Consider the following 57,671-nt stretch of genomic DNA (forward strand, 5'->3'; position numbering starts at 1 on the left):
TGCGCGTAGGCGTCATCAGCCCCCGCCAAAGCGACCGGGGCAACGCTCAGCGCCAGCCCTGCTGCGACCAGACTTCGCCTTGTGAGCGACTTAGAAAAATCCTGTGCCATTGGTTGTTCTCCCTGGTCTTCGGACCTGCCCCCCGCTTTTCTCGCTGCAAATTGGATGGTCTTGGGGGGAAGAGGTTCCCCAAAAAACGGATGCGTCGGATCCGCTGGGCCGGATGATTATCTGGGAAGTCCCCGCTTGTGCCGGCAGCTCTCTCTAGGACGATCGGCAAATCCTCAGCTCGCGCGGCCTGTTTTAGGTCTGATGGATGGGCACTAGGACGGGATAGTGCCTAGACGACAAGGGACCGCATCGGCAAATGAAAGAGCCCGCCAACTGAGACGGTCTCTTGGCTTGTTTAGGGACGTAGTGCTGTCCTTTGTGCGGACAGGACACGTTCGCAATCCTAGTTGAGCCGACGTTTTCCCGCGCGAACTCGTGAAGACGTTTCTTCGCACAGTTCCAGATGAACCAACAAATCCTGCGACGACACCATTCTTACCCGCGATGGCAAAATCCCGAAACACATACGTGCATCCTTACCGCATCGAATTCGCCAACCAAGGAGCTAACGATGCGCAAACTAGTTTTTTTCAATCGGAGCCCTCGCGATTGCTTTTATGGTTGCATTTGCCTGGTCACACACTGTGCTCACGCCTTCCCAAGCAGGCGTCGCTGGGTCAATCAATCCCACAGATATGATGTCGAACTACAAAGGCACGCTTCCGGTTGAGCAATGGGAAGCGATCTAGCGTCTTTCCAAGTTCATCCCTCCCCGACTTGAAACTGGAGCCCTGGCAATCGGCATTTTCTTGACACCAGGGCGTTGACGTCAGGACAGGCGGCTTCAAGCTCTTCGACAATGACGCGATGCAAACACACGGCAAGCGACTTGTCATGAGTTGTGGCCCTCCGACAAACGGCGCGTTCTCACGCTGAGCAGTGGCGATGGACTGCAGCTTATATCCACTCTCACCGCGCCCGGTCCGTGCCGGCTAATAGTGGCAGGAGGTGTCAGGTTGGCTCGTTCTCGCGTTCAGCTAGTCTAGCGGCGCCGGCTCACCGTTCCTGGCCTGGATGTGCCTAGACGAGGCGTGATCTCGCCACCTCAAACGCACAACGCCTCCCAGCGGAGTATGATCGCTGGGTGGGCGTTGGTATTTCCTTGGTCGGGCGCTGAAATCCCGGCAGCCCAACCGTAGCAATTGACATGCTACAATCGTGTGACACGCGCCGCGCCTGGGCCGCCTCTGTTGGCGGCCTATTTCAAACTGGCTGACGCTTACTAAAAAACGGCCCCAGCGCGGGAAAGCAACTGGAGCCGTGAAGACTTAACGTTGACCTCAAAGCACAGAAGCGTCTGTACACTTGTGAACGCAGGAACCGAGTTGCGCGAAATGGGTTGGCGCTCCCACTGGGTGTTGGCGTCTTTCTTGAACAACCCCCGGCCGGGCGTGAACCGCCGGGCCCGTCGTCATTTTCGCACTCATCACACCACTCGGTGGCTAATGGGGCGCGGGCTGCTTCAACTCATGGAGTCGTCGGCACCGGCCTCGCAGCGTTCTGTTGATTGCGCTTGAACGGCCGCGGCAGCTGCGAATTGTTCCAATCGTCGTTGCCCGAGCACGATAGACAACCTCCCAAACGGCCCCTGGATTTCGTGCTCCAGGGGCCGTCGCCTTTTGAGGGCGGCCCGAATTTAGCGGTGCCCGCCGTGAAGGACTGTCAAAGACAACTAGAAAAGCCCAGGACCAACGCGGCCGAATGCGGGCTGATTAGCGACCTCGCCACGGACCACGCAAAGCATGACCTGTTTGACCGGCTGGCCTTGCATCTCACAACGCTTGCCGATCAGGTTGAGCTGGCGAGGATCGAGGCGAAGCCCTCGAAGGGGTAAGCCCACCTGGGCACCAAGGCTCGGACACGGGCGCGCTCGGGAACGAACATCATAGTGGGGCATTTATCATCAATGCCGCACTATAATTTTGAATTAGCGAATGGACATCGAATTCCTGACCCGCGGGGCCTCAACTGTAGAGATAACGAGGATGCGATCGCTAAGGCGCACCAAATTGCGAATGCGATGGCCGTAGAAGTCGGAGAAACACCTCGTTGCCTTGTCGTAGTGGACGATGAAGGAAACGATCTCTGTAAAGTGCCAATCGCGCCGGCACCCTGAAATAGTTGGAATCAATTCAGCCGGCTAATTCGGAACTCGAGCTTGGCATGCATTACCTCGCCTATCTCGTCTCTAACCCAAATCGTGATCTCGGATACCGTCTGCCCAGTGTACATCAAATCCCGCCCTAAGTTGCAAAGTGCCAAGCCGGCTTCCACACGAGCGGCATCGAGGTCGGGAAAGCGCTCGCCTTCCTCATCAACGGACCGCGGCGCGCCCCCTATTTGAATGTCGAAAAAATATAGACCCATGCAAGGCAAGACCCCGACCCAGGAATTCGTTCCGGGGCTGACCTCCTGTTTGGAACGGAGCCCTGCGTCTTGAATTAACGCCAAGTCGTATCGCCCCTGACGTCGTGAAACTTGCGATGGTTGGAAGTAGGAACTGGCCTTCGACGGAGGAGGATGATCGCCGGCTGCTTGAATTGCGAGACAGCGGCAGATCTTATCTTTCGATAGCGGTGGCCATGAGACGCTCGGCCTCTGCTATTAGAGGTCGTCTGTGGATTGTCCGGGCCTGAGCGAAACCCACCCCAAACCCATCACTGAAGACCGATGCGTAGCGCCACGTTCGAACCTTGCATCCCGACCCGCGGCACCAAGGTCCCCTCTTCCAAAAATTGGCTCCATGAGATCAAGCATGATGGCTAAACGGGAAGGCAGGCGTCCGCCTGTTCACCTGAAACGGTTCCGACTGGAGTGACCGCTATCCGCTCGTCATCGAAGCCGCGTTGCGCAACAGGAACAGCTCCTTCGTGAACGATGGCGAAGCAGTTCTGCTTGGCGTCGATGGCATTTCCGACTTCGACGGCCTGCACAGCCGCAAGCATAACGATGAGGTGCAGTTCTACGCTTTCGACATCCTGGTCAGTGACGGCGACGACCTCCGCAAGCCGCCATTGAGCCTGCGCAAGACCAACCTCACCCGGCTGCTGGCACGCCGGATCGACGGAATTTTCCTGTCGGATTTCGAACAGGGCGAGATAGGGCCCGACCTGTTTCGTCACGCCTCCTGCTCGGCCTCGAGGGCCTAGTTTCCAAGCACCGCGATCGCCCGTATCGCGGCGGCCGCTCGCCGCACTGGATCAAGGTGAAAAACCCGGCCTCGCCGGCGATGCACCGGGCTCGGGACGCGTTCCGGGAGCGTCCTAATTCCGGCACCCGAAATTTAAAATGGACAGGGAACATCCGCGGCGGATGGAGCGTAGATTTTTGGTTCCCGATAACTTGCGTCCCCGAACCGGGAGAAAACCCCCACGGGTTGGCGGCCTCAGCGCGGCGCCCCGCAGCTGGGGCCTTTTGCTCAGATTTAGTCCTCGGGAACAAGTGGCAACCGCTCCGAGTTAGAATCCCGTCTAATGGGATTTAGACATCGTGCCTTCACGGCCTCAGCGCGCGCTATCCCCCTTAGGCGCTGGGGCCGTTTTTTTCCGCCCGCTGCAGGAATTAGGACCATCTCGACAGTAGCTATGACTCCCTTCGGAAACAGACCTTGGACCGTTGAAGATGGCGAGCGGTTGAAATCGCTGGTTGCCAGTGGGGTGTCCGCCGCGCGCGCCGCATCGATCTTTCGCTGTTCGCTAGCCTCGATTCGCAAGCGAGCCTGGAAGCTAGGCGCGCCGTTCCCTTCTGTGAGGGAGGCCCGTAAACGTAACGCGATCAGATGTGCCGAAGCCGAAGCGGCCCTGTCGGCTCACGAGGCGCAGGAAAAGCTTTTATCCAAGACGCCGCGCGGCGGCCAATAGCCGTGTAATTGCGCGAGTTCCAAAAGCAACGGCCCCAGCGCCTTTCGGGGGACGCGCTGGGGCCGTTTTGATTATGTCCGGCGTCGTCGTCCAGACACACGCCCCAACGCCCGGTCATTGCCACTTGTTCCCGAAATATTTTGCCGATGATTTCGTGGATCCATCGGTCGCCGTTGGGCACGTTGCCGATCGAGGTCGGAAGCGCAGGCTCAATGAATCCGAGGAAGGGCGTCCTGACGCCGATCGCGGCCGGTTTCCTGCGATTAAACGCCACGGGTCACACCAGGCGTATTGGCAGCGGCAGCTGCACGTCGCGATAGCGTTCGAAGCCGTCGGTGAAGCCCTGCAGGAAAAACGGGATATCGCGCCCCTGCAAATCGCAGCGCCGGCGCAGCTCGTGGACGAAGCGGTTGGTCCAGTCGTTTCCGCGCCGGAAGCGCCGCCGGGCTATCCATTTCGATCCCCGCGGCGTGGCAAATATCGATCGCATGATTCAACCGGGTTTTGCCCTTGATTTCGGATGTTTCGAGCTTTCCTTTGAATCTGATTTGATCACACTCAATTCTCCGTTTGCCTCCAGACAAGCCTCTCGAACCTCGGCGAGTTCAGAAACTCCTTGTTGTCGCAACTGACCCCTTAGCTCTTCTTCGGTGATAAACTCCTGGCGCATATTATGGCGATTCATCTTGCCATTTTTTATAAGCGGAAGCGGCGGGGGAGATAAGAGCCGCTCAAATATTTTGAAGCGGTAGCTGATCCAATTAAGGAACAGGTTCCAGAATACGATAGTGAGGACCAGAACTACACCCTCTGTAATAGACTTATATTCTTTGGCAAATCCGTTTTGTGCAGCGTCGGCTATCACGACAATAACAAGTATGTCGGCAATCCCAATGGTTGAGGTCTGACGCACCATCACAAACCGTAAGATAATGAAAAGCGACAGGTACATCACCGTGCCCCTCAACATCATCTCCGCAACGGAATGGGTCGGAATTATCAGCTCCGCCCATTCGATTAACAGTAATTTGTCCAAGTTTTCCTCGCATTAGAGCCTGAACTGCCGCTTGCCAGCCTTCGTCCCATGGACCGCAAATCAAATCTCAAGAGATCGACCCTGTCCGGTCGACCGCACGCGTTGCTATCGAAGCTCGTTCAAAGGGTTGCTTAACATCAACTGATCCAAATCTTTCGAGCGTTGTACGGTGATTTACGACGATCAGAGGAAATCGAAGCAGCAGAGCGACCGCCTGCTTCCAGTACCAGCAGTCGGCGGTCATACTCATCGGTCCAAGGTTGGTTCTTGTTCTCGGTCATCGTATCAACCGACGCGGTTTGCGAGTTGCCCCAGCCTTGCTAGTTGGCGTCGCGGTTCTCTTTCACATAAAGGTCTTTTGTCGCCTGATCGGTCATTCGCTTTTCCGCGCTGGTGCGGCTGCGGGTGCGTAGGATTCCGTAAGCGATAGCAATACCCAGAACAACAGCACCGCCAAGCCATAGCGCTACCGGGAGATGCGAACCAGTCTCAACCGGTAATCCTTGAGCCACGGCATGATCCGGTAAGTAAAGCAAGAAAAGCGACCCGAAGATGCCCGTGGCTGTGCCGGATAGGTAGGTAGCCGCTACGCCGCGAGGCAAAATCTCCATCTGCAAATCCTCCGTTAAGGAGTCTAAATCCCCGACGACGTCGAACGTTCCTGTACGCGTCTTTATGCGCTGGCACCTCCAATTGCCCGATTCGCAATTTAGGAACAGGATCGGCCTCGCGTGTATTGGCGACCGGGTAAAGCTGACGATCGAACGGGCCGGCGTTGCCCGCACAGCGACCGTGGCTATGGGTCCGACAACCGAACCATTGACAAGTTCCGCGATCAGAAAACGATGCCTGTTCAGTGCGTAAATCGGCGCAGCCGGTGGGCATGGGGACCGGACAACAAACGCTTCTTGGATAACATCACGTGACGCCAATCCAGCCTGATCCTGCATTCCCGTTACAGTCACGAACCGGAACAACTGGATGGTCTGAGGATTCATCCCTGACGAGGAGATTTCCGGTGCTGATGACTGACACGCCAAGGCCACCGACCCGCACACTTCAGGGATGGGCTATCAAAGTGCTGCAGGAAGTCGGCGCTAAGCGCCGAGTGAAATTCTCGGAAAGCGGCGCCTTGCTCATGGGGAAGTTGTTTGACGACAAGGGCCACCGCATGGGTCCAAGCTTTTCCAGCAAGAACGGCGTACGGTATCACTTTTACGTCAGCACCGCGCTGCGCGGACGCAAACAAAACGCCGGCTCAGTCACGCGGGTCTCAGCGCCGGAGATTGTGCAACTCGTCGAAGCCGCGCTCAGCGAAAAACTCCAAGCGCCGCGGGAGGAAATGCTGGATCATGTCGAACGTATCATGGTTTCGGCGGATCGGATTCGGGTGACGCTGCTGAAAGTCTACAAAAGAAGAGGTCCGATCGACATCCCCTGGATGGCAAGGTTGAAGGGGATCGCGCAAGTCCGGCTTGCTCCAGAGAACAAACCGGACCAAAAGCTCTTGAAGTCAATTGTCCGGGCTCACGCGTGGCTCGGCGATCTGTCGGAGGGCCGCTATACTTCCGTTGAAGAGTTGGCTGCTGCTGCCAATCTCCACCCGAAAGTCATCCGGCAGGGACTTAGACTGGCGTTCCTTGCGCCCGCCGCGTTAGAGGTCGTTCTGCGTGGCGATGCAGTCCAGCTGAAGCTGATCCCAAAGCTCCTTCCCTTGTCATGGCGTGAGCAAAGCTCGTCGATGGCCTGAGTTCAAATATAATAGAACCTTCGGGCCGCCATTGGACCAAATGTATTCCGGCGGTTCTCGCGGCAAACTCTATCCCGAACTAACATCCTCCTAAATTGATGCCGGGATGCCCAACAATATTTACAAGTTTCGTCGAAAGAAGTGGGCCGACCCGAAGCGGTTCAAACTGATGACTGACTTCCGCATCGGCTGGAATGATCGGGCGGTCGCGATCATTAATCGCAATGGAGCCGGATCGCTGGAGTGACGTCAGGAATCACACGGGGGTGATAAATTCAGCTTTCTTAGGAGTGGATCCAGCCCGTCAGAACGACACCGCTTAACCTCACTAACCTGCTTCGGAGGCTTATCAGCGGCGCGCTTCTTTGATTGCTTTGTGATCTTGGCTCTATTGCTTGCGGCCTTGGCATTAAGATCAAGCGGATCGTGCCAATGACGAGGAGTAATGCCGCGATGCGGGGAAATGGCAGCCTGCTTTGGAGCTGGTGGTTGCAGATCGGCTTGGCCTTGTTCGCTAAGCTGAACATACACAACATCGACCCTCTCAGAGGCAGCCGGCGTGTCCTGATTGATTACAAGCGGCATTCGATCGGCCTTGTTCCCAGCCACCACGGGCATGACAACTTCAGGCGCGGGCGGCGGCGCCGATTTCTTCGCAGCTGCAGCAATAGCACCTAGTGCAGCTAGGCAAACCACTCCAAGCGCGACCGCTCTAATCACGTGGGAAGCCCCCTGTGCAGAGAGGCTCCCAGCGTTGTGATCAAATTGGTTTAGAATAAGGCCGCTCGGCCCAATGTCACTGACCTAGGCGCTGGCGTCGGCCGTCTCTCCGGCGGTGACGCATCCGGCGATGCTTCGTACCCGCGGCCTGGAGCGGAGGTAGTGCAGCCGTAGGTCGGACAAGTAAAACAACGGCTCCGCTCGGCTCTCGATCGAGGCAAGCAAAGCTCGGCCAGCTTCGGTGATCTGCCAGCCGGACTTGTCACGCAAGACAAATGCTTGGGTAAAGATTTCGAGGCCGGGCGCACGCGCCGCCCAACGTTTTGTCCGATTAGTCCAGTCTGGGCCACTGGAAATGAGCATGGCCACCTCAGCTCTACCAGAGTGAAGCGCGTCCTTCTGGATATCCGGCCAACACCTTGAGAACGTAATCTGAAAACTCACACCGCCCCCGACGTGCTCGGTCAACTTCAGCTTGAGAGGCCGCGAATTCATAAACCATCAGCGCTGGTCAACTTTGGCCCGCCGTCTCGGATGCGGGGCGCCTTCGCCCCATCGAATGTTATGGAACGGTCTAGCCAACTACTCGTCCAGCAACTCAAGGAAGTCGCTTATTCGGTCGAACGGCTTCGCATTGCGATTGCCGATATAGACCACGCGGTCGCCTTCGCGCTGCAGCGACTTCGCTCTCGACTTGCGAAGTCGACCAGGGAGGAACGTCGCCGCAACAGCCTCGGGGCCGACGTCGAGCCTCATAATGCCGCGCCGCTTGCAATCGAGCCTGAGCCTTGCGGCCGCGAAAAACTCGCGCGCTTCCGGCGGCAGCCTGCCGAAACGACGTGCGGTTTCGTCCTCCAAATCCTCGAGATCATCCTCTGTGCGACATCTGGCAATACGGCCATAGATTTCCAGGCGAACAGCGTCCGACTGTACGTAGCCCGTGGGCAGCATGTCGGCGATCGGCAGGTTCAGATCAGGCACCCACAGTTCGGCGCCACCGTCGGCGCCCTTCTCCGACGCCCGCTTGAGAAGATGGCTATAGAGCATTGGCCCGAATACCTGCAGATGGCCAGACTGCTGTTCGGAGAACAGGTCTCCTGCGCCCCGCAGATCCAGATCACGCTCGCTGATGGCAAAGCCGGCGCCGGGCTTGCTGAACTGCTCCAGCACGGCCAAACGCTTCTCGGATTGTTCGGAGTTCGACTCGTTTAACAAATACGCGAAAGCACGCGTGCCGCCTCGTCCGACGCGGCCTCTTAGCTGATGAAGCTGCGACAGACCAAACTTCTCCGGCCAGCAGATGACGATGGTGTTCGCCCGGGGGATGTCGAGGCCGCTCTCCACGATATTGGTCGCGAGGAGCACGTCCGCTTCACCTTCGACGAAGCTCATCATTCGATCGTCGATATCCTCAGCAGGCAAGCGGCCATGGAGACATACGATGCGAAGGTCTGGAGCCGTCAACTTCACCCTTGCCAGCATCGGCTCCAGATCCTGGATACGGGGGCAAATCAGAAAACTCTGCCCGTGGCGTCTTTGCTCACGCAGCAAAGCCGCGGCGATCGCGGCGTCCGACAGCGGAGCAACCCTGGTGACGATAGGCAGCCGGTGAACCGGCGGAGTCGCAATAATGCTCAGGTCCCGGAATCCTGCAAGACCCGCCGCCAGCGTGCGCGGTATCGGCGTGGCGCTCATCCAAAGGGCATGAACGCCCTTCGCAAGGCCTGAAAGTTTCGCCTTCTCCGCCGCGCCAAAATGCTGCTCCTCGTCGATGATGACGAGGCCGAGGTCGGCAAATTTCACGTCGGTCGAGGCGAGAGCCTGTGTGCCGACAACGACTTTCAGTTTGCCGCGGCGGAGTTTTTCCTTCGTATCTCGTATCTCCGCTGCCGTTGCTGCCCGCGACAAATTCGCCACTTCTATCCCGAGCGGGCCGAACCGCTTGCGAAACGTCTCGACATGCTGTCTGGCGAGGACCGTGGTCGGAACCGCAACAGCGACCTGTTTTCCCGAGAGCGAGACAGCCGCCGCCGCCCGCAAGGCGACCTCGGTCTTGCCGAAGCCGACATCACCGCAGACCACCCGGTCCATCGGGTGACCGGCCGCCAGATCGTCCAGCACGTCCCGGATCGCCTTGGCCTGATCAACCGTCGTGAACCAGGGAAAGCGCGCGACGAATCTTTCATAGGCCGCCCCCGGAGCAACCAGCTTGGGAGCACGCCGGCGCCGTCGTTGGGCGATATGTTTCGCAAGCTGTTTGGCCGCTGCTTCGATTTCCTGCTCGGCCTCGCCACGCCTGTTCCACCACGTGCTGCCATCGGCCTTGTCTAACGTGAGCTTACCGGGCTCTACAGCGTAGGGCCAAATCAGGGCGAGATCGGCAGGCGGAACAAGCGCAGCATCATCCCCGGCGAATTCGAGCCTGATCATCTCGCGGTTTGTACCGTTCCCCATGTCGATGGTCTGCAAACGATCAAGCAAAGCCAGGCCACGCTGGAGATGAACGACGGCCGCGCCGCGCTCGGGAATATCCGGGTGATTGAAGGCAACTGTCCAGGCTTTGGCCATCGGTTGCGGATGATGGGCACGGCTACCGAGCACGTCAGACGCGGTCACAACCAAGGTCTGCTTTTTCCCGGGAGCGAAAAAGCCCGCGTCGAAGTCGGCCAACAGCGCGCCCTCGCGTCTTCTGGCCTCCACCGCCTCGTCCCAGTTGGCGAAACGCTCCGCCCTGACCCCACTCATGCGCTCCATCGCACGCAGATCGTCTTCGACCGCGGCGACGAAGAGCAAACGAGATCCGGCGCGTTCCGCACGGGCCACGAACGCGCGAAGCGCTTTCCTCGGTGCCGCGACCTTCGAGAAGTCGGGCGTGGCCACAAACGCCGCCTTGGCAGGAAGCACACTCGTGCGCTTCTTCAGCTTCTTCCAGTCCCCTCGCCCCAGATATTCGCGTTCCGAATCCCTGCGGCCGGCCGCCTCCTCGATCGTACTCAGCCAGCTGTCAGCGTGAACAGGTACTTTTGCATCCGCGAACCATCGTGCGCGATCGCAATAGTCCGGGAAGGTAGCCCGCTGCGCCCGGTTGCCGCCCAGCGCGAGGCGTTCCGACATCGGATCGACAATCAGTTCCTTGAGATCGGATATGACGTCATGCTCATTCGGGTCGACGGCAACAATTCTGCGAATCGAACCGCCGGAATGCTCGATCCGGTACGGCCCGAGAGCACCGGCCGGGAAGATCTCGAATGTCGCGCCGTGAAAGAGCGCGGCGCCCGGATATTCAGCCTCTTCGTCGAGATCGTAGCCCAATTCCTCAATGCGTGCCTCGAGGTCCTGCTCGGCATACGGCGCTAGCACCTTGAGGCTTAGACTGATGCGGGACCAACTCGCCGGCAAAGGCAGCCGCTCCATGATCGCCTCTGCCGTCGAGACGAGCAGAATCGGCTTCCTTCTTCTGGCAAGACGGCGCAAGACCGAACTCCGCCTGCCTGCGATCTCGCGCGACGGTTCCAGCCCATCGAACGGCAATGTATTCAATCTGGGGAATACGAGAACATCGAGCGATGGATCGAGTGCATGGACGATACCGCCGAGCCGCTCGGCCCTGTTCTCGTCTTCAGCGAGAAACACCAACCCATCACGACCGGACTTTTTCCACTGCTCGCGAAGATGGAGCGCCAACATGCCGAGGGGCGAGGACGTCGAAATCGTGGAAATCGCGGCTTTTCTGCCTTTGTTGGTCACGCTTTTCCTGGTCGCACCGCGGGCGCTGACCTTCTTGCTTTTTTTCACGAGACTTCCATCGTCATTCAAGAACGTAGCTGCTGCGAATTGCCGGCAAAATACAAGTTATTTACTTTCCACGCTTCCCTGGATTGCGGCGCTTGACCCGCTTTCCAAGGGACAGCAACGTGAGAGGCGCCTTTGAATACAGAACGGATGGCCCGGCGTTTGGCGGCGGTGCTGGCGACAAATGTTGCTGGTTATAGCCTATGCCACACCGAAAACTTGGCCACCAAGTCGGCGGCCACAACAGCGTGGCTTCAAATCTGATGGCCTTACAAGCCGCTGGGTTCACTTGACATAGTTTCTGGATGTGAACGCCGGAACGAAGCCGTACGTAGATCAGATAGTCCTTACCGCTAACAGTATTTTCGATGAACGCTACGTTGTCGGCGAGCGTGACCTGCAACGTATTTATCGCAGGGCTTGGCAAGGGTGACTTCCTCGCATGACGACGGGCAAGAAATGGCCCCCTAATGCTGATCCTCCACTATCGCGTGGGTATGCGGATGCTCATGGCTAGACCTGCCGCTCCATTGCGAGAAAAATCGCAAAACCGAACTTCCGCGACGGCGGCTATGGAGTGTCAGTTTCGGTGGCTGCGAGATAGGACTTGAATCTATGATCTTAAGCTTAGGCCTGACGAGTTGAGCCAAGCTGCCCACGCTGAACTGCGTTCAAACTGATACGCTTTTGTTAGAAGGCTTATCAGTCCAAAAACAGACTACTTCGATCGCGCAGCAGTCTTGGCGAAAGACTCCACAATCCCTGGCAGTCGGGGGAGAGAACTGGTCTAGGAGGAGGGCCACGGAGGTCGGGCGGCAGTGGTGATCGAACAGGTCTCCGCCGATAGTCTCCGCAAAACGCGAATATTCGCGGATACGGCCGGAGACTTTCGGCGATTTCGCCACTGGGATTGGGAAATCGGGAGCCTGGAGACAAGATCGAATGCGCGAAAAGCCCGGATTTCCGGCCCATTCTGGCGGCTCTTCGGGAGCCCGGCCGAACGCCGGAATGGGTGGCTGGGGCGGGAGGGATCGAACCTCCGTAGCACCCCCATTTAACCCTTTGAAAAAACTTGATTTTCACGCTCCGTTGCTGAGGCTGTAATACACTCCTGTGAGACAGCGCGCAAGCTGCGTCGCCACTCGATTGTCTACGCCCGTTGCACCCAGCTTGTCGTCCTTAAATGCCGTCGGCTGTACGATCTGGCATGGCGTGAGGGACTCGAACTCCGATCCGAAGTTCTTGGTTGAATATTCCGCTTCGAACCGGAGACGCGAATACGACGCCGCAGTCGGCACGAGGGATCTGCAGGCAATGTCTCCTCAAGCCCGTGGGCTCATATGATATGGGCACCATCGTCACGCGCTGACCGTCGTCGCCATGCGTGCCGGCGGCCCGAAAGCTTCACGTTTGGCTCTTGCCCAACACAACGATACAAGTGGGGGGTAGTAACGTGGGGCGTCGGCGAGGACCCGCCTACAGCGGCGCCGATTCTCGACTATGAGGGAATGACCTTTGTCTGGATCGCAGACCCATCACATGCCGGAGCGCAGGCGGCGGCTGCCGCCACGTGATCCTAGGTGGATTCGGGGCCAGCTAGCAGACGCCACCGCCGCGCGACGGCTTAAGGGCCCGCCCTCTGCCGGCGCCTCCTCAGAAGTCTTGTATGGCAGCGGGCCGACCTCCGCGCCGCATGAGGAAGTATCTGGGTATTGGTGGGCAGACGACCGCGCGCTTCACGAAGCGCAGTTCGATAGGAACTGCAGCCTCGAAGAAACCAGCGGCCGTACGGGGGAGAGCACTCCAGGCGATCCTCCGGCGCAGTTCGAAATCGAACCTTTTCCCCAGCCGGGGCCAAGACCAACATGTCCTTCCCCCACGGGACCCGACCCAAGCCGCATCCGCGCAGTCCTGGAAGCGCTCGACAGGGATATCGAACGACGGCGCCTGTATCGCGCAGATGGACGCCCCGCCGGAGAGGCATCTGAAACCGCCGGCGCCGATGGTGAACAGACCCTCCTCCTTGGATTCACAGTTCGGCAGGACGCGCTGGCCCAGCGCGCACGCCAGTTGCTGGCCCGCTACAGGCGCGAGATCAGTTCTTCGCTCAGGCAAGAAGACGTCGATCCGCTTCAGTTCGCGGTATGGCTTCAGTCACTCCGGCCATTCTTGCAGGGGTCGTCGTGGCGCGTATATCGCAACGCCGCCGTGGCGGCAGTCCAAATCCTGCCGCATGAGAACCAGAGCGCTGCTGTGACGATGCTGGCCGAAGACGGTCGTCGACGCGCTGTCCATGCACGGCAGGTCGACGGACGAACCCTCCGCAAGGAGGGCAACGGCATCAGGCCGACCCGCGCCACGCGGATCGCCTACTCCGACTACGAAAAACTGGTGCGCTTGCTTCCGACGATCTCGCGAGCTCCAGCGACTGATTGGCTTCGCGATTGGCTCATCGCCGGCGTCAGCTGCGGCCTGCTTCCGGCCGAGTGGCCGCTCGCCGAACTGGAGGAAAAGCAGCTCGGCGGAGGTGAGCTCAAGATCTGGCTGCACGTCGTCAATCCTGCCCAGAGGCACGAACCGAACCGCCTGACCTATCGCACTCTTGAAATTTCCGGCTATCAGCCGGAGACGGTGGCAGCGATCCGGCGCATGATAACAAACTCCCGAACATGGGCCATCGATGGCAAGATCCAGGAACGACGCTCAGACTGTGCGCAACTGCTTTACGAGGCGTGCGATGCGCTTTTCCCGTCCCGCAAGATCAAGTTTTCGTTGTTCACCTTCCGTCACCAGTTCATCGCAAACATGAAAAGCCTCATGGCTCGAGCCGAGGTGATCGCGATGGTTGGTGATGTCGACGTCGATGACGACAGGGAATACTACACCAAACGTCGTGCAGCCTGGATCAAGTCCGATATCAAAAACGTGGCAACGCCTATTGAGGAATACGTTCGGCAGGTCGAAAGGTCGGTTCGTCTGGTTGAAGATCGCAAGACCGTGATGCGACCAGTGACCAAGCGCCGGCGGAACGATGAGGAGAACTTCTAGCCAAGGAGCCTTTGTCTCGATCGATATCAAGATGAGAAGATTCTGAAAATCGAGCGCGCCGATGTCAGCCTTTTCAACCCGTCATCACGTCAGCTAGGTTCGTCGAACGAAGCGCCGCGATTGATGGGGCCCCGCTACCTAGGACTGTCAGGCCCTCCCGCGTTTGAAGATCGAGCTGCTGGGAGGCATGAGCGGTGACAACAACTATTTCTGTGCGTCTAAACGTACGCCTCCCGCGTTTTATGCGAACGACAGCAGGTTGAGCCCATAGATGGCTCTTCCCAAACATACCAGGACCAATCCGAGAGCAAGAGTGATGAGCTGCCCAAAATGCACCTCATCCATTTTGAGGTCCGGCATCATACTCATCGCATATTCTACGGCGAGACAGCCCTCCATTGTCACCTCTCCTGTTCCGGTTCAAGCCACGCTCAATCAGACGCAAATCCCCGTTCTTCTATTGAGGGTGATCGAAGGTGAAGCGTCGGATTATGATGGCTTCTCAGCCGCCCCCTTCAATCCGGCCGACGCAAGCTCCAAAACCGATCGAAACATAACCTTCCCTCGTGCAACGGCCCTCGAACCTGATTTCGTCTCCATCAACGAGAAATCCTCGGCGCTCTCCATTTGGAAGCGTGATGGGCCGTGTGCCAGCAAGCGTTAATTCCAGCATGCTACTCAGTTCTTCCTCGGTCGGATCTGAGATCGTACCGGTTCCAATCAGATCTCCGGATAGCAAGTTGCAGCCATTCACGGTGTGATGGGCGACCATCTGCGCCGGTGTCCAGTAGAGATAGGACGCGTTCGATCCGAGGATTTCGGAAGCCGGCTCATTTGCGGCTCTCATCGCCTTCGTCGACAGAAACACCTTGAGGTCGATGTCCAACCCGCCGCGCTCCTGGTCATAGTCGTCCGCTAAATATGTTAGCGGCCGGGGATCCCCTGCCGGACGCTTCATCGCTGGCACCCGAAACGGAGCTAGAGCGTCCGCCGTTACCACCCATGGCGACACGGAAGTCGCAAAGCTTTTGCTCAGGAATGGGCCAAGCGGATACATTTCCCAACGTTGCACGTCTCGAGCCGACCAGTCGTTTAGCAGTGAATACCCGATGATCTGCTCTTGAGCTTGCGAGACAGTAATCGGATCTCCGGGCTGGTTGCCACCCGCGACGTAAAATCCCATCTCGAGTTCGAAATCCAGTCGTTCGCACGGACCGAAGCCGGGCGGACCTCCATCCACTGATGGAGGCCGTTGTCCGGTGGGCCGGCGGACCATGCCTCCGCCTACTTGCACTGACGAAGCTCTGCCGTGATATGCTATCGGCACCCATTTGTAGTTTGCGGGAAGCGGGTTCTCCGGGGTGAGCAATGCGCCGGCGGCTTTGGCATGGTAGATGCCGGCATAAAAGTCGGTGTAATTCGGCACGGAAGTCGGACGATGCATAACGCATTGTGCCATCGGGACGAGAAGATCCGCAGCACTGCGGCAGGTCTTTTCTCCACTGATACCGACATCAAGTGCGTCGCCGATCCTCTTGCGCAGTTCCCTGAGGCGTTCGCGCCCCAGCGCAACTAGCGTGTTCAAGGAAGGTTCGGCGAAGACGTTCTCAGGGATGTCGACCGACAGTAAACCCAGCCCGAACGCGGCGCGGAGATCGAAGATTTGATCGCCAATCGCGACACCGGCAGATTTATTGGTGTCTTTGCCGCGGCTGAAAATGCCAAATGGCAAATTCTGGATTGGAAAATCCCCCAGCGGATCATTCGCGGTGCTTACAAAGCTCCGGCGTTACGCATCGTGAGTTTCGTCCGTGGGCGTCCTCACGTGGTGGCTCCTGCCAAGATCTCCGTACTCCTGATGCCGGTCTCGGACTGGACGAACTGCGCATCAAACGCATGCCGCTCCGCAGTCGCCCGGACCGTCTTGTCGCTCATCGAACCCAACCATATGGCGAGGAAGGCCAGCGGCATCGAGAACAACGCGGGATTATCGTAAGGAAAAAGCGGCGCAGCATAATGGAAGACGGCGACCCAGACCGTCTTGCTCAGGACCACGAGCAAAATGGAGCTGATCAAGCCGACAATTCCACCAAGAACGGCTCCGCGCGTCGTCGTTCCGCGCCAGAAGATGGCCATCGCCAGAACCGGAAAGTTACAGCTTGCCGCCACCGACAATGCGAGCCCCGCCATGAAGGCGACGTTCTGATTCTCAAACGCGTAAGCCAGCGCGATCGCCGCGATGCCGATCACGATCGCAGCAAGCTTCGCGATGCGGACTTCGCGGCCTTCCGGCGCCTGGCCGCGGGCGATCACTTGACCGTACAGGTCATGGCTAATTGCGGAGGCACCTGCAAGCGTCAGACCGGCAACGACGGCAAAGATAGTTGCGAATGCGACCGCCGAGATAAAGCCGAGTAAGATTGGACCACCAAGGGCTCCCGACAAATGGACCGCCGCCATGTTTGGGCCGCCGATGAGGTCGGTGATCCTATTGAATTGTCCGTTCGCACCGACGTTAAAGAAGCTCGCGTCGGGCATCAGGATTGCGACAGCGCCAAAGCCGAACAGCGGAATCAGCAGGCAAAAATAGGCAACGCAAGTAGTTGCGTAGAAAACCGACTTTCTCGCACCGGCGGAATCCTTGACCGTAAAAAAGCGCATCAGGATATGCGGCAAACCTGCGGTCCCGAATACGAGTGTAAGGCCAAGTGAGATCGCGGAAACCGGTTCGGCAAAAAGGCCCCCGGGCGCGAGAATGGCCGCGCCCTTTGGGTGAACCTGACCCGCCTCGAGAAAGATTCGTCCGAGACTGAAATCAAAGCGCCAAAGAATGACCAACGCCATCAGTGTACCGCCTCCCAGCAACAACACTGCTTTGGTGATCTGTACCCACGTTGTCGCCTGCATGCCGCCAACAGCTACATAGATAATCATCAGCAGTCCGACGCCTGTGATCGCGAATAGGTAGTTCACGCTGAACAGCAGCTGAATAACCTTGCCGGCGCCAATCATCTGCGCGATCAGGTAGAACAGCACGACAACCAGGCTTCCCGTGGCAGCCACCAGGCGAACCGACGTCCGATCCAACCTGAAAGACGCTGCGTCCGCAAACGTATAGCTGCCCAGATTGCGCAGACGCTCCGACATCAGGAAGAGGACCACGGGCCATCCTGTGAGAAAGCCGATCGCGTAGATGAGACCGTCGTAGCCCGTCGTATAGATGAGCGCCGAAATACCCAGGAACGCCGCAGCTGAAAGGAAATCGCCGGCGATCGCGAGGCCATTCTGCACTGGGGTAATCTCATGGCCCGCCGCCACGCAGCACCCCCGAAAACAAGGCGCGAGGAGGAAAAGCCGGTCCGTGCCTGCGCAAGGGTCAGCGGCATCTCGCCTTAAACTCCCTCGGCGCGCCCGCTGCTTGCGGATCGAGCCGTGGCGGCGGCCGGCTGCTTGCGAGCGGCAGCTTTGCGCCAAAAACCGCCGCTTGGACTTCGCAAGCAATTCAAGGTCTTGCCGCAAGCTCCGGAAGCGCTAAATCGTCTCCACAAATTACTTGGTGATCGGGCATGACTCGAACATGCGACCTACGGTTTAGGAAACGGTTTTGCAGACAAGGATATCTACAACTTTAGGCACGCATCTTGCTATGCGTTGCGCCGGGATCGAATCGATCAAGCGCACGACGAATTCTATGAAACGGCCGAGGGTATGGTGATGATGGTGTCGGCGGTATCGGTATGGCGGGAGCGACGATCGTGAGTCGCTATAACGTCATTTAGAGTGTCGATAAATTCGTGGGCCAGCCGAGACAGCAGCAGGTGGCGCGGTCGAACGAGCCTGCCCATTACCTTGATCGAAGGATAGAACGGCCGCATTACTAGATCTGTTGCTGACGTACCCATCATCGCCAACCCGTCGAGTAGCGCGAGGCCTGCGCCGGCTCGTACCAACGCGCATGCAACGGTGGACTGCGACACCTCGATTGCAGTCTTCAACGGAACGTCCGCATCGGCGAAGGCGCGTACAGCCTGGATTCCCAAGGGGAGTTGCCTGTTCAGACATATCAGCGCTTCGTGCTCGAGATCGGCGGGTACGACATGAAGCTTCGATGCCAACGGATGCGTGTGCGGCATGACGCATCCGAAATCGGTCGCCCAGAGATCGCTCACCGACACGCCGGGCGCGGCAATGGAGTCGATGACAAATCCCAGGTCCGCCTGATGGTTGGCGACATGGGTGGCGACCTGGAGCGCGCTCATCGACTGCAGCGTGATCACGACATCAGGCCGCGACCGGCGAAATATTGCCACGGCGGTCGGCAGCAATGCATTTGCGAAGGCCGAAATCGCGGCGATGTTGAGTCCGCCCGCTCGCCCCGCCTGCAGGTCGGCGGCGCGCTTCTGGACGACGTCGAAAGCCGCGAACGCGCTGACGGTCTCTGGAAACAACGATTGCGCTTCGGGCGTCGCCAACAATCGCTTCTTTCGCCGTAAAAATAGCGGAAACCCGAGCCGTCGCTCCGCCTGCTGCAGCGTTCGACTGACGGCCGGCTGCGAAATACGAAGCGCCTCGGCGGCTGCGGTGATGGTGCCGAGCTCCATGACGCGCCGAAACACCTCCAACTCACTCAACATCATAACCTCAGAACATGATTGGTGCAGCTTTGGTATTTTGAACACATACATCAAGGGCCCACAATGGCTCCCGACGGCCTATAGCCGCTCAGCCGGGCGCCGGCCGGCCAAATGCCCCTATGTCCATGGACCTCAACCGATGAACTCACCCCGAATTGCGACGATCACGGCGTTTCCACTCGCGATTCCGTTCGACCACTGGGCCTCGCCGCCGATGTTCGCAGGCCGGCCACGCAAGACCCTCGATACTGTTCTGGTGCGGGTAACGACCGATCAGGGCACCGTGGGCTGGGGTGAAGCCTATGGCAGCTTTTGGTCCGCGGTCGTTCCGGCGATCGAGCAATGGGTTTCCCCTTTGGCGATTGGGCAAAAAGTCGATGACGTCGAACTGCCGGCGCGGATTGAACGGACCTTGCACAATCTCGGTCGGGCCGGCGCCACGGTCCACGCGATCAGCGGCCTGGACATTGCTCTATGGGACATCCGGGGCAAGCTCTGGGAGTGCCGGTTTCGACCTTGCTGGGCGGCCGCCGGCGCGACCGTATCGAAGTCTACGCATCCCTGCTTCAATACAACGGCAATACCGATGATGTCCGCCGCGTCGTGGATCGTGCGCTCGGCGAAGGCTTTCGCCAGATCAAGCTACACGAGCGCACGGTGAACGCCGTCGCTTCTGCCCGCGCCGCGGCCGGCCCGGACGTGCCGTTGATGGTCGATACCAATTGCGCGTGGTTGCCGGCGGACGCTGCTGCCGCCGTTACGGAAATGGCGCCATCCAATCTTCGATGGATCGAGGAACCGATCTGGCCGCCGGAAGACTTCGAATCGCTTGCGGCTCTCAGGCAATCGGCTGGCGTTCCGACCGCCATCGGTGAGAATGCCGGCAATGCTCTCGACTTCAAGAAGATGCTCGCAGCACGCTCTGTCGATTATGTTCAACCCAGCGCGATCAAGATCGGCGGTCTGACGCCGCTTTGGCAAGTCTGCACCGAGTCGGAAGCGGCCGGAACGACCTGTGTGCCCCATTCACCCTTCTTCGGCCCGGGCTATCTCGCCACCATTCACGTGCTGGCAGCCAAGGTGCAGGCGAGCGCCCTGGAAAGATTCTATTGCGACCTCGCGTTCGACCCCTGCGGCGGCTTCGTTCCGATCGAAGCAGGTTTCCTCGCCGTGCCCGACGCCCCGGGTCTCGGAGGAGATCCGGACATGGACTTGATCGATCAGTATCGCCTCTGACTGCCACCCAATCAAGGGGAGAGAAAATCATGCAAAGCATCAACCGGCGTTCGCTGTTGATCGGACTGACATCTGCCGCGACAATCTCGCTGTCCGGACAGCGTGCGCAGGCGCAGCAATATCCGCAGCGACCTGTCCGTGTCATCGTCCCTTACGCCGCCGGGGGCGCGTCGGACATCGTAGCGCGGCTCGTCGCCGCCGCCATGGCCGAGAAGCTCGGCCAGTCACTCTTCGTCGATAACCGGGGCGGAGGTGCGAGCATCATCGGCACCCAGGCGATCGCCACCGCCGCGCCCGACGGTTACACGATCGGCGTCGTCGACAGCGCATTCGCCATCAACCCCAGCCTGTTCGGTACCAAACTGCCATATGACACCAAGAAGGATTTCACGCCGGTGTCGCTGCTGGCGCGGACCTCGCTGCTGCTGGTTGTTTCGGAATCGCTTCCGGTCAGCAACGTCAAAGAGCTTGTCGCGCTCGCCAAGTCGAAGCCCGGCGCACTCAGCATGGCGACCGCCGGCCTCGGCACGGCGGTCCACCTCGGCTGCGAACAATTTCGGCAGGAGACGGGCATCGACGTTGTCCCGGTGCCTTATCGCGGCGGCGGGCCATCCATTATCGACCTGCTCGGCGGGAAGGTCGATTTTACGTTCAGCACCATCCCCGCCGTGCTCGAGCATATTCGTGGCAATAAGCTGAAGGCCTTGGGAAGCACGACAGGACGCATCGCGCAACTGCCTGACGTGCCCAGCATGGCGGAGGCCGGCCTGCCAAAGGTAGACGCAGCTCCGGACTTCGGAATCGTGGCACCCGCCAACCTGCCGGGCTCGATTCTTTCGCAGCTCGCCGCTGTCGCGCAGGGCGCGCTGAAATCCGATGATCTGCGCCGGCGCCTCGATGAAATCGGCTACGAATCTGTCGGCTCCACACCGCAGGAATACATCGCTCATCTCGATGCATCGATCGAAAAATGGCGCCACGTCGTCACCGCCGGCAACATCAAGCCGGAGTAGCGCACAGGTTCGCTTTCAAGATGGCGGTCTTTGCGATGATTGGAGAAATGAAATGCGCTGTCGATTATCTAACGTGATCGCGCTGGTTCTTTTGGCGACCGGCGTCTCATCCGCGGCGTCGGCCTGGCCGGATCGGAGCATCAAGATCATTGTTCCATTCGTCGCCGGCGGCAGCTCGGACACCCTGGCGCGCATTCTGGCGGAGGGATTGCGCGAAAAGCTCGGTCAAACGGTGTTGGTCGAAAACCGTGCAGGCGGCAATAGCGTGATTGGAATGTCCGCAGTTGCCGGGGCCCCGGCGGACGGATACACGTTTCTCGCAGGACATATTGGAACACACGCGATCACGCCGGCGATCACACCTCCGGTTGGGTACGACCCCGCCAAGACATTCGTGACGATTGCCGTTCCTGCCACATCGGCCAGCGTACTGGTCGTTCGCGCCGACACGAAGATCGACAGCTTGAAGGAGTTGATCGACGCCGCCAAGAGCAAGCCTTTCGCGCTCAACTATGGTTCGCCCGGCGTCGGATCGCCGTCACATATGGCGGTCGTGCAACTCGCAGCTCTCTCCGGAATCGAAGTAACGCACATCGCCTATCGCGGCAACGCGGCCGCGGTCACTGATTTGCTGAACGGGACGCTGGATTTCATGTTCGGGAGCCCGGCAGAGGTGCTTGAACTCGTGCGCTCCGGGAAGTTCAAGGCGTTGGCGACGACGGGCGAGAGCCGGTCGCGTGCCACTCCGGACATCCCCGTCGTTGCCGAGACCGTCAAAGGATACGAATTCCGCACGTGGCATGTGATGTCCCTGAGAGCCGACACGCCTCCCGAAATCATCGAGCAGGTGCGCAAGGCGGCAACCGGAATTGTTGCCAGCGACGCCTTTCACAAAAAACTCAATGAACTCGGTCTCGATGCAGTCTGTGCCAACGGCGCGGAAGCAGAAAACTTCGTGCAAGCTGAAATCGTCCGATGGAGCGCGTTTGTGAAGGCTTCCGGAATCAAGGCTGAGTAACGGTCCGGCTGCAGATGCAGTTGTTAATGCTCGCTTAGAGAACGAGCATGAAAACTGACTATAAGGAAGATAGGACGTGTCAACAAGCCAACGACCAAGCCGGCCGATTACCGTTGAACTGCGTCAAACGGTGGTTGAAGATCTCCCAGAGGTCTCGCTCATCCAAAACGAGGACCTGCGCAACAAGGTCGTCGAGGCCTGGGCCTATGCACTTGCCGAAAGCAGCTTTGATCGCATCACGAGCTTGCCGGCCGAAGGAAATCCCGGCGTTTTCCGCATGAAACGCGGGACTCAGGCCGACCATCTCAGGGGAGTGACGCGAGTCGCGATGGCGATCGCGGACGAATTCCAGACATCGTTTCCCGAAACCGACATCGACCGCGACGTGATCATTGCGGGCGGACTTGTTCACGACGTCGGCAAGCCCTGGGAGTTTGATCCCGTCAATCGGGACAAATGGACCGGCGATCCTTCGCGCGCAGGTTTGCCGTCGCTTCGGCACCCGGTCTACGGCATCCATGTCTGTTTCGCTGTGGGCTTACCGGAGGAGGTGATCCACATCGTCCTAGCGCATCCTTACGAGGGCGACTTTCTCGTTCGAAGCCTTGAATCCACTATCGTTCACCGGGCCGACTCACTCTGGTGGGCGGTCGCGGGCGCCTCGGGGCTGCTCGACCCGAGCAGCAAGAGTGTGCTGGATAGTCGCAAGATTTCTCCAAGAAAACTGCGCAATGAGGGTGGGTGACCTAATAGACAATTCAATTGACATGAAGGGCCCTCGCCGCCGGCCAGAAGCGGTCGTTCCACACGCGCATGCAATCTCCGACAGGGTGCTTCCTACGCTAAACTTTCTCACGCCGGTTCGTCGTGGCAGCCTTCCCAACCGCTCCCGGCGCGAAGCCGTGCAGGAACAATTCGACCGCCATATCAGCAAATTCCTGCGGATCGACCGCGCCCTTAGGATCGTACCACGTGTAGGTAAAGTTGATGATGCCGAACAGGATCATCGTGTAGATCTTCTTGGTGCGCTTGACGATTCGACCCTCGGCGTCGAGCCTGAGCAGAAGGTCGGCGACGATATCGACCAGCTGGCGCTCGAGATCCTTGATGGCCTGCTGCTCCTCCTCGTTCAGGAATGAGAGGTCGTGAATCAGAACGCGCTGCTCGTGCGGCGATTTGGCGTTGACCTCAACGATGGCACGAATGACGTTTTGAAATTGCGTCAGCGTCGGACCGCCGGCCGCGACCGCCGTTTCGACGTGCTGGATCATTTCCCTGATGTGGGCGTCGAGGATCGCGAACAGGATCGCTTCCTTGGAGTCGAAATAATGGTAGAGCGCGCCGCGCGACAGCTTGCAGGCCTCCGCAAGGTCGGCGATCGAAGCTCGCATATAGCCCTGCGCCGAAAACAACCGGGCGGCGTTGGTCAATATGCCGAGATGGATGCCGTCGTAATTTTCAGAGCGTGTTCGCGCCATCGGGTAGTGTCCGCTTCCATTTCAGCTTTAGCTCGTCTTCCCAAGGACATGCTTAGCTGATTCAGCAGCCCTTTTCAGGTATCGACGCTTCGTCCACCCGCCGGTTCAGCCCGCGCCTGCGGCCGATTCGACCCTAACGCCCTTATTGCAAAAAATTGTTTGAACGGCCAGTCGGATTATAATAGAATGATCTAAATCAAGGACAGCCCGGACCAACCGTGCAGCGCGCTTTGGGAGGTGAAATGACGGTTATTAGGGCGGATGCTGTCGTGATCGGGGCCGGTGCCGGCGGGCTTTGCGCCGCAACCCGCCTGTCCCATGCCGGGCTCCATACCATCGTCGTCGACGACAAGGAGCGGATCGGCGGACGCGCCTCGACCGAAGAGATCGACGGCTTTACCGTCAATATCGGCGCGATCGCGATCGAACTCGGCGGCGTGTTCGAGGAGACCTTCAACACCGTCGGCGCACCGCTCGATATCCGCACGCCCGAGCCTGCCAGTTCCTTCTTCATCGACGGCAAGCTGATCGATGTCGGCCGCGGCGGCTGGTCGCTGCTGCTTGGGCAACTGACCAAGCAGGCCTCACGCATCCTGGAGAAATTCGCCGATGCCCGTTCCGGCAACCTTCCCGACGGGCGGCAGTCGACCGAGGACTGGCTCAAAACCTACACCAGCAATGCCTCGGTGCACGCGATCTTCCGCAACCTCTGCGCCGCGATCTTCGCTTGCAATGCCAATGAGCTGCCGGCGCGGGCGTTCCTGACTTATTTCACCAGCAAGGGCGCCTTCAAGCGCTTCGGTTTCTGTCCGCAGGGCACGATCGGTGTCTGGAATGCGCTCGCAAGCGCGATCAAGCGCAATGGCGATATCTGGCTATCGACGCCGGCCGTAGAGATCCACACGGCCGAAGGTCGTGTCGAGGGCGTCACGGTTGTTCGCGACGGTCGGAGGGTGCGAATCGAGACCGATCTTGTCATCAGCAACGCCGGACCAAAGGCCACCGTGGCGCTCGGTGGTGAGGCCGCCTTCCCGCCCACCTATGTCGAGCAGGTGCGCACCGGCCTCAAGCCCGCCGCCAACATCGTCATCAACATCGCCAGCCGCGAACCGCTGATCTCCCATCCCGGCATCGTGACCTTCGGCAAGACGCGGCGGCTCTGCAACATGGCCAACCTCACCGCCACCTGCCCCGAACTGGCGCCTCCAGGCTGGCATCTCTATGTCGCCTATGCCGTGCCGATCCCGGCGCTCGGTGATTTCGACAGCGATGCCGAGGTAGAACTGGCGCTGACCGATCTGCGCGAACAATTTCCGAATTTTGCGCAGGCCAAAATCCTGTCGACCCGGGTGATGCGCGACGACTGGCCGGCCCAGCGCAGCTGCGCGGGCTACGACCTGCCGCGCGAGACCGGCATCGGCGGCCTGTGGTGCGTCGGCGACGCCGTCAAGCAATATGGCAATGGCGGCACGCAGGCCTGCGCGGAAACCGCAAAGATCGTCACCGACGCGATCCTCGCGCAGCGGCCGCACCTGCCGCAGCCGAGCCGGGCCTGAAAGATGCCGACAACGATCCCGACGCAGGCCAATATCGGTGGCGCGCAGGCCGCGCCCGATCCGTCATGCTTGCTCGAATTCCGCAACATCCGCATCGTCTACGACAACGCCATCGAGGCGATCCGCGACGTCAGCATTGCCGTGCCCGAAGGCGGCATCGTCGCCCTGCTCGGCTCCAACGGCGCCGGCAAGTCGACGCTTTTGAAAGCGATGTCCGGCATTCTCTACACCGAGGAAGGCGTGATCGAGAACGGCTCGATCCGCTTCCGCCATGAGGAAGTGCATCGTCTCGCACCCGACGAACTTGTTCGGCGCGGCATCGTTCAGGTACCGGAAGGCCGCCGCGTGTTTCCGGCGCTAACCATCGACGAAAACCTGCAGATGGGGGGCTACACCAAGACCGCAGCGGAAGCGCGCGAGCGGCGCGAAAAAGTGTTCGCCCTGTTCCCGCGCCTGTTCGAACGGCGCGACCAGATCGCAGGCTACATGTCTGGCGGCGAGCAGCAGATGCTGGCGATCGGCCGCGCCCTGATGACCGATCCCGTGCTGCTGGCGCTCGACGAACCATCCTTGGGCCTCGCCCCCCTCATCATCGACCGCATTTATGAAGTGATCGCCAAGCTGCGCGACGAGATGAAGATGACGGTGCTGCTGGTCGAGCAGAACGCACAGCGCGCGCTCGATATCGCCGATTACGCCTACATCCTGGAAACCGGGCGCGTCGTGCTCGACGGCACGGCGCAGAAGCTGGCGTCGAACGAGGACGTGCAGGAATTCTATCTCGGCGTCTCCAATTCGGGGCGCAAGAGCCTGCGCGACGTCAAGCATTACAAGCGGCGTAAACGGTGGCTGTCGTGACCGCCCTGCTCAGTGTCAAAAACCTCGGCAAGCGTTTTGGCGGCCTGCAGGCGGTCGCCGATGTCAGCCTTGATGTAACCGCAGGCGAAATCTGCAGCGTGATCGGCCCGAACGGCGCCGGCAAGACCACGCTGTTCAACATGATCTCCGGCGTGCTGCGGCCAAGCGGCGGTCGCATGCTGTTCGACGGCGTCGATCTCGCAACCGTCTCACCGTCACGCTTCGCCGCAATCGGGATCGGGCGAACGTTCCAGAACCTCGCGCTGTTCAAGCACGGCACCGTGGTCGAGAACATCCTGACCGGCCGGCACACCCATCTGCGCTCCAACGTGCTCGATGCCGTCTTCTTCTTCGGCCGCACTAGGCGCGAGGAGATCGAGGCCCGCCAGCGGGTCGAGCACATCGTTGAATTCCTCGAAATCGAACACATCCGCGACGCCATCGTCGGCACGCTGTCTTACGGCCAGCAGAAGCGCGTCGAACTGGCGCGGGCATTGGCTTGCGAGCCGAAGCTGCTGCTACTGGACGAAATGGTATCGGGCATGAACCAGGAGGAGACCGAAGACATCGCCCGCTTCGTGCTCGATATCCGCGACCAGCTTGGCATCACCGTATTGATGATCGAGCACGAGATGCGGATCGTGATGGACATTTCCGACCGCGTTCATGTCCTCAATTTCGGCCGCAAGATTGCCGAAGGCGCGCCCGCCGAAGTGCGGCGCGATCCGGTCGTCACCGAAGCCTATCTCGGCGGCCACCGCGCGGAAGCGCTTGCGAAGGTGGGTGCATGATGTCCACCCTCGACACGATGCGAACAACGCATCCGACTGTGCAGACGGGCTCGGCCAGGAGCACGTCCGCCCCCGACACCACGTCGTTGCGGTCCACGCTGCAGAATGCCGCGATCACCATTCCGCAACTGCTTCGAATTCGTGCTGAACTGCACGGCGAAAGGCTTGCGCTGCGCGAGAAGGATTTTGGCATCTGGAATCGCTATTCCTGGAACCATTATTATGAGACCGCGCGTTCCGTCGCGCTCGGCCTGCTGTCGCTCGGGTTGAAACCCGGCGACCGCGTCGCCATCGCGGGCGAGGATACGCCGGAATGGTTTTATGCCGATCTCGGCACCCAGATGATCGGCGCTATCGCGGTCGGCATCTATCCGACCAATCCGTGGGTCGAGTTGCAGTATATCGTCCGGCATTCAGGCGCGCGCGTGATCATATCCGGCGACCAGGAGCAGACCGACAAGGTCCTGGACGCCATAGCCAACAATGACGGCCTGCCGGCACTGGAGGCCATCGTCTGCGTCGACATGAAGGGCCTGCGGCATTACGGCCAGTCGCAACTGATGTCGTTCGAAAAGCTCTGCGAACTCGGCAAGCGTTACGCACTCGACAATCCCGACGCCAATGGCAGGCTCGACCGGCTGATTGCGCGGGCCTCGCCCGACGATGTCTGCATCCTCGTCTACACCTCAGGCACCACAGGTCCGCCCAAGGGCGCCATGCTGACGCATCGCAACCTAATTTATGCGTCGTATATCTATGCCGAGGCGGTCGGGATATCAGACAAGCCGTTCGAATCGGTGTGTTACCTGCCGCTCTGCCACGTCGCCGAGCGCTGCTATTCCGAAGTGATGCAGCTCGTGCTGGGCGGCACCGTCAGTTTTGCGGAATCGATCGACACGGTCGCGCTCAACATCCGCGAGATCGCACCGACCTTTTTCGTCGGCGTTCCCCGCATCTACGAGAAGCTGCAGCAGAATTTCCTGTTCAGGCTCGGCGAGAGTGGCCGGCTGCGACAGGGATTCGCGAAGGCCTGTTTCGCACTCGGACGCAAATTGTCCGACCGGCGACAGAACGGCAGCGAGACCTGGCTCGACCGGATCGCTTACGCACTGCTCTACATTCTCCTGTTCCGCAACATCCAGCGCCATCTCGGGCTCGCCCGTAGCCGTCATCGCCTCTGTGCCGGCGCCTCGATCTCGCCGGAGACGCTGCGCTTCTTCGACATCGTAGGCCGCCCGGTGTCGCAGGGCTATGGGCTGACCGAAAGCGGTGGCGTCGCCTTCATCCAGACCGATAGCCATCACCGCCTCGGTGGCTGTGGCCTGCCGCTGCGCGACACCGAATGGAAGCTCGACAGCGACGGCGAGATCCTGCTGCGCAATCCGGGCGTCTTCAAAGGCTATTTCCTCGACGAAAAGGCGTCCGCCGCCACGCTCGATGCCGCCGGCTGGCTGCGCACCGGCGACATCGTCGAGATCATGGACAATGGCGAGATCACCGTCGTCGACCGCAAGAAGGCGATCATAATCACCGCCGGCGGCAAGAACATCGCACCCTCCGAGATCGAGAACGCGCTCAAGGACTCGGAGTTCATCAAGGAAGCGATCGTGGTCGGCGAGGCCAGGAAATATCTCGGCGCCATCATTCAGGTCGATTTCGACAATGTCGGCCGCTGGGCCCGCGACAAGGCGCTGGCCTACACCAACTACAAATCGCTGTCGCAACTCCCCGAAGTACATGACCTTGTCGAACGCATCGTGGGCGAGACCAACAAGCGCTTTGCCCGCGTCGAGAACATCCGCCGATTTGCGATCCTGGAAAAGGAACTCGACCACGACGACGGCGAACTGACCGCCACGCAAAAGGTCCGCCGCGCCATGATCGAGAAGAAGTTCGCGCGCGAACTCGCCATCATCTACCGGGCGGAGGTCTGATGCAGTATTTCATGCAGCTGCTGATTTCAGGCCTTGCCATCGGCGCCATCTATGGCCTGATCGCGATGGGCTTTGCGGTGATCTATAAATCCACGGGCCTGGTCAATTTCGCGCAGGGCGAAATGACCATGATCACGGCCTATATCGCCTGGACCATTTCGACCACCGTCAGTGGCAACGTGTTTGTCGTGGCGCTCGGCGCCATCCTTGCCGCCGTCTTGCTCGGCCTTATCATCGAGCGCGTTGTGATGCGGCCGATGCTGGGCGAGCCGGTCTTCGCCACCGTCATGGTGACCATTGGCCTTGCCGTGATCCTGCGCTCGTCGATCAATTTCATCTGGGACGCCTACCCGCACGGCCTCGACGTCGGCTTCGGCCGCAGCATCGTGCGAATCGGCCCGATCGGCGTACGCACCGGCCAGATTGCCGTCATCGTCACGCTTCTTGCGCTGCTCGCCGCGATCTGGGCGTTCTTCCGCTACAGCAAGATCGGCGTCGCTATGCGTGCGGTCGCCGCCGATGACCGTACCGCGCTGCTGATGGGCATCAGCGCCACCAAAGTCCACGCCCTCGCCTGGGCTGCCTCGTCCGTGATCGCGGGAATCGGCGGCGTGTTCTTTGCGCTGTCCTATGATTTGTCGCCGGCGATGTTCCAGCTCGGGCTGAAGGCGTTTCCGGCCACCATCCTCGGCGGCCTCGACGCCGTGCTCGGGTCCGGCCTTGGCGGCCTCCTGATCGGCATCACCGAAAATCTCGCGGGCGGGTACATCGGCTCCGGCATGAAGGAGGTCGCGGGCTTTGCCATGATCATCGTGGTGCTGATGGTCCGCCCGTTCGGCATCTTCGGCGAACGCGACATCGAGAGGGTCTAGGATGCGCACCGGTGATTTCAAGCAGACCTACGGCGAACTCGTTACCCTCGTCGACTCCCCGCCGGTATGGCTGTGGTCGGCGCTGCTGGTCGCCGCGCTGATCGCAGCACCCTTCCTGCTGAACTCCTATGCGCTGTCGTTCCTGATGATCATCCTGATCACGGTGGTCGGCGCGCTCGGCCTCAACATCCTGACCGGTTATACCGGCCTGATCTCGCTCGGCCATGTCGGCTTCCTCGTCACCGGCGCCTACGCCTACGCGATCCTGGTTTCCAAATATCAGATGCATCCCTTGGTCGGCTTCCTCGGCGCCGGCGTAGTGCCGGCACTCGCCAGCCTGATCGTCGGCGCGCCGTCGCTGCGGCTGAAGGGGCTTTATCTCGCGATCACCACGCTCGCCTTCTCCTTCATCATCAACACCGTGATCCTGGAGGCGCGGTGGCTGACCAACGGCGCCCGCGGCATCTCGGTGCAGCGGCCGGAGATTTTCGGCATCAGCTTCGACAGCGACGCCGCCTTCACTTGGCTCTGCCTCGGCTTTGCGGTCCTCACTTTGTTTGCCACGCTCAACATCCGCCGCAGCCGCGTCGGCCGCGCCTTTGTCGCGATCCGCGACAACGACACCGCCGCCCGCGTCATGGGCATCAATCTGCACGCCTACAAGCTGTTCGCCTTCGTCACCTCGGCCTTCATCACCGGTCTCTCCGGTGCGCTGTACGGCATTTACCTGTCCTTCGTCAGCGTCGAGGGCTTTCCGTTCCTGCTCTCGATCGAGGCGCTGGCGATCCTGATCGTCGGCGGGCTGGGCTCCGCGCTCGGCGCCGTGCTCGGCACCATCCTGATCGTGCTGCTGCCGGAAGCGACGCGGTTCGTCTTCAGCCTGTTCAGCGCGCAGATCGACGCTGTGTTCACGACCGGCGCGCAGGAACTCAAGAGCATGCTCTACGGCCTCGTCATCATCCTGTTCCTGCGCTTCCAGCCGCGCGGACTGGTCGGTGCCTGGCACGACCTCAGGCGAATGTGGGTGAACTGGCCGCTTCGTTACTAACCAAAAAAGCAATTTGAACAGGAGGAGGAAACAATGATCAAATATCTGGCGGCCGCGTCGCTGCTGCTCGCAGGCGCATATCTCTCGACCGGCGCGGTGCTGGCCGCCGACCCCGGGATCACCGACACCGAGATCGTCATCGGCGACGTCGAACCCCTGACCGGCCCGCCGGCGCTGCTCGGGGTTGCCGCCTCGATCGGCCACAAGATCGCGATCGCGGAAGCCAATGCCGCCGGCGGCATCAACGGCCGCAAGATCAAATATGTGCTGGAAGACGACGGTTACGTCACCGCCCGGACCATCCAGGGCGTCAAGAAGGTGACCGACGTCGACAAGGCGTTTGCCCTGCTCGGCATCTCCGGCTCCGGCCAGTCCATCGCCGTGATGCCGCTGCTGGAAAAGGCCGGCATTCCCACCGTGATCGACGTCGCGCCGGTCAAGTTCCTGTGGGAGCCGCCGCGCAAGAACGTGTTCGTGGTCGGGCAATCCTACGAGGAAGGCATCATCCATCTCGTCAATTATCTCGCCGAGAAGAACCCCGGCAAGAAATGGGGCCTGATTACCCAGGACGATGATTACGGCATCACCGTGCGCGACGGTTTCGATACCGTGGTCAAGGCCAGGAAGCTGAACGTGGTCTACAGCGGCAACTACAAGAAGGGTCAGCAGGACTTTTCTTCCGACATGCTCCAGCTGAAGGAATCCGGCGCCGAGGTCTTTCTGGCCGGCGGCATCATCGGCGAGAACATCGCGATGATGAAGGAGCTCGAAAAGCTCAACATCAAACCGGTGGTCGGCATCTTCTGGCCCGGGCGGGTCGAGCCGGTGCTCAAGCTGATGGGACCGGCCGGTGACGGCATCTACGCCGTCGACTATGTCGAGCCGTTCGCAGGCGCCGCCGGCAAGGCCTTCATGGAGAAGGCCAAGGGACTGCTGCCGGAAGCCGAGATCAAGGGCATCAACCGCTATTCCATGACCGGCTACGCCGCCGCCAAAGTCCTGATCTCAGCCATCGAGCGCTGCGGCAAGCAACCGACCTGGGCCTGCACCATCACCGAACTGGAAAAGACCAAAAACGTCGAGACCGGCATCATGGCCCCGATCAGCTTCGGCCCCGGCGTGCGGTTCTCAAACCAGAAACTGCAGATCATGCAGTCCGAGTTCTCGACGCTGAGCTTCAAGCCGGTGAATTGAGGGTACCGCGACAACCTCAGTCGTCCCCTCTCCCCTTGTGGGAAAGGGTGGCACGGACGCGCGAATAGCGCGTTCGTGACGGGTGAGGGGTATGTCTCCTCACGGTAAGTCTAAGCTTTGAGGAAGATACTCCTCGTCCGGCGCTTCGCGCCACCTTCTCCCACAAGGGGAGAAGGAAGGAAGAACGCGGCGCCTTCGATATCACCCCCTCACATCCTCTTCGCAACCTCCTCCAGCATCACCTCCGTCGCCCCGCCACCGATCGTCAGCACCCTGGCATCGCGCACCATCCGCTCGATCGGCGTGCCCTTCATAAACCCGCTGCCGCCGTGCAGTTGCAGGCAGCCATGCACGACCTCGTGCAGCACTTCCGGCGACAGCGCCTTCACCATCGACACCTCGCGCGGACATGGCTTGCCGGCCTCCACTAGCTCCGCCGCATGGTAGGCCAGCGCCCGGGCGGCTGCGGCCTTGGTCGCGAGCGAGGCGAGTTTGAGCCGCACCGCCTGCTGGTTCCACAAGGGGCCACCAAACGCCTGGCGGGTCTTCACATAATTGGTCGTGAGTTCGATCGCCTTGGCGGATTCGCCGGCGCAGATGCCGCCGATGCAGATCCGTTCGTTCTCGAAGGTTTCCATGATGCCGTAGAAGCCGCGGCTCTCCTCGCCGAGCAGGTTTGCCGCGGGAATGCGGACATCCTGAAAGCTAATCTCGGCGGTGTCAGAGCAAAGCCAGCCGTGCTTATCGAGTTTTGTCGCCGAAATGCCCGGCGTCGTGCGCTCGACAATGAACAGCGAAATGCCACGGCTGCCCTTGGCGGCGGGATCGGTGCGCGCGGCCACGATCAGGATGTCGCCATAGACAGCATTGGTGATGAACATTTTTGAGCCGTTGATCACCCATGAATCGCCATCGCGGCGGGCCCGCGTTTTCAACCCGGCGACATCGGAGCCCGCATCGGGTTCGGTGACCGCGATCGAGCAGATGGTCTCGCCGCGGATGATTGCGGGCAGATATTTCTGTTTCTGCTCCGGCGTGCCGCGCAGGGTGATGTGGACCGCCGACATGTCGGTATGAACCAGCACTGATGAAGTGAACCCGCCGAAGGTCGAACGTCCGAGTTCCTCCGCCCATACCATCGACGCCAGCGGGCCCATGTCGGTGCCCCCATATTCGGCCGCGTGGCGCATGCCGAGGAAACCGAGCGCGCCCATGCGGCGGTAGATCTCGCGCGGGATCTTGCCGTCGCGCTCCCATTGCTCGCCATACGGCACGACTTCCTTCTCGACAAAGCGGCGGACTTGCTCGCGCAGCATCCGCAACTCCTCTGGCAGTTGCGGCTGCTCCGAGAAATGGAATTCGCTGTCGGCGTGGCTGCGTGGATCGGCGGGCCTGACGTTCATGATGATGCCCTCTCGTTCCTGATTTGAAGGTGTCGGTTGAGAAATTGCGCGATCGATGCGATGGCCCGATGCGCCTCGGGAAGCTCCGCGCCGAACATCTGGAAAACATGGATCATACCCTCCCAGACCTCCAGATGAACATCGACACCAGCGGCGCGCGCCAGGTCGGCAAACATGACTGAATCGTCCAGCACGGTTTCGCGGTCACCGACCTGGATCAACAGCGGTGGCAGGCCCGCAAGGTCGGCATAGAGCGGCGAGGCCAGGGGATCGCAGGGATCGCCCTGCCCGCCCAGATAATTCTTTGCCAGCGCCAGGATCATCGGGCGCTGATGGATCGGGTCGGCTTCGGCGCGGCTGACATAACTCGTGCCGGTCGCCGCCAGATCGGTCCATGGCGACATCAGCACCGCCGATACCGGAAGCGGAAGTTTGCGTTCGCGCAAGGCCAGCATGGTTGCGAGCACGAGATTGCCGCCGGCGGAATCTCCGGCGAAGGCAATGTTCTCCGGTTTCAGGCCATCATGGAGCATCCAGCCATAGGCCGCCAGCGCATCATCCAACGCAGCAGGAAAACGATGCTCCGGCGCGAGGCGGTAGTTGATGGCGAGCACGCGGCAGCCGCTGGCAAGCGCGATCTGCGCGATCAGGTCACGGTGCGATTCCACCGAGCCGATGCGAAAGCCGCCGCCGTGAAAATACAGAATGGCCTTATCCGGGGGCGTATTGGCCGGCGATATCCATTCGCCATCGACGCCACTGGCTGAGACGCGTTCGGAAGTGACCGGGGCGGTGCTGCCGCCGAAGGCCGCATCCCAATCGCTGCGCATCTGGGCCACTGACGCGTCGCGGTTCCAGCTGCGGTAGACGGCGCGGATGCGCGCGATCGCAAGTTCGATCGGCGCCGTTGCGATATCGTCGCTTGCGCGCGTCATATCAGCCACCCCCTCCCATGCCGCCGGAAACGCCAAGTGTTTCGCCGGTGATGTAGGCCGCCTGGTCGGAAGCGAGGAACAATACAGCTGCGGCGACTTCGTCGGGCTCGCCGAGCCGCCGTAGCAATGTGGCATCGGTCATCGCGCGCAAGATCTTGTCGCCGCCCCGGGCGACGGCCGCTTCCAGCATCGGCGTGCGGATCGGCCCCGGCGCAATGGCATTCGCCGTAATGCCGAAGCGCGCATTTTCGCGCGCCATGCTCTTGGTGAAGGCGATCACGCCGCCCTTGGCGGCGGAATAGACCGCGCCGCCTTTGGAGCCCAACCGGCCTGCTTCCGAGGTGACGTTGATGATGCGCCCGAACCCGGCCGCCTGCATCGCCGGAAGCGCGGCGTGGGTGCAGGCAAAGGCCGAGACCAGATTGACCGCGAGCAGTTTGGCCCAATCCTCCGGCGTCGTGTCGGTGAAGAACGCATGCTGGTCGACGCCGGCATTGTTGACCACGATATCGAACGGGCCGTGCTGCGCCATGACCGCCTGCACCATGCCGGTGTCGCCGGCATCGAGATGAACCGCAGTCGCACCGACCTGCCCGGCAAGCCCGGATGCCGTTTCGAGATCGAGATCCGCGATCACGACGTGAGCACCGGCATCGGCAAAGCTACGAACGATCGCGGCACCGATCCCCTTCGCGCCGCCGGAGACGAAAGCGCGGCGGCCGTCGAGCCGCCCGAACGCACGCGTGCCAGAGGTCGGCACTGACTAGCGCCCTGTAAAGATGGGTTTGCGCCGCTCGATGACCGCGGCGAGCCCTTCGCGCGCGTCAGCCATGCCGGACAGCTCGGATACGGTGCGCGCTTCTTCCGACAGGCACTGCTCGATGCTGAGCGCGGTCCCGGCCCAGACCAGCCGCTTGGTCGCGGCCAACGCCCTCGGCGCACCGGCCGCCAGTTCCCGCGCCATCGCAAGCGACGCCTCGGCAAGGTCAGCATCCGGGACGACCTTGGTGACGATGCCCATCGAGAGCGCCTCAGGCGCTGATATCACCGGATTTGTCAGAAGGATCGACATGGCGCGGCGCAAGCCGACCAGCCGCGACAGCGTAACCGACACACCGGCGTCAGGCGCCATCGCAACGCGCGTCGCGCCCGCCAGGAATTTCGCGGACTCGCCAGCGATGACGATATCGGAGGCGCAGACAAGGCCGAAGCCACCGCCACCCGCAGCAAATCCCTGCACTGAGGTAATCACCGGCGCTTCGAGCCGCAGCAACCCCGTCACCGCGTTCTGCAGATAGGCCGTTGCCTGCCTGATGTAGTCAGGCAGCTTCTCGCCCTTCGATGCAAACGCCCTGATATCACCCCCCGCGCAAAAATTCGTGCCTTCGCCGCTCAGCAGCAGCACGCGCAGGTCCGGCTGACCATGGCAGACCATGATGGCGTCGCACAGCGCGCTGAGCAGCTCGGCGCTCATGCCGTTGGCCGCATCGGGGCGGTTGAGCCGCAGCCGCGCGATGCCATCGGCGATATCAAGCAGAACAGGACCTTTGTCGATCATGGCTTTTTCCAACCTAGATGAGGAACGAGAGCGTAAACAGCGCCTTCTCGTTGTTGACCAGGATCACTTTCTTGTACGCCATGCGCAGCTCGCCATCGACATAGCGCAGTCGGTATTCGTTGCGCGCAGCCCAGACCGTGTCATCGCGCAGGCTGGATTCGAACACCATGCTGTTGCTGGCGACCGAGATATCGCCGCCGGGCTGCTCGTCCAGCAGTTCGATGTTGGATACCAGCCGCCGCAGCCGCGATTGCGGCGTCTGGGTGTGGCGTTTGCCGGTCAGCAATTGCTTGATGCGAAGCGAGATGCGCGAACGGTTGTCGTAGATGATCGACATTTCCTTTTCGGGATCGATGTCGTCACCATTGGCCGGTACCCAATAGACGCCGTCTTCGGTCCACAGCGCTTCCCAGGCTTCATATTGGTGCTCGTCCTGCAGCCTCGCCTCCTTGTAGATGAAGGCCGTTACGGCTGATATCAGCGTGGCGCTGCTTTCGCGTGACAGCATCACACCGCCTCCATCAAGCTGCGATAATGCCGCCAGATGCCGCGTGAGGGGATTTCGTCGGTGACGTGGCCGACCTTGAAGCCGAGATCATCCCGGCGTTCGCGCTTCTCGCCGCGGCCGAGGAAAATCCATTCGGGGTTGCGCGCCAGCACGCCGCGGTGGCAGCGCTCGTACATTTCCGAATCGTCCGCCAGCAACAATCCGGCCGGGCCGACCGACCCCATAGTCTGCTGGCGCAGACGCCTATTCATGTCGGGCGCCCCCTTGAACTGCAAGGCGGTGACATGCTGCACGCTGTCGTCGACCGCAAGCGGCTGGATCACGAACATCTGGATTTCAGCGATGAACAGGTTCGGGAAGATCATCACATGCGGCGTGCCGTCGATCATGATCTCGCGCGCTTTCTGGTCGCCATAGGCGGCCTTCATCCGTGCCGTGTAATCCGGCAACCGCTCCTCCGTGGTGCCGAACCAGCTCATCGGCGCATCGCGTTTGCGGAATTCGGGCCGCAGGTCGATTTCGGTGTGGCCATTGCCATAGTCGCGCGTCACCGCGGTCGATGCGCCGCCATAGAGCTTGCCGATCGCGCTATCGGCGACACCGAAGATCGAGGAATGCACGAAGGCCGGGTGATAGCCGTCGCATTCGTTTTCCAGGATGAATTTCCAGTTGGCCTTGACGCGATGCTTGAGGAAGCCGGCAGTCACTTCGACCTCTCCTTCGGGAGAGAAACGAACAAGACGGTCGATCGTTTCCGCCGCACCGCCGAGATGCTCTTCCAGCGACGGGCCTTCGGCGGCGAATGAGCCGAACACAAAACCGCGATAGGATTGCACCCGCGTCACGCGGCCGAGCGACAGCTTTGATTTATCCTGGCCCTCATAGCCATCGGGAAAGGCGTAGCCGACCAGACGGCCGTCATTGGCAAAGGTCCAGGAATGGAACGGGCATGTGAAGGAGCGCGCATTGCCCTTGTCGTACGAGCAGACCTGGTTGCCGCGATGCGAACAGCGATTGAGCAGCAGATTGACCTTGCCCTGCTCGTCGCGGGTCATGATGACCGATTGCGGACCGATCGACTTGACGACGTAGTCGTTCGCATTCGGCACCTCGCTCTCGTGTCCGACATAGACCCAGCTGCGGTACCAGATGTTCTGCAATTCGGCTTCGAAGATCCCGGGATCGCTGTAGAGCGAACCGTGCACCCTGTCGGGGCGGATCAATTCGCCCCATTTCGACGCGCGCGGCACGACGTTCATCGCTGCATCTCCCATTGTATCTTTCGTGCTGGCCCGGCTCTCTTGCGGAGCCCTGCGGCTTGAGCTAAAAATAATCCGACTGACCGTTCTAATAATAGCACCGGCGTTTGGCCGCTTCAAGGGAATTTTCCCGTTCAGGCGCCAAAACTGCGAATTTGCAAGGAGGATCATCGGGATGGACCAAGTCACCCCCACCGGTCTCGCCCACGCGCTCTACGCCGCCCTTGCCGCCGGCGACCGCGCGCAGCTCGACGCGCTGCTGCATCCGGACTTCAGCGGCCGCACCGCCGAGGGCATGCCGTTCGACATCGGGGGCGATCATGACGGTCCCGCCGCGATGCGGCGGAACGGCTGGGGCGCGATTGCCCGGCATTTCGAGGCCCGCGCCGAGCCGGAACGGTTTCTCGATCTCGCCGATGGCCGCCTGCTGGTTACCGGCCGTTACCGCGGCCGCGGCAAACAGGGCGGCGCTGCTCTCGACGCCGCCTTTGCCCATCTGATCGCATTCGACGAGGGGCGCATCAAGTCGCTCGAGCAATTCACCGACACCGCACGCTGGCATGACGCCGCTGGACCGCTGCGGACCGTGCTGCTCGATTTCGAGGGCGGCGTTGCGACGTTGCGCCTGAACCGTCCGGACAAGGGCAATGCGATCGACGAAAGCATGGCCGCCGACCTCGCCGAGGCGGCAACCCAGATTGCGGAGCGATCAGATATCCGCGCCGTACTGATTGCCGGTAACGGGCCGAACTTCACGGTCGGCGGCGACCTCGGCCTGTTTGCGGGAACGGCGCACGAGCAGTTGCCGAACCGGTTGCGCCGCATGATCGACAGTTTTCATCTGTCGATCGAACGGCTGACCAGCATTGACGCGCCCGTGGTCGCGGCGGTGCGCGGCGGTGCCGGCGGCGGCGGATTGGGCCTGCTCTACGTCGCCGACATTGTCGTTGCAGCTGACGACGCCCGGTTTGCGCTGGGCTATGGGGCGCTCGGCCTGACCTCCGATGGCGGCAACACCTGGTTCCTGCCACGCATGGTCGGGATGCGGCGCGCGCAGGAGCTGTTTCTGCTCAACCGCCGCCTCACCGCGCAAGAGGCCCTCGCCTTCGGATTGGTGACGCGCCTGGCGCCGGACCATCAGGTGGACAGCGAAGCCGCCTCCCTCGCCGCGAAACTCGCCGCCGGTCCGACGCGCGCCTTCGGTGCCGTCCGCCGGATGCTGCGCCAGTCGTTCGAGACGGGACTGTCCGATCAGCTCGATGCCGAAAAGGATTCGATCGTCATCGCCAGCAACACCGACGACGTGCAGGAAGGAATTTCCGCCTTCGTAGCCAAGCGGCGGCCGAATTTTCGCGGCAGTTGAACCAATCAAGCTGATGAAAACTCATTTTTCGCGGCGGTCGTTCAGGCCTCTCAGCTAAACTCCCACAACCGGCCATCTCGCGAACGGCTGCTCAGCGCCAGAAGTGGCCCCTCGCTAGATGCGGAAGGTCATACTGGACTGGTTTATCGCCATGGCTTCCCGGCATCGAGCGCGCCAAGCCGAACCGGAGTTCGCCCGTTGCCGGAGATCTTCAAGAACACCGGAGCGGCGCGAATCTCGCGGACGTATTGGAAGGCGCAGCCGACAAGCCTCACAAGCTCGCCCTCGTCGCCTGTCGGCAACCGTCGCTAATAGTTGGTCGCCATGGGTGCCCTCTCATCGCGCAGACGTTGCATGGCCATGGCAACGCCATTTGTTGGGTAACTCAGGCCGGCGCAAGACATGAGGATGCGTCGCGGGTTCCGCCCCAGCCGCCGCCATGTCCTGCAGCGAGCTGTGCCAGAAAGATATGCCATATCGCGCTGGCTGTGGCAGAATTGCCGTTGAAGCTCGGCCTGGTCTGCTCAAGCGGACGATCGGTGAGAGCCAAGGCCAGCGCAGTTAGTCCGATAGCGACCACCGGAGTAATGGCGGAGTGCGGCCGTGGAGAAATCTCATCGGTTCGGCCCTGATGTGCAATGCAACCTCCAGGTCTTGTGGGAGGACGGTGCGCGTTCATTCGCCCGGGGATGGTGGGTGGACGCCGATGGCCAGCGGAAGCCGGTGCTGGCCGTATCGCCAACCGCGGAGCATCCAGCGCCCTCAAACCTTGAGCACCTTGCTCACGAATTTGCGTTGAAGGACCAACTGGACGGTGCCTGGGCAGTACGGCCACTAGAGCTTTTGCGGAACAGCCAAGGGACCATGCTCCTGCTCGAGGACCCCGGCGGCGAGCCGCTCGCCCGACGGCTCGGCGCCCCCACGGAGGTCGGACAGTTCTTGCGCTTGGCGATCGGCATCGTCACAGCGTTGGGCAAGGCGCACCAGCATGGCCTTGTTCACAAGGACCTCAAACCAACCAATATCCTGGTAACGGGCATCGGCAGCGAGGTGCGGCTCACTGGCTTCGGTCTCGCCTCACGCCTGCGGCGCGAGCGGCCGTCACCAGAATCGCCGGAAGAACTCGCCGGAACTCTCGCCTACATGTCGCCCGAACAGACCGGTCGCATGAACCGGTCGATCGACTTCCGAAGCGACCTCTACACATTCGGCGTCATTTTGTACCAGATGCTAACCGGCGTGCTGCCGTTTGCGGCGGCCGATGCGATCGAGTGGGTGCATTGCCATGTCGCACGGCAACCGATCCCGCCGGCCGAGCGAGTGAAGGAAGTCCCGATCATTGTCTCGGCCATCATCATGAAGTTGCTGGCCAAGACAGCCGACGGGCGCTACCAGACCGCACGCGGCATCGAACGTGACTTGCGGCGCTGCCTCGCTGAATGGGAAGCTCGCAAATGCATCGATGCGTTTCCCCTCGGCGTCCACGACACTTCGGACCGGCTCCTAATTCCCGAGAGACTATACGGACGAGCGCACGAGGTCGCGAATTTGCTCGCTGTTTTCGATCGCGTCGTAACAACCGGAGCACCGGAGCTCGTGCTGCTTTCCGGATACTCCGGAATCGGCAAATCCTCGGTAGTCAATGAGCTGCACAAGGTGCTCGTTGCACCGCACGGGCTCTTCGCATCCGCCAAGTTCGGCCAGCACAAGAATGAAACGCCATATGAGACCCTTGCTCAAGCGGTTAGGGACCTAATTCGACCATTGCTGGGGAAGAGCGAAGCTCAGTTGGCACCCTGGCGCGACTCGCTCCGCGAAGCGCTTGGCCCAAACGGCCAACTGATGGTCGATCTCGTCCCGGAATTAAAACTCATCATCGGAGACCAGCTGCCGGTTCGTGAATTACCGCCCAAGGGTGCACAACAGCGTTTCCAGTTGGTGTTTCGGCGGCTTATAGGTGTCTTCGCCCGGCCGCAGCATCCACTGGCACTGTTCCTCGATGATTTGCAGTGGCTCGACGAGCTGACGCTCGATCTCCTGGAGGATCTGCTGACCCGTTCGGATCTGCAACACCTCATGCTGATCGGCGCCTACCGCGATAACGACATGGCCGCCGCCCATCCGCTGCTACGCAAGCTTGAAGCTACCAAGACCGCTGGCGGAAAGGTGACGGAGATCCGGCTCGCACCGCTGAAACGAGAGCATCTTGGAGAGTTGATTGCGGACACGCTCCGCTGCGAACCGCAACGGGCCGCGCTGCTCGCTCAACTGGTGCACGAGAAGACCGGCGGCAATCCGTTCTTCGCCAACCAGTTCATGTCCTCGCTCGTCGAAGAGGGAATGCTCACCTTCGATCATGATGCTGCCTGCTGGTCCTGGGATCTCCGTCGCATTCACGCCAAGGGATACACCGAAAACGTGGTGGAGCTGATGGTCGGGAGGCTCACTCGCCTGCCGTCAAGCACACGGGATGCGTTGCAGCAGCTCGCGAGTCTTGGGAGCGGTGCCGACCTCACGACACTCTCGATCGTCCTCGGGATTTCCGGGCAGCAGGTCCACGCGGCGCTGTGGCCGGCTGTACATCAGGAATTGATCGAGCGCTTGAAGGGCACGTACCGGTTCGTCCACGATCGTATTCAGGAGGCTGCTTATTCGACGATCCCTGAGGAGCTGCGTGGCGAAGCGCACCTTCGAATAGGCCGGCTGCTCGCGGCTCGCACACCTCCCGACAAGAAAGAGGAGGTGATCTTCGACATCGTCAATCAACTCAACCGCGGCACGGCCTTGATCACCGCACGCGAGGAGCGTGAATGGTTGGCCGAACTCAATCTGCTCGCAGGCAGGCGCGCCAGGCAATCGACCGCCTACAGCTCGGCCCTCACCTACCTCACTGCCGGTCGCGCGCTGTTGTCGGACGGCTGCTTGGAACGTTGTGGCGAACTTGCGTTCGCGCTCGAATTCCACTGCGCAGAGTGCGAGTTTATGACTGGCGCATTGGCAGCAGCAGATGAACGGCTGGAGATTCTCTGGAAGCGAGCCACCAACATCGTTGACAGCGCCGCCATCACTTGCCTGCGCATGGATGTCTACACGACGCTCGGTCAGGGCAGTCGCGCCGTCGAGGTCAGTCTCGACTACCTCCGCCGTGCAGGCATTGACTGGTCGCCCCATCCCACCGAAGACGAGGCTCGATGCGAGTACGAACGGGTCTTGGCCCGGCTCGGCAGCCGCACGATCGATGACCTTATCGAAATGCCGTTGATGAGCGATCCGGCTTCACTGGCGACCATGGGCGTCTTGAACAAGATGGAAACCCCGGGGGCGCGTGCTGACAAGAACCTCGAAGTGCACGTCGTCTCCTACGCAGTCAATTTAACCCTCGAGCGCGGCAACTGCGATGGATCGAGCCTGGCATACCAGCGGCTGGCGATCGTTGCCGGTGCACGTTTCGGCGAGTACCAGACCGCGCTCAAGCTCGGTCGTTTGGGGTACGAGCTAGTCGAACGACGCGGATTGAAGCGTTTCCAAGCCGGCGCCTATATCATGTTCGGGAACCTGGTCTTGCCATGGACTCAGCACGTGAAGTCGGGGCGCGAGCTGGTGTGCCGAGGTGTCGATGTCGCCACCCGGAACGGAGACGTCATTTACGCCGCCTACGGCTACGCCAATCTGATCAGGAACATGCTCGCGGCGGGCGATCCACTCGCCGAGACACAACGCGAGGCTGAGAATGGCCTCGAATTCGCAAAGAAAGTCCATTTCAGGTTCTTCATCGATCTCATCACCACCCAGCTTGGGCTGATTCGAACTCTCCGCGGTCTGACGCTGACGTTCGGTCGGTTTGACGATGGAGCATTCGATGAGCGGCAGTTTGAGCACCAGTTGTCGGCTGGCGCTGCCCTGACGCAGCCCACAGCTTATTATTGGATTCAGAAGCTGCAGGCGCGTTTCATGTCTGGCGATATCGAGACGGCTCTCGATGCCTCCCAGAGCGCGCACGCCATGCTGTGGACGCTCTCGCCCTCAGAGGCGGTTGAATATCATTTCTGCTCTGCGCTCTGCCACGCGGCAGCCTGCAGGTCGGCTGCTTCCGACGACCGGCGTCAGCACCTAGAGGCGATCACTTCACATCAAAAGCAACTCAAGGTCTGGGCGAACAATTGCCCCGAGAACTTCGAAAATCGCGTCGCGCTGGTCGACGCGGAGATCGCCGATCTCGAAGGTCGGGAACTTGACGCCGCGCATCTCTATGAGGGGGCAATCCGTTCGGCGCGCGACAATGCTTTCGTGCAGAATGAGGCGCTCGCCTATGAACTGGCCGCGCGCTCCTACGCTGCGAGTGGCTTTGAGCAGATCGCGCACCTCTATCTTCGCAACGCCCACCGCGGGTATCTTCGCTGGGGAGCCGACGGTAAGGCGCGGCAACTCGAACAGCATCATCCGCGCCTCCGGGAGAACACGCGAGTTCCCGGCCCGACGACCACGATCGGAACACCGGTTCAGCATCTGGACCTCGCGACGGTCATCAAGGTGTCGCAGGTCGTCTCGGGCGAAATCGTTCTGGAAAAGCTGATCGAGACGCTGGTGCGCACCGCGATCGAGCAGGCCGGCGCTGAGCGTGGACTATTGCTTCTTCTGCAAGGGGACGCATTGCGGGTCACAGCCGAAGCCATGACCAGCGGCGATACGGTGATCGTGCACCTGCGTGACGAGATCGTGACCGAGGGTGTGCTGCCAACGTCGGTGTTCAATCATGTCCTACGCACACATGAAGACATCATTATCGACGATGCCGCGACCCAGTCCTCGTTTGCTGCAGATCCATACCTTCGTCAACACAAGGCTCGCTCCGCTCTCTGCCTGCCACTGCTCAATCAGGCGAAGCTCATCGGGGTGCTCTATCTCGAGAACAACTTGGCCGCTCGTGTCTTCGCACCGGCCCGCATCACTGTGCTGAAGCTGCTTGCCTCGCAGGCAGCGATCTCGCTCGAGAATACCCGCTTGTACCGGGATCTTACACAGCGGGAAGCAAGGATTCGACGCCTGGTCGACGCCAACATCATCGGGATCATCATCTGGGACCTCGAAGGTCGGCTTCTCGAAGCCAATGACGCGTTTCTGCGTATGCTGGGATACGACCAAGAGGATCTTGCCTCAGGTCGTCTGAACAGGACAAACCTGACGCCGGCAGAATGGCACGACCGCGACGCACGGACGGTCGCAGAGCTAAAGACGATTGGGATAGTCCGACCATTTGAGAAAGAGTACTTCCGGAAGGACGGCAGCCGGGTGCCCGTGTTGATGGGCGGGACGCTGTTCGATGAAAGCAAGAATCACGGAGTCTCGTTTGTACTTGATTTGACCGAACGCAAGCAGGCCGACCAGGATCTACGCGCGAGCGAGGAGCGCTTTCGCACGCTCGTACAATTCTCGTTCGACGTGTACTGGGAGAGCGACGCGCAGCATCGCTTCATTCGTCAGGAGTTTGCCGAAAGCGTTGTCGATGCACCCGGGCGGGGCTCCGAGCTCGGCAAGACGCGATGGGAAGTGCCCTATTTAGAGCCCGATGCAGAGGCCTGGCGCAAGCATCGGGAGACGCTAGATGCTCACCTCCCGTTCCGCGACTTCGAGCTCGCGCGACCGACGCCTGACGGTGGCAAGCGTTATGTATCCGTCTCGGGGCTGCCGGTGTTTGACGAAAATGGGCACTTCACCGGCTACCGCGGCGTCGGGCGCCACATCACGGAGCGCAAGTTAGCGGAGCAGGCTTTACGAGGGGCGCAGACGGAGCTGGCGCACGTTAATCGCGTGACAACGATGGGTCAGCTGACGGCCTCAATCGCACACGAGGTCAACCAGCCGATCGCAGCTGCGGTCATCAACGCTTACGCCGCCTTGCGCTGGCTGCGCGCCAGCCCGCCCGATCTCGTGGAAGTCCGGCAAATCCTTGGCCAGATTATCGAGAGCGGCAGACGTGCCGGAGACGTCATCGACCGAATTCGGGCCCTCATCAAGAAGGCGCCAGCCCACAGAAGCCTTTTCGACTTGAATGAAGCCATTTTCGATGTCATCGCCCTGACCCGCACCGAAGTGCTCAACCATGGTGTCGCGCTGCAGACAGAGCTCGCGACCAGCTTGCCGTCCGTGGACGGCGATCGGGTCCAGCTGCAGCAGGTCATCCTCAATTTGATCATGAATGCAGCTGAGGCGATGAGCGATCTTGAAGAGGAGGCGCGAGAACTGCAGATCAGTACTCAGACGTATGCCGCGGGCGGCGTGCTTGTTGCCGTTCGGGACTCGGGCCCGGGCCTGGATCCCACAAGTGCGGAACGCGTTTTCGAGGCTTTCTACACCACCAAGTCTGCCGGTTTGGGCATGGGTCTGTCGATCTGCCGGTCGATCATCGAGGCGCACGGTGGCCGGCTGTGGGCCAGTGCAAATGAACCGCGGGGGACAGTATTTCAATTTACATTGCCGCCAAAGCAGAGCTAGGCCGTTCCGGCGGAGCAGGCTGACGAAATGCCGCAGCGTTGACACTCGCGGCCAGCCGCAACAAAGAAGGCCAACGTTCGAGCGTCAACGACAACTCTGCGCCAATAGCCGACCGCGACTTCATCTAGAGTTCCGGCGTTCGATAAAGTGTCTTGCCGCCGACCCTAATATCGACGTCGAGCAGGTACTGCTTCAGCCCTGCGCGGTCGATTTCGACGCCGAGCCCAGGCTTGTCGGGGGCCGAGAGTTCACCGTTGCGGTCGCGCTGCAATGGTGTCGCGACGAACGCAAGGGCAACGGGCTTCGGCGCGGCCGGGTACTCGCAAATGCGATGATCGGCGAGCCCAGCATAGGGCTGCAACGATGCCGACAGGGCAAGGTGCGACGTGAACGTGTGATTCACGTAGACGACGCCGCGCGCGGCTGCGTAATCGGCGACCCACTTAGCCGGGCCGATCCCGCCAATACGTCCGCAGTCGATCTGGACGAAGCCGATGCCGCCGTAGTCGATCAGGTGGCGGGCCATGTGCGTGTCGTGTGCGCCCTCGCCGCCGGCAAGCTTCACCTTGCCGCTCTTCCGGGCGAGCGCCCCGTAGGCCTCGTAGGCGGCGGCAGCAAACGGCTCCTCGAGCCAGACGGCAGCAGCCTGCTCGAGTGCGGGAAGCCGTTCCACCGCGCGCGCGACGTCCTCGACGAAGATCTGGCCCACATCAACCAGCAGGATCCCATCCTTGCCGAGGCCTTCGCGCGCAGCGGCGAAGTGATGGGAATCTTCCTTCGCCGTGCCGCGGCCGATCGGTCCCCAGCCGAACTTCGCTGCCTTGAAGCCGTCGGCAATCGATTTCTTCGCTATGGAGAGGGTTTCCTGCGGGGTGTCGCCGAACAGGCGTGAGGCATAGGGTACCTTCGGCGCGGAGCGCGTATAACCGAGCAGCTTCCAGACCGGTTCGCCGCGCACGCGGCCGAGCAGGTCCCACATGGCCATCTCGACGCCGGACATGGTATGGGCCGCTTGCAGCAGGTCCATGCTATCGTAGGCAACCTGCCTGGACATGCGCGCGATGTCGTCAGGGCCGTTCAACGTCTGGCCGAGAATCGAATCACCGACCGGCCGGCACACGCCGTGCGACATTGGGCAGACGAACGCAGCGATTGACGGCAGCGGTGCCGCTTCGCACTCCCCCCAGCCTTCATGCCCGCCCGAACGAACGCGCACGAGCAGCGCATCCTGGCTGCCGTCCGCCTCGGTTGTCACGACCGGCATGGACACGTAGAAAAAGTCGACTGCTTCGATCTTCATGGGTCTTGTCTCTCTGTCGGGCGCTTCGCCACTGCGGGAAGAACATGGCCCATCCCGGCGTGAAAACGCGTGTGTGAATCGGCGTCCACTCCTGGCCCTCTGCCTGACCAGATATAAAGCATTATGTTGCCTCGACGCGCACCTTCCGCCGAGCGAAAATAGCAAGTCGCGGCGGCGGTAACCTAGAGATATGGCCGACAGGCCTGACCAGCACCGTCTTCGTTCAACACGAGGCTGAATCGGCGCAAACTGCCGAACATCATGGCATTTCGGCATTGGTGTCTTCGGAACCGCGACCGAACGGCAAACAATGCCGCACAAACGCGCGAAAATGATCCGATGACGCCCATCGGAACCTGAAGCATGTCTCAGTCAGTACACGTTCACGCGTTTCGCGACCTTCTGGATGGCGGGGGAGTCGTTGACGATCCAGAGCGGATCGCCACCTACACAACGGATCAACGCCAGCTCTTCACGGGGTCAACGCTCGCCGTGCTGAAGCCGGCGACGACGAGGCAGGTTGCCGACATCGTGCGACTGGCGGCGCAACAGGGTATCGGAATCGTTCCGCAGGGCGGCAACACGAGCTACTGCGGCGGCGCGACGCCGGACGCCTCCGGACGGCAGATCATCGTGAACCTCGAGCGAATGGACAGGATCCGCGAAGTCGATTCCATCTCAATGAGCATCTCTGTCGACGCCGGCGCTATCCTGAAGAACGTACAGGACGCCGCGGCGACCGCCGGACTTCTGTTGCCGCTCAGTCTCGGCGCGGAAGGCAGTTGCCGGATCGGCGGCAACATCGGAACGAACGCAGGCGGATTGTCCGTTGTCAGATACGGAATGACTCGCGATCTGCTGCTCGGGATCGAGGCGGTTCTGTCGGACGGCACGGTGGTTTCGGACATGCGCAAACTACGCAAGAATAATACAGGCTACGACATCAAACAGTGCTTCGTTGGAAGCGAGGGGACTCTCGGCATTGTCACGGGCGCTGTGCTGCGTCTCGCGCCCTTGCCGATTCGCCGTGCGACCGCCTGGCTGAAGCTCGCGACGGATGCCCCCCTCGCCGAGTTGCTCGCCCTGATGCGTCGCGAATCCGCGGATCTGCTCACGACGTTCGAATTCATGACGGCCCGATCGATCGCGCTTGCAACCGAAGCGATGACCAACCCGCCCTCCGTCCGCGCCGGCCCCGGGGGCGCCATACTCGCCGAGTTCGCTTCTTCCTCGCGTCATCTCGACCTCGACGCACTGATGGAAGCCATTTTGGCCGAAGCGATCGAGTCCGGATGGATCGAGGACGCCTTCCTGGCGCAGAGCGGATCGCAGCGGGCCGCGATGTGGGAGGTACGCGAGACCATCCCAGAGGGCGAGAAGCGCCGGAACGGATCGGTCAAGCATGACATTTCCGTACCGCTTTCGTCCATTCAGCATTTTCTGGATTTAGCCGGCTCGCAGGTGCGGTCGTATGATGCGGATCTCGAGCTGTCCGTCTATGGACACGTCGGCGATGGCAATCTGCATTACAACGTGCTGGTGCCTCCCGACGTCGATCGGATAGAGTTCACCAAGCGGATCGAAAGCGGCCTGTCGCTGCAACTCTACGACACAGCCGCGGCGCTCGGTGGCACGTTTAGCGCGGAGCACGGCGTCGGCCGGTTCAAGAAGCATCTTCTGGAGCGGTACGGCGACGTCGGCCGTATCGCTGCGATGCGCCGTATCAAGACCGCCTTTGATCCATCGGACATCATGAACGCCGGAGCGATGGTTCGCCCTTTGGGCGAGAATTCTGTCTCTTGAACCTACGAGCGGCCATTTGGAGACGCTTTCGTCCAGCCTCAACCGTTGCGTCTTCGGCTGAGGCAGCCCGATCGCCCATTTCATATTGTCCATAAAGAAAGAGCCACTCCGAAAGAGTGGCTCAAGTTGGGGAGAAAACGCCCCTTAGGGACTGCTGAAACCGCGATCAGACTGCGACCTATTCGATCGGTGAGCATGGCAGGCCGAGGCTCTCGGCCGCGGGCCTCGAAGTTAGCCGTCCGCGATGACCATTAAGTCCTGCATGCAGATGGGGATCTTCGAGCACGGCTGCGAATCCTTTGTTGGCTAGAGGCACCGCCCTGATCTTCAGATGGCGGCAATGTCCAGCTTGGAGCCGTCGACCAGACGCGACAGCCGGAAGGGTGTGGGATCGACGCAAGGCGTGTCGTTTACGACAAGCTCTGCGGCCAGATAGCCGAGCCCCGGGCCCAAACCGAAGCCGTGACCCGAGCAGCCCGCCGCGAGCACGAGGCCATCCACCCCGTCCACCTGCGATACCACAGGCACTGCGTCCGGCGTGCAATCGACGAAGCCGCCCCAGGCGCTGTCGATCTTAATCTCGCCGAGTTGGGGGAAGGTTTTCCGGACACTCTCCGCCACTTGGCTCACCAGCCATTTCAATGGCGGAGGATCCAGCACGCGATTCTGTTCAAAGATCCGATCATCGTTGGTCAGAAGCGCCGCTATTGAATCCGGCCCCGAAACGAACGATTGGCCGACGCCGAGCCTGACGTTCTTCAGGCGACGCAAGAACTGCGGCATGAATTCACGGCTATACCGGATAGCCTGGGGCGTGATTTCGAGGTTCGCCTTGCCGCTGATCGCAAGCGTGTAGCTGCCGTCCAGTCGGCGCGTGATCGTGCAGTAGGGTGTCGAGACCGCCTCGCCGATATTGATTGTGGGGGTGGAACGCAGCGCGGTCTGCCGGATGCTCGCTTGGGGGAAACTGATCCCGAGCGGCCGAAGGAAGCGCGAGGACCAGGCGCCGGCGGCGCAAAGCACCGCGTTGGTTCTGATGTAGCCCTTTTCCGTGTGCACGCCCGCAATCTTGCCATTGGTCAAGTCGAGCGCCCGCGCGGCGCATCCCTGGTGGATCGTGGCGCCCAGAACTCTGGCCGCGTCGGCGATAGCCGGCGCGGCGAGCGCAGGTTCGGCCTTGCCGTCTCGCTCCGAATAGGTCCCGCCGACCCATTTGTCGCGCGCTTCGGGGACGCGCTCGGCCACCTCCGCCCGGCTCAGCACGCGGGTATCGATGTCGTACTCCCTGGCGACCTCGCGCCACTTTTCCCAGCCCGCGAGCACAGCCTCGTCATGGGTCGCATAGACGAGACCACAGCGACGAAATCCAAGGTCCCGATTGATATCGCGCGTGAGCTCGTCCCACAGCCGCATGGAGAGCACCGAGAGCGGCAGTTCGCGCCGGTCGCGGTTCTGCTGGCGGCACCAACCCCAGTTTCGGCTCGATTGTTCACAGGCGACGTGGCCCTTCTCGAGGAGCGCCACAGAGAGGCCACGCTTCGCCAGGTAATAGGCGGCCGTAGAGCCGAGGATGCCGCCGCCGACGATGACGACGTCGGCCTCGGCCGGGAGACGCTCATCGCTGTGAATGCGCTCGACGCGGGGCGACATGTTCCAACGAACCTCGGCTGGCAAGAATGCGGAAGCAATGTTCCGATCAGCCCTTCATCGCATCGTGCGCTCGATAGAATATGCTGAAATCATCTAGGACTTCGCAACATGTTCGGGTTTTTGACCGCTTGATTGATCCGATCTGCTCAAGCCCGACCGAGTCCCAGTTCGGCCGAGGCCGGCGCAACCTGCTCGTCCGTTGGATCGCGCTTGTGGCCCTCGTCCGCTTTCGACCGATGGCGTTGAAAAACTCCCGTTTGCGGCGGGGACCCCGTCTGATTCAGCCCTTTCGCGGGTGCGGGAGGCAGCTGATGACCGGGTAGGTGCGCAGGAGCCGCGCCTTTACGAGTTCAGCCTCGAGCGGTATGTCCCCACGGTGCCGGTTTCGATCCTGACGAAAGCCACTATGGCCTTATCTGGACGGGAGAAACTGAACTGTCTGGGAAAGCGAACGATCTTGCTTTATGGCTACAAGAACAGTGCAATCTGATCTAACGATTCAACTTCGCGCACCTCAAGGGCTCGGCGCTACCTTGCTCCTCGAAAGCAGAAATTGGCCGATATAGAGATCCTGGAGAGCAAGCCCGGAGCTGTCGAAGACGGTGATATCGTCCCGCGCGATCCTGCCCGGACAGCGCCCTTCGAGCACCGCGCCGACCGCGTTCAAAATGAATTCGCCGCTTTCGATCCTCTCACGAACGTGCTGGAATTCCCCGATCTGGATCGATTGCTCCGGCAGATCGCAAAAAAGCTTTGCATGCTCGAAAATCTCACTCGGCAACTCCCGCTTGCCGCGCGCGTCGGACCCCATGCCGGCGATGTGTGTGCCCGGACGAATCCATTCCGACTTGAACAGCGGGACCCGCGACGGCGTCGCGGTGACGATGATGTCCGCTTGCCGACACGCCTCTTCCGCCGTCGAGATGTGGATGTCGAGTTTCACGCCCCGCGACAACAGTTTAGTCGCGAAATCATTGGCTTTGTCACGCTTGCGCGCGACGACATGCAAGCGCTTCAGCGGAAGGATGCGAGCAAGGGCACAGCATTCGAACAACGCTTGGTTGCCAGCGCCGAAGATCGCCAATGTTTCAGATTCCGGTCGCGCGAGCGCATTCGCCGCCACCGCATCGGCCGCTGCAGTTCGATAGGCGTTGGCAGCCGAAGCCTCGATGACCGCGCCGATCCGCCCGTTGTCCTGGTCGATCAGGAAGATCGTCGAGCTATGACGCGGCCGGCCTTTGGCAGGGTTGTCGGGCCAGAATGAGCCGACCTTGAGACCTGCCAACTCAGGCGTCGAACCCGATTTGAGCAAGAACGTGTTCTGCGCAGCCGACGCGTGTGCAATCACGGCCGGAAACACTTTCGCGTCGGCAGAAACCGCCGCGATGAGCGCCTTCCGCACGGCTCCGAAGGCTGATTCATGCGAAATGAGGCGGTTCGAATCGCTTTCCGAGATAAATGTCACCATGGCCTTCATCCAATCCTATTCAATCTGCGCGAACGGGTCGCCGACATGCGGCACCTTAGTTTTGAACGGCTCGCCCTAGAGGTAGCGTTTCATCGATAGAATCCGAGAACGGCCTTGGTCTCGAGATATTCCTCCATGCCCTCGAGGCCGTATTCCCGGCCGTTGCCGGAACGCTTGTATCCGCCAAAAGGTGCGTTCGGGTCCCAGTCGGGGTAATTGAGATGGACTTGACCGGACCGGATCTGCCCGGCGACCGTCCGCACCGTCTCGATATCCGTGCCCTGCACATGAGCGCCGAGGCCGTAGACAGTGTCGTTGGCGATCTCGACCGCCTCGTCGATCGTATCGTAGGGAATGATCGACAGCACCGGGCCGAAGATCTCCTCGCGCGCAATTCTCATGTCGCGACGGACGTTCGAGAAGATCGTCGGCCGCGCATAGAGGCCGAGCTGAAGGTTGCCGGGCCGCCCCGGCCCGCCGCTGACGAGCTTGGCGCCTTCCTCCAGGCCGGCGCCGATCATGGCCTGGATCCGCTCGAACTGCGGCCGATTGGCGATCGGACCATGCGTCGTGCTTTCCGCAAGCGGATCGCCGACCACTATTTCGGGAGCAGCCGCCGCAGCGAGAACCTCAACCTCCGCCATCTGTGAGCGGGACACAAGCATGCGTGTCGGCGCGCTGCAGGATTGGCCGAGATTGCGGAAAGCGGCGCCGACGCCGAGTGGAACGGCCCGGCTCAGCTCGGCATCCGGCAGAATGATATTCGGCGACTTGCCGCCGAGCTCCTGGGCGACGCGCTTTACGGTGGGGGCCGCCGCTTGCGCAACGAGAACCCCGGCACGGGTCGAGCCGGTGATCGAGATCATGTCCACCTGCGGATGCGACGCCAGACTGGCGCCCACGATTGGCCCTGCCCCGTTGACGAGGTTGAATACGCCGGGCGGACAACCGGCATCGTCCATCACCTCGGCGAACAGCAAGGCGCTCAGGGGCGACAATTCGCTTGGCTTCAACACCACCGTGCAGCCCGCCGCGAGCGCCGGACCGACCTTGGCTGTGATCTGGTAGAGAGGCCAGTTCCAAGGGGTGATGAGACCACAGACGCCGATCGCCTCGCGGATGATGGCGGTGCTGCCGCGCGGGCTGATGAAAGAATAGGTCGCGAGATTGTCACGCGCAACGCGGATATGTTCGGCAGCCAGCGGCACTTGGGCGCGGCGCGCGTAGGTGATGGCGGCCCCCATCTCGACCGTGATAGCCTGCGCGAACAATTCCAGCCGATCGAGGAGCAAACCATGGACCCGATCGAGCAGCGCCGCCCTCCCAGCAGCTGGCGTGCGGGACCAGCCGGCGAAGGCTTGTCTGGCGGCGGCGACCACGTACTCGACATCCCCGTCATTGCCGAGCGCGACCTCGACGATCGGCTGTTCGGTCGCCGGGTTAATGACGACCGCCGTCGCCGATCCGGCCGGCTTCCGCCATTCTCCGTCGATGTAGAATTTGCCGAGGAAGCCGGCTTCCTTCAGGTGTCGAACGGCCGAGGTCATTGAAAACGATCCTTGATGCGGTAATAGGCGCCGACCAGCGGAAGGAACCAGGGAGGACCGAGATGACCCGGAATGGCGGGCCAGGCGAAGGGATTGAGCTCGGTGCGCCCGTCCATGACTTCCGCCATGAATGGCTCCGATGTGTCTAACCAATAGGATGTGAGCTTCATATCGACCTCGGATTCTCGCTATCTGAATGCTGGGCACCCGCAAATCGGCGCGACTCTGTTTTGAGAACCTACGAGCCGCGCATTCGCGGCCACTGAGCTTCGATTGCGTCGCTTCCCGCGGAGACGACATTGTACAGCTCGTGCTGTGACGCCGTCGCGCAGGCGTGATTGGGCAGGATCCTGACCTTCGTGCCAATCGGCAGATCCGGCAGGGTCGCAGCCGATCCGGATCTGATGGCGAGGATGCCATGCTCCTGGCTCGCCTGCGCGACGATCAGGTTTGGATAGAGTTCGCCGGACAGATCGCAGACGAGACCGTAACCCTGGTCGATCCGCTGCGCCGCGGTGCCGCGATCACGCGACAGGGCCATCCAGCCCGCATCGACCAAAATCCAGCCCTTCTCCGGCTTCGTTCCGATGACGGTGGTGAGAACCGAAATCGCGATGTCGTCGGTGGTGCAGACACCGACACCGTGCATCACCAGATCGAAGAACATGTACACACCGGCCCGCATCTCCGTGACGCCGGTCAGGTCTTCGCCGAAATGGGCGGTCGGCGTCGAACCGACGCTCACGACCGGACATTCATGCCCCGCCGCCCGCAACGTCTCCGCGGCGGCCACAGCCACGGCCCTTTCGTTCTCTGCAGCCGCGACAAGGGCGTCGGGCGTGCAAAGGCTGTAGGATTCGCCGGCATGGGTGAGAATGCCCGCGAGCTTGACGCCGGCCTCCGCCAAGGCGGCTGCGACGGCGATGAGCCTGGGATCGGTGGCGGTCAGCCCGCCGCGGTGGCCGTCGCAGTCGATCTCGATGAAGGCGGATGGCGTCACAGCAGCGGCGCGGCCAGCATCACCCAGAATCTTCGCCTGTTCGAGCGAATCGAGCAGCACCTTGAGGTCGACGCCGGCTTTCCGGAGACGCATTGCCCTAGCGGCGGTGTGCGGTGCTACGCCCACGGCATAAGCCATGTCCCGAAAACCGTGCCGCGCGAAGTACTCCGCCTCCGCCAAGGTGGAGACGGTGATCGGCCCCAATCCGGACAGGCAGGCGCGCCGGGCAACCTCGATGGATTTAGCGGTCTTCATATGGGGGCGCAGCACGACATCCCGCGCGGCCATCCGAGAGGACAGACGGCCGAGATTGCGATCCAACCGGTCTCTGTCAAGCAGGAGGGCCGGCGTCGCGAGCGCGCCGATCGTCTCGCCCGGTCGGGCGTTCGGGATATCCGTTCCGTCCACCTCTGAGCGCAGCATCCCGATGTCTCCTAACCGAATGACTGGTTGGCGAGCGCGAACGTGCGCGCCGGCCCGGTCGATGGCATCTGCGCCCCAAGGACCATGGTGGTGGCGTCGCTGACTTGCTGCAGCCCGATGCCTTCGAGCCACTCCCCGAGTTGCGAGGTGGCAGAGGTATCGACGCGGACGAAAACACTCCCGAGGAGCGCGAGCGCGGCCTCGATCAATGCGCGCGCATCGGTCGGGCTTTCGGCGACCACAGGACCGATGACATGCCCACGGCCGAACAGACGGGAAATGGCGTAGCCGCGGGGTATGCCGTCACGCAAGAGAACATAGCCGTCGCCGACCTCGATCAATCGGTTCAGCATCTCCCGCCTCGTCCAGCCGGTGGCCTCGTGATCGAGACCCACGATCGCCCCGATATCCGATGGAGCCATTGCCCTGACGAAGCACGGATCCGGCGCCTCATAGCGTTCCCTGGGAATTCCGTGATGCTGATGGATGATCCCGATGGGGACGAAGCCACGGCGCTGGTAAAGCGCCATGCCTTCGACAGTTGAGTTCAACGTGATGATCCGGGGTCGTGCCGCCGCGAGCAGCGCGTCCATCAGCCGGGCCCCGTAACCACGTCCCTGAACGGCCTTCGAGACGATGATCATTCCGGCGGAAGCATGGGTGTCGCCGTAAGGCCACCAGAGCGCGGTCCCCACCACAGCACCCGCACTCGTCACCACGAAACCGCGGCCAAGCTGCAGCGCAAATTCCCAATCCTTGAGCAGGTACGGCCAAGACATCTCCTGCGAGAGCTTCAGGGCACCTTCCAGATGCGATCTAGCGAAAGGGACCAGGGCCACGTCTTCATTCTCGCGATCTCCGGCCTGGGTAACTGCGGATGCCATGATGCGTCGACGTCTCTTGCTTGGGTTGCCGGACTAATCGCCAGTGCCTGACGCGGCGAGATCCAGTTTGACAATGCTCACACGAGTCGCAGCGTATCTTGGGTCCGACAGCATTACGCAATCAGACTGAAGCAAAGTTCGGCAGGGTATTGCATTGATGGTGCGGTAGAAGGGACGATGTGCTGTCAGCGGCGGGCGCGCCACAGCGCGAACCGATCCTGCATCCGATATCCCCAGATGATGGCGGGCATGAACCACGGATTGCCACGATAGAGTGGAATGGAGGCCGGCGGACGAAAGTCAAAGGCGGTGCGCGCCGCCTCGTCGTTCCCCATCAGCTTGTGGGCCGCATGCATACCGATCCACGGCGCCCAGACGACGCCTGAGCCGCAGAAGCCGGTGGCATAGACCACACCGTCCTTTTCGAAGATGCGCGGGAGCATGTCGCGATTCATCGCCACATTGCCGAACCAGCTGTGCGAAAGGCGAACATTCTCCAGCTCCGGAAAAAGGTTCACCAGCCCGCTGCGCAGAAGGAGCTTCGGAGCCACCGGGTTACCAACACGAGAACTGTCGCGTCCCCCTAACAGGATACGTTTGCCGTCGGGCGAAGGGCGGTAATAGAAGCCGACCTGGCGGTTCTCGGTCATCATCATGCGTTTTGGCATCAGCCGGGCCATGACTTCAGGTGCGAGCTCCTCGGTTGCAATGATCCGGCTGCGAACCGGGACCAGCCTGCGGCGCAGGAAGGGAACGGCGCCATCGGTGTAGCCATTCGTGCAAACCAGCACCTGACGCGCCTGCACCGATCCGGCCGAGGTTACGACGCGGAATCCGGAGCCATCCCTCTCGATTGAGATGACGGGGGTGCGTGCATGGACCGCAACTCCCGAAGCAAGCGCCACTCGAAGGAGTTCAGCGTGAAACTTCGCCGGGTGCAGCCCACCGATATCCATCCGGACCGTGCCACCACGGTAGACGTCGGTGCCGATGTAGTTGCGCTGCTCGGCATACGGAACCGCGTGGGACTCGATCCGCAATTTCTTCGAGAGCGCGTCAGCGCTGCGCGCCATCGTTTCATACTGTTCATATCCGAACGCACATTTGAACTGTCCAACCAGTTGAAAGTCGCATTCGAGCCGTTCCGTCCTGATGAATTCGTACAGGAATTCGCGTGCGATCTTGCCTTCCGCCTCGATCGCCAGCGCCTTGTCTTCGCCGAAGCGTCGAGAGATCGTCGCGTAATCAGGTCGTATGCTTGCGCTGGTTATTCCACCGTTGCGCGTCGAAGCCCCCTCGCCCGGGTTCATTGCATCAAAGGCCGCAACCGAGCGGCCCTCGCGCGCCAGCACCAACCCGGCCGAAAGGCCGGCATAGCCCGCGCCCACGATCAGCACGTCGAGTTTCTTGGGCAATGGCTGTTGGGGAAGCGGTTTTAGCGGTGAGGCTTCCCACCAGTAGGGCGTATCCTTCTCGGCGGCTCTCGGCTCGTGCATGTGACTGACTTCTCGTGTGTTAACGCGTGGCCTGGGATTACGGACAAGATCCGTTATGATCAGCCAAGGCGATGCTTGCGACGTCTACGCGCGTCACGAAACACTGCTGCATGGCCTTCAACGCTGTCCGCTTTCCTGCCACTCGCATCGCATTGAACTCAAATGTGGTCGTTTCGAACGTCGAGCGCATCGCGCAGCCCGTCGCCGATGAAGTTGAAGCTTGTCACCGCGATTGTGATCGCAACGCCAGGAATGATTGCCAGCCAGGGCGCGCTGGCCAGGTACTTCTGGGCACCGTTGAGCATGTTGCCCCAGCTGGGCAGCGGTGGCTGGATCCCAAAACCGAGGAAGCTGATATACGCTTCCAGAAGTATCGCGCGGGCGACCGTCAAACTGGCGGCTACGATGATCGGACCCATGGCGTTGGGCAAGATCTCCCGGAACATGATATGCGTGCCGCTTAGCCCAAGCATCCGACCGGCCTGGACAAACTCACGCTCGCGTAACGAGCGAACCTCGGCCTCGACGATGCGGGCAACTTCCATCCATTTGGTGACTGCGATGATAACCGTGATCATGACGGGGCTGGGCCGCAATGCTGCAGCCAGCGCCAGTACGAGAAAGATCGACGGA

The 57,671-nt window shown here is 61.0% G+C and carries 40 protein-coding genes and 4 pseudogenes (1 of these 44 running past the window's edge); 19 read left to right on the forward strand and 25 right to left on the reverse strand.

All coding sequences use genetic code 11. From position 1 onward, the window contains the following. Nucleotides 1–2,017 precede the first annotated feature (2,017 nt). The gene (locus JQ611_RS43130) at nucleotides 2,018–2,227 is read left to right on the forward strand and encodes a DUF6894 family protein (RefSeq protein ID WP_409411308.1); all 210 of its coding nucleotides are present in this window, start codon (nucleotides 2,018–2,020) and stop codon (nucleotides 2,225–2,227) included. A gap of 11 nt (nucleotides 2,228–2,238) precedes the next feature. On the opposite strand, the gene JQ611_RS43135 is transcribed toward JQ611_RS43130, so the two are convergent. Beyond that, complete coding sequence (locus JQ611_RS43135; RefSeq protein ID WP_409363281.1) at nucleotides 2,239–2,478, reverse strand: DUF6894 family protein; 240 nt, start codon at nucleotides 2,476–2,478, stop codon at nucleotides 2,239–2,241. 503 nt (nucleotides 2,479–2,981) lie between these two features. On the opposite strand from JQ611_RS43135, the gene JQ611_RS41935 reads away from it, so the two are divergent. After that, nucleotides 2,982–3,260 carry a hypothetical protein gene (locus JQ611_RS41935; protein ID WP_249133527.1) on the forward strand — a complete coding sequence of 93 codons (279 nt, stop codon included), beginning with the start codon at nucleotides 2,982–2,984 and terminating at the stop codon, nucleotides 3,258–3,260. Nucleotides 3,261–4,248: 988 nt separating this feature from the next. On the opposite strand, the gene JQ611_RS28870 is transcribed toward JQ611_RS41935, so the two are convergent. From JQ611_RS28870 to JQ611_RS28880, 3 genes are all read right to left on the reverse strand, one after another. Further along, the gene (locus tag JQ611_RS28870; RefSeq protein WP_212467338.1) at nucleotides 4,249–4,461 is read right to left on the reverse strand and encodes a hypothetical protein; all 213 of its coding nucleotides are present in this window, start codon (nucleotides 4,459–4,461) and stop codon (nucleotides 4,249–4,251) included. A 3-nt stretch (nucleotides 4,462–4,464) separates the two neighbouring features. Continuing rightward, on the reverse strand, nucleotides 4,465–5,007 hold the full coding sequence (locus JQ611_RS28875; RefSeq protein WP_249133528.1) for a DUF421 domain-containing protein: 543 nt from the start codon (nucleotides 5,005–5,007) through the stop codon (nucleotides 4,465–4,467). A 320-nt stretch (nucleotides 5,008–5,327) separates the two neighbouring features. Further along, nucleotides 5,328–5,618, reverse strand: a complete 291-nt coding sequence (locus tag JQ611_RS28880; RefSeq protein ID WP_212270031.1) for a hypothetical protein — start codon at nucleotides 5,616–5,618, stop codon at nucleotides 5,328–5,330. 407 nt (nucleotides 5,619–6,025) lie between these two features. On the opposite strand from JQ611_RS28880, the gene JQ611_RS28885 reads away from it, so the two are divergent. After that, nucleotides 6,026–6,757, forward strand: a complete 732-nt coding sequence (locus JQ611_RS28885; protein WP_212270018.1) for a hypothetical protein — start codon at nucleotides 6,026–6,028, stop codon at nucleotides 6,755–6,757. A 1,302-nt stretch (nucleotides 6,758–8,059) separates the two neighbouring features. Here JQ611_RS28885 and JQ611_RS28890 read toward each other — a convergent pair. Further along, entirely contained in the window at nucleotides 8,060–11,164 is a 3,105-nt protein-coding gene (locus tag JQ611_RS28890; protein ID WP_212270030.1) for a helicase-related protein, read from the reverse strand. Between the two features lie 1,620 nt (nucleotides 11,165–12,784). Between JQ611_RS28890 and JQ611_RS28895 the strand changes: the two genes are divergently transcribed. Next, nucleotides 12,785–14,317, forward strand: a complete 1,533-nt coding sequence (locus JQ611_RS28895; RefSeq protein ID WP_212270021.1) for a hypothetical protein — start codon at nucleotides 12,785–12,787, stop codon at nucleotides 14,315–14,317. Between the two features lie 502 nt (nucleotides 14,318–14,819). Here the strand turns inward: JQ611_RS28895 and fahA are convergent. From fahA to JQ611_RS28910, 3 genes and pseudogenes are all read right to left on the reverse strand, one after another. Beyond that, nucleotides 14,820–16,088, reverse strand: a pseudogene (gene fahA / locus JQ611_RS28900) (fumarylacetoacetase); the annotation flags it as partial. Nucleotides 16,089–16,138: 50 nt separating this feature from the next. Then, nucleotides 16,139–17,632 (reverse strand): annotated as a pseudogene (locus JQ611_RS28905) (sodium:solute symporter family transporter); the annotation flags it as partial. Between the two features lie 374 nt (nucleotides 17,633–18,006). Continuing rightward, nucleotides 18,007–19,002, reverse strand: a complete 996-nt coding sequence (locus tag JQ611_RS28910; RefSeq protein ID WP_212467340.1) for a LysR substrate-binding domain-containing protein — start codon at nucleotides 19,000–19,002, stop codon at nucleotides 18,007–18,009. A gap of 88 nt (nucleotides 19,003–19,090) precedes the next feature. On the opposite strand from JQ611_RS28910, the gene JQ611_RS28915 reads away from it, so the two are divergent. The 5 genes from JQ611_RS28915 (at nucleotide 19,091) to JQ611_RS41945 (ending at nucleotide 22,963) form a co-directional block, all read left to right on the forward strand. After that, complete coding sequence (locus JQ611_RS28915; protein ID WP_212467341.1) at nucleotides 19,091–19,612, forward strand: hypothetical protein; 522 nt, start codon at nucleotides 19,091–19,093, stop codon at nucleotides 19,610–19,612. Continuing rightward, nucleotides 19,555–20,187 carry an enolase C-terminal domain-like protein gene (locus tag JQ611_RS28920; RefSeq protein WP_212467342.1) on the forward strand — a complete coding sequence of 211 codons (633 nt, stop codon included), beginning with the start codon at nucleotides 19,555–19,557 and terminating at the stop codon, nucleotides 20,185–20,187. Before JQ611_RS28915 ends, JQ611_RS28920 begins: the two co-directional genes overlap by 58 nt. Nucleotides 20,188–20,216: 29 nt before the next feature. Beyond that, entirely contained in the window at nucleotides 20,217–21,200 is a 984-nt protein-coding gene (locus JQ611_RS41940; RefSeq protein ID WP_249133530.1) for a tripartite tricarboxylate transporter substrate binding protein, read from the forward strand. 52 nt (nucleotides 21,201–21,252) lie between these two features. After that, entirely contained in the window at nucleotides 21,253–22,218 is a 966-nt protein-coding gene (locus JQ611_RS28925; protein ID WP_249133537.1) for a Bug family tripartite tricarboxylate transporter substrate binding protein, read from the forward strand. 76 nt (nucleotides 22,219–22,294) lie between these two features. Beyond that, on the forward strand, nucleotides 22,295–22,963 hold the full coding sequence (locus JQ611_RS41945; RefSeq protein ID WP_212467344.1) for an HD domain-containing protein: 669 nt from the start codon (nucleotides 22,295–22,297) through the stop codon (nucleotides 22,961–22,963). A 97-nt stretch (nucleotides 22,964–23,060) separates the two neighbouring features. Here JQ611_RS41945 and JQ611_RS28935 read toward each other — a convergent pair whose 3' ends face one another. After that, nucleotides 23,061–23,696 carry a TetR/AcrR family transcriptional regulator gene (locus tag JQ611_RS28935; RefSeq protein ID WP_212467345.1) on the reverse strand — a complete coding sequence of 212 codons (636 nt, stop codon included), beginning with the start codon at nucleotides 23,694–23,696 and terminating at the stop codon, nucleotides 23,061–23,063. 242 nt (nucleotides 23,697–23,938) lie between these two features. On the opposite strand from JQ611_RS28935, the gene JQ611_RS28940 reads away from it, so the two are divergent. The 7 genes from JQ611_RS28940 to JQ611_RS28970 are packed head-to-tail and all read left to right on the forward strand — an operon-like array spanning nucleotide 23,939 to nucleotide 31,949. Then, on the forward strand, nucleotides 23,939–25,252 hold the full coding sequence (locus JQ611_RS28940; RefSeq protein WP_212467346.1) for an NAD(P)/FAD-dependent oxidoreductase: 1,314 nt from the start codon (nucleotides 23,939–23,941) through the stop codon (nucleotides 25,250–25,252). A gap of 3 nt (nucleotides 25,253–25,255) precedes the next feature. Further along, the gene (locus JQ611_RS28945; protein ID WP_249133531.1) at nucleotides 25,256–26,110 is read left to right on the forward strand and encodes an ABC transporter ATP-binding protein; all 855 of its coding nucleotides are present in this window, start codon (nucleotides 25,256–25,258) and stop codon (nucleotides 26,108–26,110) included. Next, a complete protein-coding gene (locus JQ611_RS28950; RefSeq protein WP_312012228.1) occupies nucleotides 26,098–26,901 on the forward strand; it encodes an ABC transporter ATP-binding protein in 804 nt (267 codons plus the stop codon). Before JQ611_RS28945 ends, JQ611_RS28950 begins: the two co-directional genes overlap by 13 nt. Continuing rightward, entirely contained in the window at nucleotides 26,901–28,835 is a 1,935-nt protein-coding gene (locus JQ611_RS28955) for a long-chain fatty acid--CoA ligase (protein ID WP_212467347.1), read from the forward strand. Before JQ611_RS28950 ends, JQ611_RS28955 begins: the two co-directional genes overlap by 1 nt. Continuing rightward, nucleotides 28,835–29,707 (forward strand): branched-chain amino acid ABC transporter permease, encoded by an 873-nt coding sequence (locus JQ611_RS28960; protein ID WP_212467348.1) that lies wholly within the window; start codon nucleotides 28,835–28,837, stop codon nucleotides 29,705–29,707. The genes JQ611_RS28955 and JQ611_RS28960 overlap by 1 nt, the downstream gene beginning before the upstream one ends. A 1-nt stretch (nucleotide 29,708) precedes the next feature. Next, a complete protein-coding gene (locus tag JQ611_RS28965; protein WP_212467349.1) occupies nucleotides 29,709–30,755 on the forward strand; it encodes a branched-chain amino acid ABC transporter permease in 1,047 nt (348 codons plus the stop codon). A 33-nt stretch (nucleotides 30,756–30,788) separates the two neighbouring features. Beyond that, a complete protein-coding gene (locus JQ611_RS28970) occupies nucleotides 30,789–31,949 on the forward strand; it encodes an ABC transporter substrate-binding protein (RefSeq protein WP_212467350.1) in 1,161 nt (386 codons plus the stop codon). Nucleotides 31,950–32,158: 209 nt separating this feature from the next. Here JQ611_RS28970 and JQ611_RS28975 read toward each other — a convergent pair whose 3' ends face one another. From JQ611_RS28975 to JQ611_RS29000, 6 genes are read right to left on the reverse strand one after another with little or no spacing between them, the layout of a single operon-like run. After that, nucleotides 32,159–33,352, reverse strand: a complete 1,194-nt coding sequence (locus JQ611_RS28975) for an acyl-CoA dehydrogenase family protein (protein WP_212467351.1) — start codon at nucleotides 33,350–33,352, stop codon at nucleotides 32,159–32,161. Then, entirely contained in the window at nucleotides 33,349–34,287 is a 939-nt protein-coding gene (locus tag JQ611_RS28980; RefSeq protein WP_212467352.1) for an alpha/beta hydrolase, read from the reverse strand. Before JQ611_RS28980 ends, JQ611_RS28975 begins: the two co-directional genes overlap by 4 nt. Before the next feature lies 1 nt (nucleotide 34,288). After that, nucleotides 34,289–35,047, reverse strand: coding sequence for an SDR family oxidoreductase (locus tag JQ611_RS28985; protein WP_212467353.1), 759 nt, complete (start codon nucleotides 35,045–35,047; stop codon nucleotides 34,289–34,291). Nucleotides 35,048–35,050: 3 nt separating this feature from the next. Continuing rightward, a complete protein-coding gene (locus JQ611_RS28990; protein WP_212467354.1) occupies nucleotides 35,051–35,845 on the reverse strand; it encodes an enoyl-CoA hydratase/isomerase family protein in 795 nt (264 codons plus the stop codon). 13 nt (nucleotides 35,846–35,858) lie between these two features. Then, nucleotides 35,859–36,353, reverse strand: a complete 495-nt coding sequence (locus JQ611_RS28995) for an aromatic-ring-hydroxylating dioxygenase subunit beta (protein WP_212467355.1) — start codon at nucleotides 36,351–36,353, stop codon at nucleotides 35,859–35,861. Continuing rightward, nucleotides 36,353–37,612 carry a Rieske 2Fe-2S domain-containing protein gene (locus JQ611_RS29000; RefSeq protein ID WP_212467356.1) on the reverse strand — a complete coding sequence of 420 codons (1,260 nt, stop codon included), beginning with the start codon at nucleotides 37,610–37,612 and terminating at the stop codon, nucleotides 36,353–36,355. Before JQ611_RS29000 ends, JQ611_RS28995 begins: the two co-directional genes overlap by 1 nt. 175 nt (nucleotides 37,613–37,787) lie before the next feature. Here JQ611_RS29000 and JQ611_RS29005 point away from each other — a divergent pair, with 175 nt between their 5' ends. Together JQ611_RS29005 and JQ611_RS29010 are read left to right on the forward strand one after the other, a co-directional pair. Then, a complete protein-coding gene (locus JQ611_RS29005) occupies nucleotides 37,788–38,975 on the forward strand; it encodes an enoyl-CoA hydratase-related protein (protein WP_212467357.1) in 1,188 nt (395 codons plus the stop codon). 633 nt (nucleotides 38,976–39,608) lie between these two features. Then, nucleotides 39,609–45,467, forward strand: a complete 5,859-nt coding sequence (locus tag JQ611_RS29010) for an AAA family ATPase (RefSeq protein ID WP_212467383.1) — start codon at nucleotides 39,609–39,611, stop codon at nucleotides 45,465–45,467. Between the two features lie 124 nt (nucleotides 45,468–45,591). Here the strand turns inward: JQ611_RS29010 and JQ611_RS29015 are convergent, their stop codons facing one another. Beyond that, entirely contained in the window at nucleotides 45,592–46,767 is a 1,176-nt protein-coding gene (locus tag JQ611_RS29015; protein WP_212467358.1) for a mandelate racemase/muconate lactonizing enzyme family protein, read from the reverse strand. 363 nt (nucleotides 46,768–47,130) lie between these two features. On the opposite strand from JQ611_RS29015, the gene JQ611_RS29020 reads away from it, so the two are divergent. After that, nucleotides 47,131–48,570 (forward strand): FAD-binding oxidoreductase, encoded by a 1,440-nt coding sequence (locus JQ611_RS29020; protein ID WP_249133532.1) that lies wholly within the window; start codon nucleotides 47,131–47,133, stop codon nucleotides 48,568–48,570. 178 nt (nucleotides 48,571–48,748) lie between these two features. Here JQ611_RS29020 and JQ611_RS42780 read toward each other — a convergent pair. From JQ611_RS42780 to JQ611_RS29060, 9 genes and pseudogenes are all read right to left on the reverse strand, one after another. Beyond that, nucleotides 48,749–48,880 (reverse strand): annotated as a pseudogene (locus tag JQ611_RS42780) (alanine dehydrogenase); the annotation flags it as partial. Between the two features lie 17 nt (nucleotides 48,881–48,897). Beyond that, a complete protein-coding gene (locus tag JQ611_RS29025) occupies nucleotides 48,898–50,220 on the reverse strand; it encodes an FAD-binding oxidoreductase (RefSeq protein WP_212467359.1) in 1,323 nt (440 codons plus the stop codon). Nucleotides 50,221–50,734: 514 nt separating this feature from the next. Then, complete coding sequence (locus JQ611_RS29030; protein WP_249133533.1) at nucleotides 50,735–51,688, reverse strand: ornithine cyclodeaminase family protein; 954 nt, start codon at nucleotides 51,686–51,688, stop codon at nucleotides 50,735–50,737. An 89-nt stretch (nucleotides 51,689–51,777) separates the two neighbouring features. Further along, nucleotides 51,778–53,235: an aldehyde dehydrogenase family protein gene (locus JQ611_RS29035; protein WP_212467360.1), complete on the reverse strand. Its 1,458-nt coding sequence runs from the start codon at nucleotides 53,233–53,235 to the stop codon at nucleotides 51,778–51,780. Further along, a pseudogene (locus JQ611_RS29040) lies at nucleotides 53,232–53,363 on the reverse strand (FAD-dependent oxidoreductase); the annotation flags it as partial. The pseudogene JQ611_RS29040 and the gene JQ611_RS29035, both read right to left, overlap by 4 nt. A 110-nt stretch (nucleotides 53,364–53,473) precedes the next feature. Beyond that, nucleotides 53,474–54,658, reverse strand: coding sequence for an alanine racemase (locus tag JQ611_RS29045; protein ID WP_212467361.1), 1,185 nt, complete (start codon nucleotides 54,656–54,658; stop codon nucleotides 53,474–53,476). Between the two features lie 11 nt (nucleotides 54,659–54,669). Next, the gene (locus tag JQ611_RS29050; protein ID WP_212467362.1) at nucleotides 54,670–55,542 is read right to left on the reverse strand and encodes a GNAT family N-acetyltransferase; all 873 of its coding nucleotides are present in this window, start codon (nucleotides 55,540–55,542) and stop codon (nucleotides 54,670–54,672) included. A gap of 185 nt (nucleotides 55,543–55,727) precedes the next feature. Further along, on the reverse strand, nucleotides 55,728–57,038 hold the full coding sequence (locus JQ611_RS29055) for an FAD-binding oxidoreductase (protein ID WP_212467363.1): 1,311 nt from the start codon (nucleotides 57,036–57,038) through the stop codon (nucleotides 55,728–55,730). 158 nt (nucleotides 57,039–57,196) lie between these two features. Then, nucleotides 57,197–57,671, reverse strand: the 3' portion of a protein-coding gene (locus JQ611_RS29060) for an ABC transporter permease (RefSeq protein ID WP_212467364.1). It continues 404 nt past the right edge of the window; the window shows 475 of its 879 coding nt (coding positions 405–879); its start codon lies beyond the right edge, outside the window; it ends in the stop codon at nucleotides 57,197–57,199.

This window comes from Bradyrhizobium sp. AUGA SZCCT0182 (genome assembly GCF_018130185.1).
Taxonomy (GTDB): domain Bacteria; phylum Pseudomonadota; class Alphaproteobacteria; order Rhizobiales; family Xanthobacteraceae; genus Bradyrhizobium.

Coding starts and splice junctions, on each gene's coding strand:
- JQ611_RS28955 (WP_212467347.1), top strand. CDS start 26,901: ATGTCCACCCTCGACACGATGCGAACAACGCATCCGACTGTGCAGACG.
- JQ611_RS28940 (WP_212467346.1), top strand. CDS start 23,939: ATGACGGTTATTAGGGCGGATGCTGTCGTGATCGGGGCCGGTGCCGGC.
- JQ611_RS43130 (WP_409411308.1), top strand. CDS start 2,018: ATGCCGCACTATAATTTTGAATTAGCGAATGGACATCGAATTCCTGAC.
- JQ611_RS28935 (WP_212467345.1), bottom strand. CDS start 23,696: ATGGCGCGAACACGCTCTGAAAATTACGACGGCATCCATCTCGGCATA.
- JQ611_RS28975 (WP_212467351.1), bottom strand. CDS start 33,352: ATGAACGTCAGGCCCGCCGATCCACGCAGCCACGCCGACAGCGAATTC.
- JQ611_RS29005 (WP_212467357.1), top strand. CDS start 37,788: ATGGACCAAGTCACCCCCACCGGTCTCGCCCACGCGCTCTACGCCGCC.
- JQ611_RS28945 (WP_249133531.1), top strand. CDS start 25,256: ATGCCGACAACGATCCCGACGCAGGCCAATATCGGTGGCGCGCAGGCC.
- JQ611_RS29030 (WP_249133533.1), bottom strand. CDS start 51,688: ATGGTGACATTTATCTCGGAAAGCGATTCGAACCGCCTCATTTCGCAT.
- JQ611_RS28915 (WP_212467341.1), top strand. CDS start 19,091: ATGAACTCACCCCGAATTGCGACGATCACGGCGTTTCCACTCGCGATT.
- JQ611_RS28965 (WP_212467349.1), top strand. CDS start 29,709: ATGCGCACCGGTGATTTCAAGCAGACCTACGGCGAACTCGTTACCCTC.
- JQ611_RS28925 (WP_249133537.1), top strand. CDS start 21,253: ATGCGCTGTCGATTATCTAACGTGATCGCGCTGGTTCTTTTGGCGACC.
- JQ611_RS28970 (WP_212467350.1), top strand. CDS start 30,789: ATGATCAAATATCTGGCGGCCGCGTCGCTGCTGCTCGCAGGCGCATAT.
- JQ611_RS29035 (WP_212467360.1), bottom strand. CDS start 53,235: ATGACCTCGGCCGTTCGACACCTGAAGGAAGCCGGCTTCCTCGGCAAA.
- JQ611_RS28960 (WP_212467348.1), top strand. CDS start 28,835: ATGCAGTATTTCATGCAGCTGCTGATTTCAGGCCTTGCCATCGGCGCC.
- JQ611_RS28870 (WP_212467338.1), bottom strand. CDS start 4,461: ATGCGATCGATATTTGCCACGCCGCGGGGATCGAAATGGATAGCCCGG.
- JQ611_RS29055 (WP_212467363.1), bottom strand. CDS start 57,038: ATGCACGAGCCGAGAGCCGCCGAGAAGGATACGCCCTACTGGTGGGAA.
- JQ611_RS41940 (WP_249133530.1), top strand. CDS start 20,217: ATGCAAAGCATCAACCGGCGTTCGCTGTTGATCGGACTGACATCTGCC.
- JQ611_RS29050 (WP_212467362.1), bottom strand. CDS start 55,542: ATGGCATCCGCAGTTACCCAGGCCGGAGATCGCGAGAATGAAGACGTG.
- JQ611_RS29000 (WP_212467356.1), bottom strand. CDS start 37,612: ATGAACGTCGTGCCGCGCGCGTCGAAATGGGGCGAATTGATCCGCCCC.
- JQ611_RS29025 (WP_212467359.1), bottom strand. CDS start 50,220: ATGTCGCCCCGCGTCGAGCGCATTCACAGCGATGAGCGTCTCCCGGCC.
- JQ611_RS29015 (WP_212467358.1), bottom strand. CDS start 46,767: ATGAAGATCGAAGCAGTCGACTTTTTCTACGTGTCCATGCCGGTCGTG.
- JQ611_RS29045 (WP_212467361.1), bottom strand. CDS start 54,658: ATGCTGCGCTCAGAGGTGGACGGAACGGATATCCCGAACGCCCGACCG.
- JQ611_RS28980 (WP_212467352.1), bottom strand. CDS start 34,287: ATGACGCGCGCAAGCGACGATATCGCAACGGCGCCGATCGAACTTGCG.
- JQ611_RS29020 (WP_249133532.1), top strand. CDS start 47,131: ATGTCTCAGTCAGTACACGTTCACGCGTTTCGCGACCTTCTGGATGGC.
- JQ611_RS28880 (WP_212270031.1), bottom strand. CDS start 5,618: ATGGAGATTTTGCCTCGCGGCGTAGCGGCTACCTACCTATCCGGCACA.
- JQ611_RS28990 (WP_212467354.1), bottom strand. CDS start 35,845: ATGATCGACAAAGGTCCTGTTCTGCTTGATATCGCCGATGGCATCGCG.
- JQ611_RS28995 (WP_212467355.1), bottom strand. CDS start 36,353: ATGCTGTCACGCGAAAGCAGCGCCACGCTGATATCAGCCGTAACGGCC.
- JQ611_RS28890 (WP_212270030.1), bottom strand. CDS start 11,164: ATGTTGGCGCTCCATCTTCGCGAGCAGTGGAAAAAGTCCGGTCGTGAT.
- JQ611_RS28910 (WP_212467340.1), bottom strand. CDS start 19,002: ATGTATGTGTTCAAAATACCAAAGCTGCACCAATCATGTTCTGAGGTT.
- JQ611_RS43135 (WP_409363281.1), bottom strand. CDS start 2,478: ATGGGTCTATATTTTTTCGACATTCAAATAGGGGGCGCGCCGCGGTCC.